The organism is Vibrio sp. 1402 (assembly GCF_033340275.1).
In genome coordinates this window covers 1-48,897 of the sequence record NZ_JAWOWE010000020.1, presented here as the reverse complement: position 1 = coordinate 48,897, position 48,897 = coordinate 1, and the positions used below count along the sequence as shown (strand labels likewise).

Below are 48,897 nucleotides of genomic sequence, written 5' to 3'. Positions count from 1 at the left end.
TGTTTTACCGTGGTCAACGTGGCCGATAGTACCAACGTTAACGTGCGGTTTCGTACGTTCAAATTTTTCTTTAGACACGATCGTGTTCCTTCCTAGTTATGATTCGTCGTGATCATTATTGATCGACGACGCGCCAGAAATTGTTATTTTATGCGCCAACGCCCGTTAGCGCAATATTTGGACGCCCTGATCTCGCAAAAAGTCGTAAACTTTTTGCAGTTCAATCGTCAATTAGTAACCACGCTCTGCAATAATTTTATCTGCGAAGTTTTTCGGCACTTCAGCGTACTCGTGAAACTCCATAGAGTAAGACGCACGGCCTTGAGTTGCAGAACGTAGATCAGTTGCGTAACCGAACATTTCGGATAGTGGTACTTGAGCACGGATGATCTTAAGACCAGCCACACCTTCGTCCATGCCTTCAATGATACCGCGACGACGGTTTAGGTCACCAACAACGTCACCCATCCAGTCTTCCGGAGTGGTTACTTCGACATTCATCATAGGTTCTAGAATCACAGGTTGTGCTTCTAGTGCACCTTTCTTGAATGCCATCGAGCCAGCGATCTTAAACGCCATCTCGCTTGAGTCTACATCGTGGTAAGAACCATCAAATAGTGTAGCTTTAATATCTAGTACAGGGTAACCCGCTAGAACACCACTATTCATTTGCTCTTCGATACCTTTCGATACCGAACTGATGTATTCCTTAGGAATCACACCGCCCACGATTTCGTCTACGAATACGAAACCTTCACCAGGCTCAGAAGGCTCAAGTTTGACCCAAACATGACCGTATTGACCACGACCACCTGATTGACGAACAAACTTACCTTCAACTTCCGCTTTACCACGAATGGTTTCACGGTAAGCAACCTGAGGTTTACCAACGTTACAATCAACGCTGAATTCACGCTTCATACGATCAACGATAATGTCTAGGTGAAGTTCACCCATACCTGAGATCAGAGTCTGACCTGATTCGTCGTCCGTTTCCACGCGGAATGATGGATCTTCCGCAGCTAGTTTACCTAGCGCGATAGCCATTTTCTCTTGGTCTGCCTTAGAACGAGGCTCTACAGCAATCTGAATAACTGGTTCAGGGAACTCCATGCGTTCTAGAATCACTTTGTGGTTCTGATCACACAGTGTGTCACCTGTTGTTACGTCTTTCAGACCGATAGCAGCTGCAATATCACCAGCGCGAACTTCTTTCACTTCTTCACGCTTATTCGCATGCATCTGAACGATACGACCGAAACGCTCTTTCTTCTCTTTTACTGAGTTGTAAACAGCGTCACCCGAGTTTACAACACCGGAGTAAACACGCATGAAAGTTAACGTGCCCACGAATGGGTCAGTCGCAATCTTAAACGCTAGCGCAGAGAAAGGTTCGTTGTCGTCAGCATGACGCTCAACTTCATTTTCTCTTTCGTCGACACCTTTAATTGCAGGTACGTCAACTGGCGATGGCAAGAACTCAACTACTGCATCCAGTACCGCTTGAACACCTTTGTTCTTAAACGCACTACCACAAGTAGCCAGTACGATTTCGTTATTTAGTGTGCGAGTACGTAAAGCTTGTTTGAGCTCAGCTTCAGTCAATTCACCTTCTTCAAGGTACTTGTCCATCAGCTCTTCGCTAGCTTCAGCAGCGGATTCAACCATGTGGTTGCGCCACTCTTCAGCAAGTTCAATCATGTCAGCTGGGATGTCTTCGTAAGTAAACGAAGTGCCTTGATCGGCATCATTCCAGTTGATCATTTTCATCTTGATAAGGTCGATGACACCTCTGAACTCATCTTCCGCACCAACGTTCAGCTGGATTGGAACAGGAGTCGCACCAAGACGATTCTTAATTTGGTTCACAACGCGTAGGAAGTCTGCGCCCGCACGGTCCATCTTGTTTACAAATACCAAACGTGGAACGTGGTATTTGTCTGCTTGACGCCATACAGTTTCAGACTGAGGTTCAACACCAGATGAGCCACAGAACACAACCACAGCACCATCAAGTACACGAAGAGAACGCTCTACTTCGATAGTAAAGTCAACGTGTCCAGGGGTATCAATGATGTTTACGCGATGCTCAGGGAACTGTGCTTCCATACCACGCCAGAATGTAGTAGTCGCAGCGGATGTGATAGTGATACCACGCTCCTGCTCCTGCTCCATCCAGTCCATGGTTGCTGCACCATCGTGAACTTCGCCGATTTTGTGAGAAAGGCCAGTGTAGAACAGAATACGCTCAGTTGTGGTTGTTTTTCCTGCATCTACGTGAGCACAGATACCGATATTACGGTATAGCTCAATAGGAGTTTTACGAGCCACGATTGTATCCTCTTACTAAGGTGTACCTTAGAGTATAGAAAAGTGCTGCGAGAGAACCTCGCAGCACAGAAGGTATTACCAACGGTAATGAGCGAACGCTTTGTTTGCGTCAGCCATGCGGTGAACGTCTTCACGTTTCTTAACCGCAGTACCTTTGTTCTCAGACGCGTCTAGCATTTCAGCAGCTAGGCGTTGAGCCATAGATTTTTCACCACGCTTGCGCGCAGCTTCAACCAACCAACGCATAGCAAGTGCGTTACGGCGAACCGGACGTACTTCTACAGGTACTTGGTAAGTTGAACCACCAACACGGCGAGATTTAACCTCTACCGCTGGGCGAACGTTTTCAAGAGCTTCTTCAAAAATAGCTAAGTGGTCTTTACCAGACTTTTCAGCCATAGCATCTAGTGCAGTGTAAACGATTTTCTCTGCAGTAGATTTTTTACCGTCAACCATTAGGATGTTAACGAATTTTGCCAGCAATTCAGATTTGAATTTTGGATCTGGAAGGATCTTACGCTGACCAATGACGCGACGACGTGGCATGGATTTATCTCCGTTGTCTTCTTCAGGTTTTATCCAAAACTTTTCAGTTTTTTCAAAAAATTAAAAATAATTTAGTGTTTGGCCTTACTTAACGGAATCCATTAAGACTTAGGACGCTTCACACCGTACTTAGAACGACCTTGTTTACGGTCATTTACGCCAGCACAGTCTAGTGCGCCGCGAACAGTGTGGTAACGCACACCTGGAAGGTCTTTAACACGACCACCACGGATTAGAACAACTGAGTGCTCTTGAAGGTTGTGACCTTCACCGCCGATGTACGATGTAACTTCGAAGCCGTTTGTCAGACGTACACGACAAACTTTACGAAGTGCTGAGTTAGGTTTTTTAGGTGTAGTAGTGTAAACACGAGTACATACACCACGTTTTTGTGGGCACGCTTCTAGTGCAGGCACGTTGCTTTTAACAACTTGCTTTGCACGTGGCTTACGTACCAACTGGTTAATAGTTGCCATTAACTAGCTCCTGATTTACTTGAAAGTAAGCTTTGTGAAAAATCTATCCCCAACTGCCAATGCAGTTAGGGACGCAAAATTCTATGCAGCAGTGAGAGGTGTGTCAAGAAATATACGGATCTTTTTTGTTCAATTAGAACAATTCATCCGTAAAGCTTTGTCGACAGCAAATCTTGTTCAATCCCAAGTTAGGGATTTATCCTGTTTTGCTGTTAGTTCAACGAAGCCTGAGTAATTCACAATCGTCAGCGATGGACTGATACGATTTGCAATACCGCGAGCTTGCGCATCGCTCTCTAACACAAATACGCTGCGATTTTTTAGATGGGAAAATGCTTTATGTTGCGAGTTAGCAGCGTACACTGCATCTTCTATAAGTAAGATGTCATCCTGTTCACTGCATAAAGGCATAGCGTCTTCTAGAGCAGAGACTGTTTTTATGATGTGTAACATAACTTCCTCAAAAAGACAGTAGCTTGCCAGCGTGTTGTAACTTAGCTTTGAGCTGTTCTGAGCTTAACGCTTGGGCTTCAATGACTAAATCCGCTTGCGCCAAACCTCGCTGGGTTAACGACTCTGAACACACAAAGACTTGTTCGATGTCGTATAAATCGAAAAGCTTTAACATCGGCGCGTAATCTTTACTCAAAATATTGTTGGGGTCTTGCCCGAGTAGAAGCTGGTATACCCCGTCACCCATGAAAATGACGCTGATATCTTCACAGTAAGCCGACGCGGCTAACAGTGCATCCACACCTTCACGACCAGCTGCACAGCCATGTGGCGCACTACGAAATAGATAAGTTAACTGACTCAAAACTGTACCACTCTGTCTTGGGTTAACATCGCTTCAGCTAGGCTACCTAAGCCTGCTTGTTCAAAACCATCGGCTAGATTGTTCTGAACCAAACCATGTTGATTCGCTTCTTCTTCACTTACAATCCCGCGACGCAAAGCGGCCGCGACACAAGTTTCTAGGCGAACACCATGCTCTTTAGCCAAAGACTGCCACGCCTTATTGAGATCAAATTCATCGTTGGCTGGCACACTCAAAGCAGTACCATTAGTCACACCATCTTGATAAAAGAAGACGCTCACTAGCTGATGGCCTTGCTCTATCACCGCTTTGGCGAACTGATAAGCACTGCGCGCTGACTGGCTGCCATAAACGGGACCATTCACCACTAACGTATAAGTCAGTTTACTCACCTTTCATCATCCTCGGTTTTACGTTGACGAATGTACAAGTAAACGGTGTGTTTTGAAATATTAAGGCGATCCGCGACACGGTTGATGGCATCTTTAATATCGAAGATACCTTTGTCGTACAACTCCATCACGATCTGGCGATTTTTGGTGTTGTTAGACACGGATTTATCCGCATTGATCTCTTCGATGGTGCGTTCAACAGTTTGGTCCACCAGCTCTTCTACGTCACTAGCAAAGTTGACCGAGGAAGCCGCTTCTTTCGCTTCTTGCGTCGGCATGAAAGACTGAAGAACTTGCGAGAAAGGCGCATCCAAGTTGACGTTGATACACAACAAACCAATCACGCGATTTTCGCCATTACGAATGGCGACAGTAATCGACTTCATCAACACGCCACCTTTTGCACGGGTAAAATACGAACGTGAGAAGTTGCGCTCCGAGCCTTCGATGTCTTTTAGCATCTTAAGCGCTAAATCAGTGATTGGTGAGCCGACTTGGCGCCCCGTGTTTTCACCGTTAGCGATTTTAATTGCAGAGGTATTTAAGTCTTCTAGAGAGTGAAGAACGATTTCACAAAATGGACCTATCAGGCTGGCGATACCATCCACGACCGCCTCATAAGATCTTAAAATGATTTTGTCGTGCTCGGTAAACGGCATCACGTTAACGGATTCCATTTCGAGCAACATCTCCGCGTTTATTGTTTCTGTAGTTGTCATAAGCCTTCGAGCGAAAAATCAACAAATTGGTGTAAGTTTATCAGAAAATTTGAAAAGCAACCTAGCAAACTCACCAACTAGTGACCTAGAACAAAAAAGGCCCGTTAAACGGACCTTTTTCAATAACTTATCGCAGCTTATTGTTATTGCTCTGCGTTGTCGTTCTCAACTTTTAGCAGCTCAACTTCAAATACTAGCGTTGAGTTAGCAGGAATGCTTGGTGTGTCTTGGTCACCGTATGCTAGCTCTGGCGGGATAACGAATTTGAATTTAGAACCCACAGGCATTAGCTGAACACCCTCTGTCCAACCTGGGATTACACGGTTAAGTGGGAACGTTGCAGGTTCACCACGATCGTATGAGCTGTCGAACTGAGTACCGTCGATCAGAGTACCTTTGTAGTGTACTTGAACCGTATCAGTGTCTTTTGGCTTCTCACCTTCAGCTGGTGTCATTACTTGGTATAGAAGACCTGTATCTGTCTTCACTACGCCTTCTTGCTTCTCAAACTCAGCACGGAAATCATCGCCAGCTTTTTTCGCTTCAGCTGCTTTCTCAGCCGCTTGTGCTTGCATCTTTTCTGCAACACGCTTGTCTAGAGATTCTAGTGCTGCACGTGTTTCTTCTTCATTCAATTCAGCATTGCCTTTGAAGACGTCTTCGATACCTTTTAGTACCAAATCTTTGTTAAGATTAATGCCGATTTCGCTTGGCTTGTCGATGCTTGTGCTTAGGTAGTTAGCAAATGAAACACCGATTGCGTATGCCGCTTTGTCGTCGTCGGTTTTAAAGTGAACCGCTTTACCGGTTTCTGCTTGAACTTGTTCTGCTTGAGGTGCGGTTTCTGTTTTAGTTTCTTCTTTCTGACAACCTACCGCTAGCATAACTGTTGCAGCAAGTAGCGACACTTTTAAAACTGATTTCATTAAATTCTCCCAATAATGGCTCTGCCATTGGTTGTTGTGCACAAATCTTCTATGAGACTAGTGAAGACAATCGTTATACCAATATACTAGCTATATGTCTTAAGACACAAACCGGATTATTAGATGTGATGCAAAGAATTTTTCATTTATTCCTATATTTAATTGTCATCACCACGTTAAATGGTTGCTTTTTCGCCGAGCGTGAAGTGCAGCGTTGGCCGATAGAACCTCAAGGTGCGACGAGCTTCGCACTTAGCAGAGATGGACGGTTTGCTCTGCTCTATTCTCAACAACGTCATTTGATGTTGTGGGACCTAGAGCAAAATGAACAACTAGCCAACCTGGGTGAACTCGATGCCGATGCCAATGTGGTTTCCCATATCCGCATATCTGACAATGGTCGCTACGCAATTACAGCAAGCCAAATGAACTTCGCAGTTTGGGACCTAGGCTGGACGCAATCCGAAGGCCTTTGGTCTATCTCTGATGCGCTCATTCGCGACGTTGATATCACCAGTAATGGTGAACAAGTTCTGCTTGGGTTATCCAACGGTAAAGCAATTTATGTCAACTTAGTCACCGGGCGTCGCATGGAGTTCCTTGCACATCGTGAAAAAGTCAATTCCGTGGCCATTTCTCCTAATGGGCGCTTCGCCCTAACCGGAGGTAATGACTATAAAGCGTATCTGTGGGACACCGAAACCGGACAAGTACTACGAACCTTCGAACATGAACAACGAATTGTTCGCGTGGCCCTGCAAAGAGATGGAAAATTAGCAATGACATCTGATGGCGGAAACCAAGCGATTGTTTGGGATTTAAAAACTGGACAAGAAGTCACACAGTTGAGCAGTTGGTCACGCCAATTAATTTTCTCTACCGCACGATTTTCTGACGACGGGACTCAACTAGTCACAGGAAGCCCTTCTGGCCGTGTGTCGATATGGGATACTCAAACCGGAAAACGAATGAGTGGATTTGAAGTGGAGCCCAAAAAAGACACTCGCCCTCCCCGTGCGGTCGTGTATGATGCAGCCTTTGATTCAAAACAACGCGTAATTACTGCTACTTCAGCAGGTATTGCCCAAGCTTGGCAGTTAGAGAACGGATCATGACAGAAAAAATCATTCAGCAATTGGAAGCACGCATTAATGACTTAGAATGTCAGCTTGCGTTCCAAGAACAGACTATTGAAGATCTGAACGGAGCTTTATCGCAGCAACAACTGCAAATTACCAAGATGCTCGATCAGATGAAATATGTGGTAGGTAAAGTAAAAAATATGGACTCGTCGAATTTAGCCGATCCGTCAGAAGAAACCCCACCACCGCATTATTAAAATGCAGGCTCAAATAGCATAAAGCCCAGAACATGTTCTGGGCTTTGTTGTATTAATTACTTAAGAAGGTACTCAAGAGGAAGCTATTCGTCGGCGTAGATTTTAACGCTCAGCTCGCCTTGCGTATTAATGCCTGCTCGGTACATGCCAGAACTGTTCATCGCAAAGTGCATCTCACCTTTAGCATCAATGGCAATCAAACCGCCCTCTCCGCCCATCTGTTTGAGATCACCTTGGATAATGTGTTCACAAGCCGTATGAATATCTTCTTGTAAGTAACGCATACGTGCTGCAACGTCTTCCGCAACACGTTTACGAATAAAGAACTCGCCGACACCCGTAGTGGAAACTGCCACGACGCCATTTTCGGCCACCGTACCACAACCAATAAGAGCCGAATCTCCGACTCGGTTGTATTTCTTATTCGTCACGCCACCCGTACTGGTGGCAGCGGCTAAGTTGCCTTGTTGATCTAACGCTACCGCACCAACCGTACCGTGCTTACGGTCATCTGGGTAACGAGATTCCGACAAAGCAAACAGTCCTTTCTCACGCATAGACAGCAACTGCTCATAACGGCGATCAGTAAAGAAGTAATCTTGCTCGGTATACTCATGGCCTTGCTCAAAAGCAAACTTCTCTGCGCCCTCACCCACCAACAACACATGATTGCTGTTTCGCATCACGTCACGAGCGAGCTCAATTGGGTTTCTGATATGACGAACCCCAGCGACCGCGCCTGCTGCAAGGTTTCGCCCATCCATCACAGAAGCGTCCATTTCAACCATTTCGTTGTTGGTCAGCACTGAGCCTTTACCCGCATTAAAGTTAGGAGAGTCTTCCAATACTTTCACTGCCGCTACGACGGCATCTAAGGCTTCACCGCCCGTGTCTAGAATTTGATGTCCCGCTTTTACCGCAGCTTCTAAATCCGCCAAGATGGATTGTTGCAGCTCATCGCTCATCTGTTCACGCAAGATGGTGCCCGCACCACCATGAATGGCAATCGAGAAAGGTTTCGTCATCACTTTGTCCAACTGTTATTCCTTGTATGGTTGGCACTACACCTTAGATAAACAAAAAGCGCAAGTTGAAAACTCAACTTGCGCTTTTCAAAGTTTTGCTAGATAAGATTATCTAGTGAAGGAGCTTATGATTAGTGAGAACCACAGCTACCGCCGCCACAGCAGCCGCCTTCTTCTTCGTGATCGTGGTCATGATCGTGACCACCACAACAGCCACCACCTTGGTGGATGTGACCGTGTTCGATCTCTTCTGCTGTTGCTTCACGTGTAGACATAACTTCTACTTCGAAAGTTAGTGTTTGACCAGCTAACATGTGGTTACCGTCAACAACCACTTCGTTGCCGTCAACTTCTGTTACTTCAACAGGGATTGGACCTTGGTCAGTGTCAGCTAGGAAGCGCATGCCAACTTCGATTTGCTCAACGCCTTGGAATACGTCCGCAGGAACGCGCTGTACTAGCGCATCGTTGTGCTCACCGTAAGCTTCTTCAGGAGCTACCGTTACTGAGAACTTGTCGCCAGCCACTTTACCTTCAAGTTCTTTTTCAAGACCTGTGATTAGGTTGTTGTGACCGTGAAGGTAATCTAGAGGTGCTTCTGCTGTTGATTGATCAACAACGACACCGTCTTCCATCATTACTTTGTATGCAAGGCTTGCAACAACGTTCTTTTCAATTTTCATACTAACTCCAGGGAGATTAATTGACTTAACCTGAATGGGGTTAAGTACTGAGATATCTGGGTGTATTATGGGGATCAATTATCGAAGTTCAATTACTCCGGCTTAAAAATTCCGATCATTTCCTGATCTGAGTGTTTATTTTTCTCTACAGATTGTGGTTTGCGCTGCTCTGTAAACTCACACTCGACACACTCAACTAACTCGATGTTATTTTCAATCCACCAGCGCAGGGTATCTTGCTGGCTGCAATTTGGGCAGCTAGCGCCGGCAATAAAACGTTTCTTGATTTTCACGCTATTTCCTTAGCTTGAGTCTTGGCTCAAGTACTACTTCCAATGATTAGGTGACTGATGGTCGCTCTCCATTTCACGACCAAATATTTCTTCTAGCTCTTTGCGTGCCTCTTTCGCCCTTTGAGCTAATTTCTTATCTTCATTGTGTTGAGGCAATAAGTCCTTAAGCATAGCATTATCCAACTTGCGAAAATGTGCTTCTGCCCGCTTTGCTTGATAAGGATGCATACCCAGTTCTACGAGCGCTTGGCGACCGAGATCTAGCGCCCCTAAAAATGTTTCACGAGAGTAATTCTCTACACCATGACTCATTAACTGGTAAGCCTCGACACGGCTTCTTGCTCGGGCTAACAACTTAAGTTTCGGGAAGTGCACGCGACAAATGTCCACGATGGCCATCACCTCATCAGGTGAATCAGTACAAATAATCAATGCTTCCGCTTTATCAGCGCCAGCAGCCCTCAATAGGTCAATTTGTGTAGCATCGCCATAAAACACTTTGTAACCATACTTACGTAATAGGTGGATTTGGCTGGCATCACTTTCTAATACTGTCACTTTGATTTTATTGGCATACATTAAACGTCCGACGATCTGACCGAAACGTCCAAAGCCTGCAATGATAACGCGTGGTCGGCGATCCACGACTTTCGTGGTCATGCCCTCTTCTTCTTGATTCAGGGTATGAGCAAACCACTTCTTTTGTCCCATCAGCAAAAGAGGAGTCGTCACCATGGATAGACTGACCACCACCAACAGAAACGCCACTTGCTCTTTGGACAAAATGCCCTCTTGGCTCGCCGCGGTAAATATGACAAAGGCAAACTCACCGCCTTGGCTCAAAATTGCAGCCATACGGCTTCTCGCTTTGGCTCCGACACGGGCAGCTCTCGCCAATGCATACAAAACCAAACCCTTAACCACGACCAAAGCCACCACCGCACCGAGAATCTCTAAAGGATGTAATGCCAATAACCCCAAGTTTACCGCCATGCCCACCGCAATAAAGAATAACCCCAACAACAGACCTTTAAATGGCTCGATAGCGATTTCCAACTCATGGCGATACTCACTCTCTGCCAGCAAAACGCCTGCTAAAAAAGTCCCCAATGCCATCGAAAGGCCGAGCTTTTGCATCACGACCGAAATGCCAAGCACGACTAAAAGTGCAGCAACGGTAAAGAGCTCACGAACGCCGCTCATCACGACAAAACGAAATAGCGGACGTAGTAAAAAGTGACCTCCAATCAACAGTGCTACCACACTGCCTAAAATAGTGAAGACATCCAACCAACTTCCACCACTATGCCCGCCTGCTAGCAAGGGCAACATCGCCAGCATCGGGATCACTGCAATATCTTGAAAGAGCAGCACCGCAAAACCAGATTGCCCCGTTTCGGTACCATTAAGCCCTTGCTCTTCAATGACTTTAAGCGCAATCGCCGTCGAGGACAGCGCCAACCCCATCCCGATCACTAAACTCACTTGCATGCTTACGCCAAACATACTGACGACACTACCAATCACGGCGGTCGTGACCACAACCTGCGCACCGCCTAAACCTAAAATCGGCCCTCGCATCTGCCACAATTTTTTAGGGTTTAATTCCAGCCCTATCAAAAACAGTAACAACACAACCCCAAGCTCGGCAAAATGCAAAATGGCATCAACGTCGCTAATTAAGCCAAGCCCCCATGGGCCAATCAACACACCAGCGAGTAAATAACCTAAAACCGAGCCAAGCCCAAGGCGCTGAGCAATCGGCACCGCAATAACCGCAGCCGAAAGAAAGACCACACTGCTTTGAAGAAACTCACTGGTGATCGCCATACTGACCTCCTCGATCTGCCGCTTGCCCGTTTTCAAGTGGGTTACTCAGCCATCCACGGTATAACTCGGCATGTTCGTAGCGTTCAATATCCGAAACATTTCTTGACCAATACAACACCAGAGGTTCAATCCAGTGCATTTGGCATAGGGCTGCCGTCAGTTCAAACGGTTGCAAGATTTGCTCAAGTGGGTATTTGTTGTACCCCTTCGCGCTGAAGGCTTCTTCTTTACCACCTGTTGTAATGACACTGCGCCAGTATTTTCCTTCTAGCGCCGCACCTCCGCCAAACGCAAAGCCTTTACCTAACACTCGGTCTAGCCACTCTTTTAATAGGGCTGGACATGAATACATATAAAGTGGATGGTGAAATACGATCACATCGTGAGCGAGCAACAACTCATGTTCGTAATTCACATCAATAAAGAAATCAGGGTAAACACCGTAAAGATCGTGCACAGTGACGTGATCAAGCGACTGAGCTTTTTTTATCATCACTTGATTGGCAATCGAGTTATGTGGCTCTGGATGAGCATAAATGACCAGAACTTTTGGGAGAATAGACGGTGCAACAGCCAAATGGTCGTCCTTGTGGTTATTTTTATCCGTTATCAAATTGTTATACTTTTTTGTACAGCATAATGCAATTAAAGCGAATCAATCGACTTTTCCGGCCAATACCCCTACTATTCACCGCTAGATATATACCCAAGTGGCTTTAAAAACGATTGAAACCACTTCGCTATGTAACCAAGCAACGCGCACTGCGCAAAGTGAATGAAAACTTTATGATTACCTTCTCTGATATTCAGTTACTGCGTGGCGGTAAACCTCTTTTAGACCAAGCTTCTGCGACTATTCACCCTGGCGATAAAGTCGGTCTTGTGGGCAAAAACGGCTGCGGTAAATCAACGCTGTTTGCCCTACTGAAAGATGAACTGTCAATTGATGCTGGCTCATTTAGCCAACCTCAACACTGGGAGTTGGCCTGGGTCGCACAGGAAACGCCTGCGCTAGAGCGCACTGCACTGGAATACGTCATTGATGGTGATCGCGAGTACCGAGCACTCGAAAAGCAGTTGGCTAAAGCAGAAACACAAGACAACGGAACCCTAGTTGCCGAGATACACGGTAAAATTGAAACCATTGGTGGTTACAGCATTCGCGCTCGCGCGGCAGAACTGCTCGATGGTTTAGGGTTCAGCCAAGAGCAAATGAGTTGGAGTTTGACCCAATTCTCGGGTGGTTGGCGTATGCGTCTTAACTTGGCTCAAGCGCTATTGTGTCGTTCTGATCTACTGCTACTCGACGAACCAACCAACCACTTGGATTTGGATGCGGTAATGTGGTTAGAGCGTTGGCTACAAAACTACCCTGGCACGCTGATTCTGATCTCGCACGACCGAGACTTCCTTGATCCAATTGTTGGTCGCATCATTCACATCGAGAATCAGCAGCTGAACGAATACACGGGTAACTACTCGTCATTCGAAAACCAACGTGCGCAAAAAATGGTGTTACAACAAGCGATGTTTGAAAAGCAACAGAAGCAGATGTCGCACATGCAAAGCTACATCGACCGCTTCCGTTACAAAGCATCAAAAGCACGCCAAGCCCAAAGCCGTATCAAAGCTTTGGAGCGCATGGAAAAAGTACTGCCAGCTCAATTCGATAACCCATTTAGCTTTCAATTCCGTGAGCCAGCTGCGCTGCCAAACCCAATCATGATGATGGATGAAGTATCTGCAGGTTACGGTGACAACCTCATCTTAGAGAAGATCCGCTTGAACTTGGTTCCTGGCAGTCGTATTGGTCTACTCGGCCGTAATGGTGCGGGTAAATCGACATTAATCAAGCTGCTCTCTGGTGAACTTAACGCGCAAGGTGGTGACCTAACTTACTCACAAGGCGTGAAAATTGGTTACTTCGCTCAGCACCAGTTAGAAACGCTTCACCCTGAAGAAACACCGCTGCAACACATGATGCAAATCGCACCCGATCAAACCGAACAGCAGCTACGTGATTACCTAGGTAGCTTTGGCTTCCAAGGTGACAAAGCACTAGAAAAAGTTGCGCCGTTTTCTGGTGGCGAAAAAGCCCGTTTGGTATTGGCTTTAATTGTGTGGCAAAAGCCAAACCTGTTGCTACTTGATGAACCAACCAACCACTTGGATTTGGACATGCGTCAGGCATTGACGATGGCACTGCAAACGTTCGAAGGTGCAATGGTGATTGTTTCGCACGACCGCTATTTACTGCGCGCTACGACCGATGACTTGTATTTAGTGCATGATCGACAAGTTGCTCCGTTCGACGGTGATTTAAATGACTATTATAAATGGTTAACCGAACAACAAAGAGCGGAACGCAAAGAAGCGCAGGCTGCGCAGCCAAGCAAAGATACGGCCAACAGCGCAGCTGCGAAGAAAGAGCAAAAACGTCGCGATGCAGAGTTTCGAAAACAGACAGCGCCAATTCGCAAAACGCTGACACAACTAGAAAATAAAATGGATAAGTTAGGTGCTGCACTGGCCGAAGCTGAAGAACAATTGGCGGACAACTCACTGTATGCGGCCGAAAATAAAGCTAAACTTAACCAAGTGTTGGCACTTCAAGCTTCTAGTAAGGCTGAGCTCGAAGAAATTGAAATGGAATGGATGTCTGCTCAAGAAACGTTGGAGCAGATGGAGCTAGAGTTTAATCAATGAGTAATCAACACGCTGAATACACACTCACCCTAGAACACCTTTGGCAGTTTAGTCTGCAATTTTATGGTGTGCGAGAAGTGAAAGAGGCGTGTTTATCATTACAGAACAACTACCACGGTAACGTGAACCTACTCCTGCTGCTCAGATGGCTCGATGAGCAGCAACTCATTTTCCAAGAAAAAGACTGGCCCTTGGTGCAAGACTGTCTAGGTAGGAGCGAAACTTTACTTCACTCCTTTCGCGACCTTCGTCGCCACCTTAAGTCTCAAGTCAATGACGCTTTGTATCGTGAGACCTTGCAGTTTGAGCTGCAACTAGAAAAGCAGCAACAAGCGGATTTGGTGGACTGCATTAACTCACTTGCACTACTCAAAAATGATGGTGACCCACTGACGTTGAGATACTGTCGTCAACTCGGTGGGGAGCATTTGCAGCAAGCCTTTGCTATTCCGGTGCCAAACATTCAACCACCAAAACGCCCATAAATCTGTAGAATACCTATAATCTTTATAAAGGATTATATTAATAAGTTCTTCAACGGACACCGAAGGACCGCATAAGAGCAGTTAGGTATGACACAATTTTTCGCAGCCGCCGGGATCAAAAACCCGCATCTCCAAACGCTTTTGCCGCGTTTTATTCGCAAAAAAGCGTTATTTACGCCGATTTGGCAAACCCTCGATACATCCGATGGCGACTTTCTCGATCTCGCGTGGAGCGAGGACCCAACCCAAGAGCCTGCACAAAAAAAGCCGATTTTTGTTTTATTTCATGGATTAGAGGGGTGCTTCTATAGCCCTTATGCCAATGGGTTAATGAATGCATTTGCTCAATCTGGATGGCTGTCGGTGATGATGCATTTTCGTGGCTGCAGCGGTAAACCAAACAAAAAAGCACGAGCTTACCACTCGGGTGAAGTGACGGATGCTCGTTACTTCCTAGAGCACCTTGAACAACGTTTTCCTGATAATCCCAAAGTTGCAGTTGGTATTTCTCTTGGCGGTAACATGTTGGCGAATTATTTAGCCCAATATAAAGATCACCCTATTTTGAATGCAGCGACTATTATCTCAGCGCCTTTAGACCTAGCGGCGTGTGCAAACCGTATAGAACAAGGCTTTTCAAAAGTGTATCGCCGTTATCTGCTTTCTTCACTGAAACGTAACGCGTTACAAAAGCATCATCTACTACATGGCGAGCTTGCGCTGTCCTACAACTCAATAAAACGTGTCACACGATTGTATGAATTCGATGATTTGATTACCGCACCATTGCATGGCTTCAAAGACGCACAAGATTATTACGACCAATGCTCTGGCTTAAGTAAACTACAGCAAATCACGCTACCCACACTGATCATCCATGCCAAAGACGATCCGTTCATGACCGACGATGTGATCCCGAAGTTTGTTCTGCCAGATAACATTGATTACCGTCTCTTTGAACACGGTGGCCATGTTGGCTTCCTAACAGGAACGGCGTTAAAACCTAAGTTTTGGTTGGAGGAAGCGCTGCCCGCGTATTACGAAAGTATCGCCGCAGATTACCTTTCTGCTGTATCCAAGCAACGAACGCAGTAAACTAGCCGCTCATCATAAAAGTTAGAGGTATTTATGATCATTCCATGGCAAGACATTGCGCCGGAAACATTGGAAAACTTAATTCGTGAATTCGTCTTACGCGAAGGAACGGATTACGGAACCGTCGAGGTTTCTTTGCAAGACAAAATTGATCAAGTTAAAGCTCAATTGGAAAAAGGTGAAGCGGTTATCGTGTTCTCTGAGCTACACGAAACCGTCGATATTCAACATAAAACAAAATTTTAGACCCTTCACATTTTACCGTATCCCACTCGATGACAAGGTATTGTTACGTGCTATAGTGGGATATCGACCGTGCAGTAGTAACTCTACTGCACATTACAGGTAAGTAATTTTCGACAAGGTTTGTCATGTCAGCTAAACACCCAATTATTGCGGTTACTGGTTCGTCCGGTGCCGGCACGACCACTACATCTGAAGCCTTCCGTAAAATGTTCAATATGATGAACGTTAAACCCGCATGGGTTGAAGGCGATAGCTTCCATCGCTTTACTCGCCCAGAAATGGACATCGAAATTCGCAAAGCCCGCGAGCAAGGTCGACACATTAGCTACTTTGGCCCACAAGCTAATGACTTCCCGGGATTAGAAGAGTTTTTCCGTAAGTTCGGGCATGACGGCACTGGCAGCGTGCGCCGTTATCTGCACACGTTTGACGAAGCGGTTCCCTACAATCAAATGCCAGGCACGTTTACACCGTGGCAAGACTTACCCGAAAACAGCGACGTGCTGTTTTATGAAGGGTTACATGGTGGCGTGGTCGATGGCGATGTTAATGTTGCTCAACATGTGGATTTCTTAATCGGCATGGTGCCGATTGTGAACTTAGAGTGGATACAAAAATTCGTACGTGACACTCGCGATCGCGGCCATTCGCGTGAAGCGGTAATGGACTCAATCGTGCGATCCATGGACGATTACCTCAACTATATCACTCCGCAGTTTTCTCGTACTCACATCAACTTCCAGCGCGTACCGACCGTTGATACTTCCAACCCACTTAATGCAAAAGGCATCCCTAGTTTGGATGAGAGTTTTGTGGTGATTCGCCTACGCGGTATCAAGAATGTCGACTTCCCATATCTGCTGGCCATGATTGATGGCTCATTCATGTCACGCCACAACACGATTGTCGTACCCGGCGGTAAGATGAGCTTTGCAATGGAGCTCATAGTTCGGCCTATCCTACAACAGCTCATCGAAACAGGGAAAATTGGCTAAAAACCTGCCTGCGAAGATGTTTACTTTTCATACCGTGATCATGTGCACAGTTTTGCTTACAAAATCTCAATCATGGCACGATTAAAATCAAGAAATCGTTTTCGAAAAAGGATACTATTTCTTACCGAAACACAAGAGAGCTTGCAGCATATAAAAAGTGCTCTTATTCTAGTAGGCCTAATTCAGGCTTAGCTAAAATATGGATAGCGCAAGCGTACCCTGCAGAGGAAGTGAGATATTATGGTTCTAGGTAAACCTCAAACCGACCCAACATTAGAGTGGTTTCTTTCACACTGTCATATTCATAAGTACCCTTCAAAGAGCACGCTAATTCACGCGGGCGAAAAGGCAGAAACTTTGTACTACATCGTTAAAGGTTCTGTTGCGGTTCTTATCAAAGACGAAGAAGGTAAGGAGATGATCCTTTCTTACCTAAACCAAGGAGACTTTATTGGTGAACTTGGTCTATTCGAGGAAGACCAAGAGCGCACAGCTTGGGTTCGTGCTAAATCTCCTTGTGAAGTTGCTGAAATTTCTTTCAAGAAGTTCCGTCAGCTTATCCAAGTAAACCCAGACATCCTAATGCGTCTTTCTGCGCAGATGGCTCGTCGTCTTCAAGTAACTAGCCAAAAAGTGGGTGACCTGGCGTTCCTAGACGTAACTGGTCGTATCGCTCAGACGCTTCTGAACCTTGCAAAACAACCAGACGCAATGACTCACCCAGACGGCATGCAAATCAAGATCACTCGTCAAGAAATCGGTCAAATTGTTGGCTGTTCTCGTGAGACAGTAGGTCGTATCTTGAAGATGCTAGAAGAGCAGAACCTAATCTCTGCTCACGGTAAAACCATCGTGGTTTACGGTACTCGTTAATCTCGAACTAGAGTGACACGAACAAAATTATAAAAGCCACCAATGGCAACATTGGTGGCTTTTTATTTACTCATGACCAAATGAGATAGGGTGCAGCGAACACTAATGAGTAAGCTTAACAGGTTAACCCTAAAACTTAGCCATTCGTACTTTCAAAGATTTTGTCAGCTGAAGCGGCCACGAAACCTGGGTACAAATCACCATTTTCCATCGGATAGCGCTTAGCAAATTCATAAAACCCGCCAGGGATAATTTCAGTGCCTTCGCTAAAACGAACCGCTACTTTATCTGCCATGGTCGATGACTGCTCTAGCAACACCTCAGGAGTGCCCTTCACTTCACCACCATTTTCATTAATGGTAAACCCAGCGGTACGCAGATGATCGTTTACCTGCTTCACTTCTTCATATTCATTGAGCTGGTTAACGCTCACCGTGAAGTGGTTTGCTCCGTAACCATGCGCCGCAAGCCAAGATGCGTACTCACTTTCTTTAGCCAACGTTTGGTAATCAGCAAAGCTTAAATCCCACAAGCGCCCACCATGTAAGAATGCGCTATCTTTCAGCTTGTCAGCATCGATTTGTGCCACCAAATTTTTCACAATCTCTTGTAGCTCAGGCGAGCACTCTTCAACTTTTAGCTCACTAATAAATACTTTAGGTTGCTTCGGATCTGGGTGCTCATAGTGCTTAGCAACCAGCTTTTTGCTTTCGAAAATGTAATCACCACACGCCTTGTAACCAATAGCTACAAATGGCTTAGCTAGAGTTTCAATACCAAGAGGCGCGATATTGAAGGTACGTAAAGCTATATGATCATTAATCAGAGGCTCATCTTCTTGAAGCAGCTGATGCACTTTAGCAGCCGAAGGGCAAAGACGTTGAATGTAATCTTGCCATAGCGATTCAAATAACACATCGGGCGTCATAACGACTCCTTGTTACGAGATGTAGAGTTTAAAGGTAAGCGGAAGTTGGCTGCTCGTTCACAACAAAAGTTGTCCAGAATAATGAACGAGCAACCATCAACCTGTGACGGTAAATGCCAGTCAGTCAACACGCTTTTCCGAGTCTTTGCTCACTTTTCGTGTTCTGCCAACGATCACTACAACCCATACCTAAATGATGCGCCGGCAAGGTGAGCCGCAATGCATAGTTGCGACTCTATTATTAAAACTTATAGCGCTACACCTGGACTCAATGTTGCAGGCAAGACAGTCTCTTGACCTTCCATTGATGCCATTGGGTACGCACAGTAATCTGCTGCGTAGTAAGCGCTTGGGCGCAAGTTACCCGACGCCCCCGGACCACCAAATGGCGCATCACCGCTTGCACCAGTGAGCTGGCGGTTACGGTTCACGATACCTGCACGAATGTGGTCAACGAAGTATTCCCATTCTTGGTCGTCGGTTGAGACCAAACCAGCAGATAAGCCAAAGCGCGTATCGTTTGCTAGCGCCACGGCTTTGTCTAACCCTTCGTAACGCACCACTTGCAGAAGTGGGCCGAAGTATTCTTCATCTGGTAACTCAGCAATGTTCGTTACATCAATGATGCCAGGAGAAACAAATGCCGCCTCTCCTGCTTTCGCTTCAATTAAGCTTTCACCGCCAAGAGACTGTAGGTTAGCTTGTGCATCAAGAATAAACTTGGCTGCCGCGACCGAAATTTGCGGTCCCATAAATGGCGCAGGTTCTGCAAATGGTTGGTCTACGCGAATATTGCGTGTCGCTTCAACGAGCTTGGTGATAAGCGCATCGCCTTTTTCACCCAATGGCACATACAAACGACGAGCACACGTACAACGCTGCCCAGCACTGATAAACGCTGACTGGATGATGGTATAAACCGTGGCATCCAAATCACCATATTTATCAGAGATCACCATCGGGTTATTACCACCCATTTCTAGTGCGAGCATCTTGCCCGGTTGACCCGCAAATTGACGGTGTAATACATGCCCCGTATTCGCGCTACCCGTAAACAGTACGCCATCAATGCCTTTTGCGTCAGCGAGGGCAATACCAGTTTCTTTCGCGCCTTGAACAAGGTTAATCACGCCTTTCGGCAGACCGGCTTCTTCCCATAGCTTCATCGCCAATTCACCCGTCCATGGCGTTTGCTCAGACGGTTTGAAGACTACCGTGTTACCAGCCAGTAGCGCAGGCACAATGTGACCATTTGGTAGGTGGCCTGGGAAGTTGTAAGGACCAAACACCGCCATCACGCCCAATGGGCGGTGGCGCAATACGATTTGGTTGCCTGCTGCTTCACGGCTCGCCTCACCAGTGCGGTCATGATAAGCGCGAATCGAAATGGCAATTTTACCTGCCATGGCTGCTGCTTCAGTGCGCGTTTCCCAAATCGGCTTACCGGTTTCTTTGGCAATCACTTCGGCGATTTTTTCGCTGTTCTCTTTTACTTTCTCCGCAAAAGCCAACACGATTGCCTCACGCTCTGAAAATGGACGCTTTTTCCAGTTAATAAACGCTTCACGCGCTGCAGATACCGCCTGGTTCACCTGCTCTGCCGTTGCACCTTTGCCTTGCCAGATCACTTCTTGGTTGTACGGCGACAGAGACGTAAATGCTTCACCCTGACCTTGTACCCATTCACCTGCAATCCAATGTGTCATTGTTTCTATCCTTAAATTCTGTCGTCTGTTACTGCGGAAGAAGGCGAACGAAATCCCCTTCTTCAACCGAAAGTGCATCCGCAACGTCTGGTGCAATCATCACGCTTTGTGTTTCTGCGTCATACGCCGCTTTAGTGACTGTCGCACGGAAGTTCTCGAAAGATGAATTACACATCAAGAAGTCTTGTGTGCTGGAATGTTCAGAGATTTTGACTTGCGCACGGAATGAATGACGTACCGACTCAATATTACGCAGATCACACTCAACCGTTGGGCCACCATCGAAGATGTCGACGTAGCCTCGGTTGGTAAAACCTTCACGCTCAAGCAGCTTCAGCGCTGGACGCGTGTTGTCATGTACTTGACCAATCACGGCTTGCGCTTCTGGGCTGAGCAGGTTGATGTAAATAGGCAGTTTCGGCATCAAGTCGGCGATAAAGCCTTTCTTGCCGATACCTGTCAGGTAATCTGCAAGCGTGAAATCGATAGAGAAGAAATGCTCTTGAAGCCATTGCCAGAATGGTGAATTACCCTCGTCGTCTGAAACGCCACGCATCTCCGCAAAGATCGTTTCAGAGAAGCGCTCTGGGTGCTCTGCCATCATTAGGAAACGACACTTCGACATTAGACGACCATTCAGACCTTGGCGGAATTTCTCACGCAAGAACAAGGTACAAATTTCGCTGTTACCCGTGTAGTTATTACCAAAAGTAAGCAGTTTAACGACGTTGTTAACGCCAAGCTTTGGCGACGAGTGCACGACTTTACTAATGTGATATGAGTAAAATGGGACATCCCAGCCGATAGATGCTTCGATTCCGGTGGTACCCGCAACCTCACCCGTTTCAGAGTCAAAGCCAACCATCAGGTAGCCTTCATCGCCTGGTTCTGCCACATCTGGCTTACCAAAGCTGTACTCTGAATGTTTGATTCGATTAGTTAACAGTTCTTCGTTAACCGGTAGAGATGTAAATCCGTGACCAGACTCCACCGCACAAGTGTGCAGTGCGTCGTAATCCGACATCGCGATAGGGCGAACTACTAGCATCAATACTCCCTCCAGATGCAAGAAGATCCTAACTATATTGTAGGAACAATTCCCCCATCAGAGATCCTTGACGGGGGTGTCTGCGTTGACGTTTAAACTGATATCGCGCTTAAACTAAAGTCGCGATCGCTTTATCCAGTTTCGCCAAGCCTTCTTCAATTTCTTGTTGTGTGATAACGAGTGATGGTGTGAAACGTACGACATTGGCACCCGCAACCAATACCATGAGACCTTGTTTACCTGCAGCAACCAGCACGTCACGCGCACGGCCTTGCCATTCTTCATTTAGTGCAGCGCCAAGTAATAGGCCTTGACCGCGCACTTCTGAGAAGATGTTGTACTTCGCGTTGATCTTCTCTAGACCTTCACGGAACATTGCTTCGCGTTCTAGCACACCAGCCAACACCTCTGGCTTGGTAACTTCATTTACAACCGCTTCTGCAACCGCACACGCTAGTGGGTTACCGCCATATGTAGAACCGTGAGTGCCCACTTTCATGTGCTCTGCCAATTTTGCTGTCGTTAGCATTGCACCGATCGGGAAACCGCCACCAAGTGATTTCGCAGTACTTAGAATATCTGGCGTGATACCTAAACCTTGGTAAGCGTAGAAGTTACCTGTACGGCCATTACCAGTTTGCACTTCATCGAAGATCAGTAAGGCGTTGTGTTTGTCACACAGCTCGCGAACCGCTTGAGCGAACTCAGGCGTTGGTGGCACGATGCCGCCTTCACCTTGTAGTGGCTCCATCATGACCGCACAAGTACGATCAGACATGTGTGCTTGTAAAGCTTCGATATCGTTGTAAGGAAGGTGTGTCACGTCGCCTGGCTTAGGACCGAAGCCGTCAGAGTATGCCGCTTGGCCACCAACCGTTACGGTAAAGAATGTACGACCGTGGAAACCTTGTTTGAATGCAATGATTTCAGATTTCTCAGTGCCATGAACGTCTGCTGCATAACGACGTGCCAGCTTCAAAGCGGCTTCGTTTGCTTCTGCGCCAGAGTTAGCAAAGAACACTCGCTCAGCAAAACTCACTTCTGTTAGCTTTTTCGCCAGACGAAGGGCTGGTTCGTTCGTCATAACGTTACTTAAGTGCCAAAGCTTGTTAGCTTGCTCTGTTAGTGCGTTTACCATTACTGGATGACAATGGCCAAGACAGCTCACTGCAATACCACCAGCAAAGTCGATGTATTCATTACCTTCCTGATCCCAAACACGTGAACCTTCACCTTTAACAGGGATCATTTCCATCGGGTTATAGCAAGGTACCATTACCTCATCGAATAAACCGCGCTCTACTTTAATTTCCGTTGTCATTGCACATTCCTTCTTGATACCGCATGCGTAGCAGATAAGCGAATTTAACCGGCTCTCTTTGCCAGCAAATAATGTTTTGCATTTAAGCTATTGCGGCATTGTATTTACATTTAATTAACCATTTCAATAGTGATTTATTCTTTTCGTTCTCGAAAGTAACTTCCATTAATCACTGCTTATGACTATTTATGCATCAAGAAAGTAAAATAGAGAAGTGATTTTTTATAAATGTTATGTAATACAGGGGATAGAAGGTTTAAAAAGACATGAATAGACAAAGAGACTCGAGAGAACCGCATAGTTTTGCAATCCGCTCACCTCAGCAAAAAGATGAATGATTTGTTAAGAAAAGTGATCGCGATCAGATCGCTTTGCGTGCTAAAAAGTTCGCAAGCAACTCGTGACCTTGCTCAGTTTTGATTGATTCTGGGTGGAACTGCACCGCATCAATTGGCAAGGTTTTATGTTGGTAACCCATTATTTCATCCATGCTTCCGTCAGGCAGTTCTGTCCATGCAGTCAGTTCAAACACGTCGGGTAAAGTACCGTTTTTCACCACAAGAGAGTGATAACGAGTTACCGTGAGTGGGTTATTCAGATTTTTAAACACACTACGACCGTTATGACGAATCGGTGAGGTCTTACCGTGCATCACTTGTTGTGCACGTACCACTTCGCCCCCAAACACTTGCGCTATCGCTTGATGGCCAAGGCAAACACCCAATATTGGAAGCTTACCAGCGAAGTGTTCTATCGCTTTCAGTGAAATACCTGCTTCGTTCGGCGTACATGGCCCTGGCGAGATCACCAAATGAGTTGGGTTGATCGCCTCAATGCCTTGGATATCGATTTCATCGTTACGCACCACCTTTACGTCTGCACCAAGCTCGCAGAAGTATTGGTAAAGGTTGTAGGTAAAAGAGTCGTAGTTATCGATGATCAACAACATAAAGGGTCGGTTGCTCCAATCCGTTTTGGCAATGCTTACGTAGTGAATCGCCACGTTCGTGACAATCAAGGGCGGTATTTTGCTATACCAAGCAAGAAAGGCAAGTTTTTGCTGAATAAAAAGGCCAGCATAGGCTGGCCTTTGGTCTTTACAGCTATTTAGGAACTGTTTGTCAGAAAGTAAATTCGCTTAGCGGCGACGACGGAATAAGCCGAGACCTAGCAGCGCAAATAGCGCGCCAAAACCAAACGAACCACCATCTGAATCCTTCGACCCTTCTGTTCCAGTTTCAGTTTGCGTCATTGAAACATCACGAACAGAGCTAAACTTCACGATATTACCTGTCGAGTCAGTCACTTTCTCTTCTAACTGATAATTACCTTGCTCTGGCGTTTGTTCAAACTCAATATTCACGCTACGCGCATCAATATCAGCTTGAACTAAAGTTTGGCTAGCCGAGTAAGCTTTCGTATCGCTGCTTGCCGCAGCCGCTTGTGTGGATGGCGTTAAGTTCACCGTAACAATATCGCCCACAACCGCCGTTGGTGGTAAACGGACATCGACGGCTAAGTTGTCACCTGCTTTAGGTAAATCGATGTCATCATCTGGTAAATCAATCGCGATGATCACTGGATCGTGGTCAGAGGCAGAGAACGCATCTTTGTACTTCGGCATATCACCTGTGTACTTGCTGCTGTATTCGAACAAGTTACTCTCTAGTGAGTTGATGTGCCAATCTTCAATTGCTACCACTTTTTGCGCTAGGCTGCTGCTTGCCAATGCGTGGTCCAAATTACCCAGCTCGCCCGAATAGGTGTAAGAAAACGTATCAGTGCCGTGCAGCAACGTGTTTAAATTGTGCAGACCGTAACCTTTTTCAATTTTGGTCTTCTCTACTTGAAGTTCACCATCACCAATGGTTGTGTAAGCAGCAGTATAAATGTCACGGCCGTATTTCTCTTTCGAGTAATCAGTCAGTGTCAGAAGTGGGTCTTCCATGCCATAAGCATTGAGGTCGCCCATGAGCAATACATCGCCTTTCACCTCTTTCAACGCTTCACCCACTGCGTGCGCAGCAGAAACGCGGAAGTTGTTACAGTTGCCTTGCAGATCCGCTGGCTCAGAATCTTCTACACCAGCAATCCACTCTTCAATACACTCAGAGCCTTTCGACTTAAAGTGGTTTACGACAATAGACAAATCTTCACCCGTCTCTTTCACCGTAAAGGTCTGAAGTAGACTGTGGCGTTGGTACTTATCGTAAGCAGGGTTACTTTCTGTGCCCTCTTTACGAGTAATTGTGTTTTCTGCAATGTGCTGCTCTGGCGTGATGATCACTTTTGCAGCGTCTTTTGGCGTTACAGCGTTAGCACGATATAAAATCGCCACCATGATCGCATCACTGCCAAAGTATTCGTCTTGGTATTTGTCTTGCTCTTCGATTTCGACATACGTGTAATGATCTTCAGCGTCATCAATCTCAGCATTTAGGGCATCAACTAAGTTTTGGATAGCACTGCCATCACCAAAGCCGTTGTTTTCCACTTCCATCAAACCAATAACGTCTGCGTCCATCTTGTTCATCGCCGCAACGATTTTCGCTTGTTGGATCAGGAACTCATCTAGGTTAGTCGCACCACGGTTTTGTCCGGTTGGGTTTTCATGGCCACTGTCAGCCACGGAGTTGAAGTAGTTCAGTACGTTGAAGCTTGCAATACGCAAATCTGAGTCCGCAATCGCTGGGGCATCTTTACGAGCCACATCGAAGCCTTCACCTGAAGTCACAAAGTTGGTGTTATCGACTTCATTGGTCGCAATCAGGCGGTATTCGTTGTAGCTGTAAGCCACCACGCCTTGCAGACCTTCTACTCGCGAACCAAGGCGAATGTGCTGCTCTGAGGAGCCATCTTGATCTGCATCTTTAGCAAAATCTGGGTAGTATGGGATTTGGCCGTTTGGTGCTTTGCCATCTGATTCTAGGTATACGCGGTTCGCTGCGTTGTCTTTTGCTAGCTCAACGGCTGCATCGCTCTCTGCCGCGTGTAATTGAGTCGGCTTTAACAATGGCGCTTCATGAGAGAGCATCATATTGTTACGACGTGAATCGTAGTCGTAAGAGAAGTTTCGAGTTACAAACAAGTCACTTGCCGAGGTCAACTCAACTTGCATGCCTTCATGACGCTCTAGTGCATCACGTAGTGTCTCACCTTCTTTGATAACAAGATCGGTAACTCGAGGGGTTTCAGAGGTGCCTGTTTTCACATAGCTGTTAGCATCAGAAGCAAGCTGAGTATTGCTGTAATACTCTTGAACTTTACCTTTCACACAAACAACATCACCAGCTTTCAGCGCCGTGTCCGCCGCGTCGGTATGAATGAACAAGCCTTCTGAGGTCTTGTCGTTGTTGTCGCTTTCTAATGCTTGTAGGTAGAAACCTTTGGTTAGGCCAGTGGTAACAGCAGTCACGACACCAGTTACGAAATGATCTTCGTCAGTAATGTATGGGTAACCATCAATGAATGGAGACGTATCGCCTTCACCTTGAATATCTTGGATGGTAGTGAAGTTAGGTTGCTGACCGTCGACTTCACAAGCGAATGGTGCTGGTGGCTCAGTCGCATTTAGCTCACCAAGGCCGTCAATGTTGTCTTTCTCAAATGCCGTCCACTGAGATGCATCATAAGTAGCAGAAGGGGTTAGTGCATCACTGTTACGAACTAATGTGGTGTCTTTACCAAAATCTACGTCACCCATCACACCGATGATGTCGTGCACTTCACCATCTTTAAGCAGTGCGATCGGGTCGTCACCGTTAAAGTTCGCAACGCTTTTATCTGTGATACCTGCTACCGCTTTGATGGCGTCGCTCGCGTCACCATGCGCCAGTACATACACTTGGTTAGCTTGTAGCGTCACTTGGCTAAGGTCGAATGTGCTGCCCCAAGTACCACCACCGTTTGATGATTTCGCCAACTCGTAGCCAGTGAGTGTCACCGCAGTATCACCCGTATTAGCGATCTCTACCGCTTTATTATAAGCGCCGCCTTCTACGTATTGGGAAATAATAATCTCTGCGTTCGCGTTTGCACTAAGTGCACTGGCGATGGTTAATGCGAGTATTGAGGGTTTGATTAACGTGTCCATTGTCGTACCTGATATTTATGTAAATGCAAACTTAGCTCTGATTAGAGCCTGCCATTTGCGTCTACTATCAGGTTTATTTATGAAATAAATAAGAATGAGTAATTAAAGCCGTGAAATGAATCACATGTGAATATAAGAAAATATGCCAGAGCATCCCATTCAAACATTTTTTGTAATAAATACAGAGCGCTATTGATAAACAAGTCAGAATTTAGATTGATTACTCAGTTTACTTTTTCACTTCATGTTAAGGAGTAGAAAATACATCACTTGTTGAGTTGCTTATTAACCCAACCGTTCCGTTACAAATAAAAAATATAATTAGTCACTAATTTAGAATGCTTTAATTTTCACTTGCATCACTGTTCAAGCCCAAGAATCTATTACTCGCTTCGTTCTCTCTTATACAGGCCCCTCATACTTCAAAGTTTTCATGATTTATTCAATAACTTTTCATTACTCACTAGCCAAAAACATACACAAAAGATATAACACCTGCGCGAGACAATAAGATCTCATTAGCTGTAAACCCAGGAACGACAAATGAAAAAAATTCAACGCAGTGTGCTAGCTCTCTCCCTACTTGGCTTGATAGCGGGGTGTCAGTTGACCGCCAGTGAGCCACTTCAACCTACGGCGAATCAAGACATCATCGAATCAGCCAAAAATGAACTGGATGGTATTGAAGAGCTAGAAGTCAGTGACGAGGGTGTTATTACCTTTACTCAGCGTCTAAGAACGCCAGGAACCTACTGGATTCCAGCGAGAATTAAAGAACTCAGCTACGATATATCATGCGTACAGCTTAGTTACTTCATTGATAGAGGCATGGTTGTGAAGTCTGCCTTTCTAGGAGCTCGAGGACGTGTTGAATATTACGACATGGAACGCTGTATGAAAGACACACCATTTCAGTAATACAGGCATAAAAAAAGCTCCACCAAAGTGGAGCTTTTCGTATTCGTTCTTAGCAACTATGGGCGAGCTACAAAACCTACTGCTTCGTATGCTTTCTTAAGCGTTTCAGCCGCTCGTGCCGAGGCTTTCTCAGCGCCTTGCTGCATTACCTCGTCCATGTAAGCACGATCAGCGCGAATACGGTGATATTCTGCTTGAATTGGCTCAAGCATTGCTACAACTGCCTCACCAACATCTTTCTTAAATGGGCCATACATTTCTACGCCTTGGTACTTCGCTTCAATCTCTTCGAAGCTCATGCCTGTCGCCGCAGAGTACAGACCCATTAGGTTAGCAATGCCCGCCTTGTTCTCGATATCATGACGGATACTTGGTGGCGTTTCGGTATCGGTTTGCGCTTTGTTGATCTTCTTAAGGATCGACTTAGGCTCTTCCAGCAGCGTGATAACGTTCTTACGGTTGTCATCAGATTTAGACATCTTCTTCGTTGCGTCTTGAAGGCTCATTACACGCGCATTTACTGTCGGAATGTAAGGCTCTGGAACTTGGAAGATTGGCTGCTCTGGCGAGTAAATATTGTTGAAACGCGTTGCGATATCGCGCGCTAATTCTAGATGTTGCTTCTGGTCACTGCCTACAGGTACTTGGTGTGCACCGTAAAGCAAAATGTCAGCCGCCATCAACACCGGGTAGTCAAATAGACCGACGTTTACGTCATTCGCGTAACGTGCCGATTTGTCTTTAAACTGAGTCATACGGCTCAGCTCACCCATTTGAGTGTAGCAGTTAAGAAGCCAACCTAATTGAGCATGCTCTGGTACATGTGACTGAACAAATAGCGTGCTCTTCTTCGGGTCAACACCAACTGCCAGACAAATTGCCAGTGCGTCTAGAGTTGCTTCATGCAGCGCTTTAGGGTCCTGACGAACCGTAATCGCGTGAAGGTCTACCACACAATATTGGCAATCATAATCGTCTTGCATCTGCTGCCATTGACGTAGAGCACCCAAGTAGTTACCGATACTTAGTTCACCTGAAGGTTGAACACCACTCAATACAATGGGTTTGCTCATTAGAATGATTCCTTTGACTTCTTAATCTAATTAAATGAAAAAAACCGTGCAGTAATAGGTGCACGGTTTACTCAGTGTACTCATTAACGAGTATTTTGGAAGCTCTTTTGTAGCCGTTATGCAGAAACCGCTACAACGTCCAATAATTCTGCCAAACTGTCAGCGACGAAATCTGGATTTGATGCTGAAATAGGTTCACCGTGGTTGTAACCATATGTCAGACCAAATGAGGCACAGCCTGCATTCTTTGCTGCGAGAATGTCGTTTTTCGAGTCGCCAACCATCAGCATTTCACTTGGTTGGATTTGGTGCTTTTCCATCAACCAGTTCAATGCTACTGGGTTTGGTTTTTTCTCTGGGAATGCATCACCGCCAAGGACATCAACGAAGTATTTTGCGATGTCGTGCTTTTCCAAAACGTCAGGCACAAACTTTGAAGGTTTGTTAGTCACCAACGCCATAACAAAGCCCGCTTTGTGCAGCTCTGCTAGTGTCTCTTTTACCGTTGGGTAAAGATGACTTAGCTTGTGACCGCTTTGCTCGTAGTAGTCATCAAACAATACACGCGCTTTAGCACGAAGCTCTTCACTCAGCTCTGGGTTGATGGTCAGGCTTTGGCTTAATGAGCGACCAATAAGCACGTCTGCGCCGTTACCCACATAATCACGAACTTGTTCTTCTGAAACCGATGGAAAGCCAAGCGCCTGTACTGCTTGGTCTGCCGCGACAGCTAGATCTGGCACGCTATCAAGCAAAGTACCATCTAGATCGAAGGCGATGAATTTAATGTCTTGTTGAGTCATAACTTCCCTGAGGATTTTTATTTATAAATCGGTGAAAACGACAAAGGATGGCACCCCATCCTTTGTTTTTATCATTATGTCTGATTCTACAGTAACTGTTTGTTTCGTCGTTACTTTGCAGCAATACGCTGACGAACTGCCTCAAACAAACAGATGCCGGATGCCACAGATACGTTCAAGCTTGAAACGCTACCAGCCATTGGGATCTTAATCAAATCGTCGCAGGTTTCACGAGTCAGACGACGCATACCGTCACCTTCAGCCCCCATTACGATAGCAAGAGGTCCAGTCAGTTTGGCTTGGTAGATGTCGTGCGTTGCTTCACCCGCAGTACCAACAAACCAGATGCCTTTCTCTTGCAATGTACGCATAGTACGAGCCAAGTTAGTCACTCGGATCAATGGTACGACTTCAGCTGCACCACAAGCGACTTTACTTACCGTCGCATTCATTGGCGCAGAACGATCTTTCGGTACGATGATCGCCGCAGCACCTGCCGCATCTGCGTTACGTAAACACGCACCAAGATTGTGTGGATCGGTCACGCCGTCTAACACTAAGAGCAGTGGTGATTCGTGCTTTGCAAGGATGTCATCAATATCGTTCTCATTCAGCTGCTTCGCTGGTTTCACACGAGCGATGATGCCTTGGTGATTTGCACCGCGTGCTTTGTCATCCAAGGTTTTACGTGTCATCTGCTGAATAGAAACACCACAAACCTGAAGATCATTTAGGATTGGCATTAGGCGATCATCTTGACGACCTTTTAAAACGTACGCCTCGATAAAACGCTCTGGTTCGCGCTCCAATACCGCCTTCACTGCGTGAATGCCGTAGATAAATTCGTTACTCATTGTTTAACCTGTTGTTCTGGTCGTATTGCCTGCGCCAACCGAGTTTGAACTAAGTTGGCGCTTCAACCTACTGCGCTTCTTTTTTAGTGCGCTTGGTTTTCTTCGGCTTACTGTGCGGCTTCTTTTTACGTGCTTTTTTCACTTTAGGCTTCTCGTTGCCTTCGGCGTCACCACGTTTTGGGCCATTACGCTTACTCGTTGCGCCCGTTTCTTCTGGGCGTTTAGTTGGCTCTATCGCAGGAATTGCACGAGCCGCGCCACCTTCTTTCGATGAAGAGCGAGTCGCAGCGCGTTTTTTATCTTTCGCTTTGCGTTTTGCTTCCGCTGCGCGTTTCTTCGCAGTCTTACCTTCGCCGCGTAGCTTACGACTTGTTTCGACCAATTCAAAGTCAATTTGCTTGTCATCGAGGTTAACAGCCAGTACTTTTACTTTTACTGCATCACCTAAGCGGTAGATGTTACCGAAACTTTCACCAATAAGTCGTTGACCAATCGGGTCAAATTGATAGTAGTCGTTCGCAAGGGTAGAAATATGCACCAAACCATCGATGTGCAAATCCGTTAAACGTACAAAGAAGCCAAAGCTAGTGACATTAGCGATAACACCGTCTAGTTCGTCACCGACGTGGTCTTGCATATATTCACACTTCAGCCAATCCGCAACATCACGTGTTGCATCATCAGCACGGCGCTCTGTCATCGAACATTGTTCGCCGTAAAAATCCATGTCGTCAAACGAGTAATGATAGCCACCTGTTGGTGTCCAGCGATCTTGATTACGACCTTCTTCTTTAGCAATCAGATACTTGATTGCACGGTGAAGTAACAAGTCAGGGTAACGACGAATTGGCGACGTAAAGTGCGCATAGCGTTTCAATGCCAACCCAAAGTGCCCCGCGTTATCTGCGTTGTATACCGCTTGCTTCATTGAGCGTAGCAGCATGGTCTGAATCAACTCTTGATCTTGACGCCCGGAGATTTGACGTGCGAGATCAGCATAGTCCGTTGGTGAAGGCTCTAAACCACCTTTTAGCTCAAGACCAAGTTCACTTAAGAAGTCACGGAAACCTTGCAGGCGTAATTCACCTGGAGATTCGTGGATACGATAAAGCGCGGGCTCTTTCGCTTTTTCTACCAGCGATGCCGAAGCAATGTTGGCTAAAATCATACATTCTTCGATGATCTTATGCGCGTCATTACGAATTACTGGCTCAATGCTTTCGATTTTACGTTCCGCATTGAAAATAAATTTGGTTTCAACGGTTTCAAATTCGATTGCACCGCGTTGATCTCGTGCTTCTTTCAGCACTTTGTACATCTTGTGCAACTCTTCTAGATGAGAAACAAGCGGCTGGTAGCGCTCACGTAGTTCTTCATCCCCTTCTAGAATCGCGCTCACTTTGCTATATGTGAGACGAGCGTGCGAGTCCATCACCGCCTCGTAATGCTTGTAACCAGACAGCTTACCTGTATCGGAAATGGTCATTTCGCACACCATACACAAGCGATCTACTTGCGGGTTAAGCGAACATAGACCGTTCGACAGTACTTCTGGCAACATTGGCACAACTTGCGAAGGGAAATATACTGAGTTACCACGATTGATCGCTTCTTTGTCCAACGCAGAGTCAGGACGAACGTAGTAACTGACGTCAGCAATCGCTACCCATAAACGCCAACCACCTTCTTTGTTCTTTTCACAGTAAACGGCATCATCAAAGTCTCGTGCGTCTTCGCCGTCAATGGTCACTAGTGGCAAATCACGTAGATCCACACGACCAACTTTCGCTTCTTCTGGTACTTCTTCGCCTAAGTTTTCGATTTGTTTATCGACGGCTTCTGGCCATTCGTGAGGGATTTGGTGTGTACGAATCGCAATTTGTGTTTCCATACCTGGTGCCATGTTTTCACCAAGGACTTCAACCACTTTACCCATCATGCCGCGTGAGCGTGAGCCACGATCAGTAATTTCAATTACGACTACGTTACCCATGCGTGCACCCGCTTTGTGCTCATTTGGGATCAGGATATCTTGGCTGATACGCGAGTCATCTGGGACAACATAGGAGTATCCATATTCAAGGAAGAAACGACCAACGATTTGATCATTGCGCTCCTCTAGCACACGCACCAAACGTCCTTCACGGCGGCCGCGCTTGCTGTTGTCTGTCGGTTGCACTAAGACAAAATCACCGTGGATGATGTTCTTCATCTGATGGTGCGGTAACAGAATATCATCATCCTTGCCGACGCTGCCTTCTGGACGTACCCAACCATGGCCATCACGATGACCAATCACGTAACCTTTCACCATTTCAAGTTTTTCAGGCAATGCATAGCACTGACGGCGGGTAAACACCAGTTGGCCATCTCGCTCCATCGCACGTAGCCGACGACGCAACCCTTCGTATTGCTCTTCGCCCTCAAGCTTTAGTGCCTCAAACAAGTCGTTACGATTCATTGGAACGCCCGCTTGCTCTAGAAACTCGATGATAAACTCTCGGCTTGGAATTGGATTTTCGTAATTTTTGGATTCACGATCTGCAAAAGGATCGTTTGGAATATTGTCTGACATAGGCACGCCTATCTAGCAAGGAAGGTATATGGCTAGTATATCTGAGTCTCTCGATAAGCTACAGAATTGCTTTGAAAAAAGAATGATCGAGATCGACTCTAGGCATGCAAATGAGTTAAGGACGAGCCAGCAAGATCAAAAGTTCAGAATTGTCACTGAGCAAGGATTCAATCGTGCAGTCATCCAACTCCGCCAGAAAGGCACTTTTTGCTTTCGCCAATTTATCTTTGAGGCGGCAAGCAGGGGTAATATGGCAAAAATCCACACCACAGTTGACTAAATCTAACGGCTCTAAATCGCGCACAACACCACCGACTGTGATTTCAGACGCTGGCTTCATCAGCCGGATACCACCGTTTTTTCCGCGCACGGTATGGACATAACCCAACTGCCCTAACCGATTGATAACTTTAACCATATGGTTGCGCGACACACCAAATAAATCCGTCACTTCGGTAATGCTGGTTAACTCATCTTCCGGCAACGAAGCCAAGAAAATTAAGGTTCTCAACGCATAATCAGTGAAACTAGTTAACTGCATATTCTCTCCCAAAGTGCGACTCAATAACCCGCTGGTGATGCTAAAACCCCAAACTTGAGCTATCGATAAAAGTGTAAATCTTTTCTTGATCGAAAGATACATTTGAGATACAACTTTAAACATGCATTATAAATACAACTTAAAGTAGGAAGCCCTTATGCTCAGCAATCAAACTATCGAGATCGTCAAAGCGACCGCACCACTCATCGCCGAAACAGGACCAAAACTGACCGCGCACTTTTACGAGCGTATGTTTACTCATAACCCTGAGTTGAAAGATATTTTTAACATGAGTAACCAGCGTAACGGCGATCAGCGTGAAGCATTATTCAACGCTATCTGTGCCTATGCTGCCAATATTGAAAATTTGCCAGCTCTGCTTGGCGCAGTAGAGAAAATTGCGCATAAGCACACGAGCTTTTTGATCACAGAAGATCAGTACCAAATCGTTGGTAAGCATTTACTTGCGACAATCGATGAGCTTTTTAATCCAGGTCAAGAAGTGTTGGATGCTTGGGCTGAGGCTTACGGCGTACTTGCGAATGTATTTATTCAGCGCGAAGAACAAATTTACCAACAAAATGAAGCTTTGGAAGGCGGCTGGCGCGGTCTACGCGAATTTGAATTAGTCGATAAAAAGATTGAGAGCGAACACATTTGCAGCTTTGTGTTCAAGCCAACCGATGGCCAAAAAGTGGCGCCGTATAAACCGGGACAATACCTTGGCATCTACATCAACAGTGACCAGTTAGAAAACCAAGAAATTCGCCAATATAGCCTGTCTTCTGCGGTCCAAGAGAACACCTACCGTATCTCAGTAAAACGTGAAGAAGGCGGAAAAGTGTCGAACTACCTGCACGATAGCCTGAACATTGGCGAAAAAGTGCAGCTTGCGGCCCCTGCCGGTGATTTCTTTATGGATGCCGAACCACAAACACCCGTTGTTCTAATTTCTGCTGGTGTGGGACTTACTCCAACGCTGTCAATGCTAGAAAGTCTCTCAGCACATCAAGCACCTGTAACTTGGGTTCATGCAACAGAAAATGGCCAACAGCATGCTTTCAAGCAACACGTAAACCAACTCGTTGCAGAAAAAGAAAATATGAACGCGCTCGTTTGGTATAACCAACCAACGGCAGAAGACAAGCTAGGCGAAGACTTCCACTTCACGGGCTTTGTCAATCTGTATGAAATTGAAGCTGCATTAAAGCAAGATAACGTGCAGGTATACTTCTGTGGTCCTGTAGGATTTATGCAGCACGTAGCGAAACAGCTATTAGAACTTGGCGTACCAGAAGAGCAATTCCATTACGAATGCTTCGGTCCACACAAAGTGGTTTAAGCGCTACCAACTATCGGGAAAACAACAAAGCCCACGTGACGTGGGCTTTGTTGTATGAAGTTGTTTGCAATATTGAAGCGTTACCAAAAGGTGTCTCGCCGTTTAGCTCGAGCAATAACGTTTTGTGGCATGCGCTGTTCAAGGCCGTTTCTCAATACAGTTATGCGCTTATGCTGCCGCTTATCTGCTGTGACAGAGTTATATAACCAACGATACGCATCTTCGTAATCGAGTGGACTGCCATAATCACGTAAAAGCAACTCGGCCAGATGAATACGCGCGTTTAGGTTTCCCATTGACGCAGCTTCTCGCAAATATGGAATTGCACGTTCTTTATCTTGCTGTACTAAAGTGCCACGCGAATAGTATCGGCCAATCTGCTCTAGTGCAGCAGGTAACCCCTGATGCGCTGCATTTTCGATGTAGTAAAGACCCAGTTCGACATCTTGCTCGACACACACACCCCAAGCCAACATATCTCCGTATAGAAACTCATAAGCGGGTAAGTTAATTCGAGTCGCACGAGCTACGATATCCTCCACCAGCTGGCAGTTATCAGCGCGCACACGTTGTAAGTGCTTATTTTGCTCAATAAGCTTTATCAGCTCTGCTTCGGTATAGATCGGAACTGGTGCCCCCACATCGGCAACATTGGCTTTCACTGTGGTAGCAACCAAGGTCAACAACAGTGAAGCAGCCACTGTTCGTAACTTCATAAACGTACCCTTAAGGTATCTAAGAAACCAAAGATCGGTGAAGGATCTCCTCTGCTTGATAACCTTATCGGCAAAAAACAGCTAAGCTTTAGACAATTTTTGCCTCTGATTTAGGCTCAGCGGCAAAAGCTTGCCATATGAGAGTCACGCTGTTTTTGTTCAGATACAAAAAAGCCGACCAGAAGGTCGGCTTTTGCAATCTTTAACGGCTATCAATTAAGCTTCGAATGGGTGAACTTTGATGATAGTTTCGTTACGGTCAGGACCTGTAGAGATGATGTCTACTGGAACGCCAGTTAGCTCTTCAATACGCTTGATGTAGTCAAGAGCTGCTTGTGGTAGAGCATCTAGTGACTTAGCACCAAATGTGTTCTCAGACCAACCAGGCATTGTTTCGTAGATTGGCGTTGCTTTTTCGAATGCTTCAGCAGCCATCGGAGAAACTTCTAGCACGGAGCCATCTTCCATCTTGTAACCAGTACAGATTTTTAGCTCTTCTAGACCATCTAGTACGTCTAGTTTAGTTAGACAGAAACCAGATACAGAGTTGATTTGGATTGCACGACGCATAGCAACAGCATCGAACCAACCTGTACGACGTAGACGACCAGTTGTCGCACCGAACTCGTGGCCAACTTCACCTAAGTGCTTACCAATTGGATCTTGCTTATCTAAACCGTCGTATAGTTCAGTCGGGAATGGACCAGCACCAACGCGAGTACAGTACGCTTTTGCGATACCCAAGATGTAACCGATGTGACGAGGACCAAAACCAGAACCTGCAGCAACACCACCAGCAGTCGTGTTAGAAGACGTTACGTACGGGTAAGTACCGTGGTCGATATCAAGTAGTGTACCTTGTGCACCTTCGAACATGATCTTGTCGCCGCGCTTACGTGCTGCGTCTAGTTCGTCAGTTACGTCGATAACCATTGAAGTTAGTAGCTCAGCGTAGCCTTTCGCTTGCTCAAGTACTTCTTCGTAGCTTACTGGCTCCGCTTTGTAGAAGTTAACTAGTTGGAAGTTATGGAACTCCATGACTTCTTTTAGCTTCTCTGCGAAAGTCGCCATATCGAATAGGTCACCAACGCGTAGACCGCGACGAGCAACTTTATCTTCGTATGCTGGACCGATACCACGACCAGTAGTACCGATAGCTTTTTTACCGCGAGCGATTTCGCGAGCTTGGTCCATTGCAACGTGGTAAGGAAGAATTAGCGGACATGCTTCAGAAATGAAAAGACGCTCGCGTACTGGAATACCGCGCTCTTCAAGAGGCTTCATTTCTTTAAGTAGAGCTTCAGGTGATAGTACAACACCGTTACCGATAACACATTTTACGTTATCGCGAAGGATACCTGATGGAATTAAGTGAAGAACGGTTTTTTCACCGTCAATTACGAGAGTGTGACCTGCGTTGTGACCGCCTTGGTAGCGTACCACGTATTTTGCATCTTCAGTTAAAAGGTCTACGATTTTACCTTTACCTTCGTCACCCCATTGGGTGCCTAGAACGACTACGTTATTTCCCATCTTTCCAAGTCTGATTGCTAGTTAAAAATGGATTCTAGCACCGAATCTCACTTCTTGCAGTCATTTTTTGTTCACAGAGTCGCTACCAGAATGTCATCTTGCCGCTTTGTTCATTTTGAAATCAGCATATCACTGATAGTATTTAGCTTTCTCTATTCGACTGGAAAGCGCTATGTCTGAATCCATATGGTTGGCGATTGGGCTCGTCTTGATCGTGGAAGGCATTGGGCCGCTGATTGCTCCTAACGGTTGGCGGAATATGGTGGCTCAATTAAGTGAACAACCCAACAATCAGCTACGACGCATCGGTGGCTGCCTAGTAGTTGCTGGAGCCGTAATCGCAATCATGATGAGCTAGCACTTAGCATCAGATACAAAAAAGGCTCCCTAAGGAGCCTTTTATTTCAATGAGACGCGGAGATTATTTCTCCATGCTGCCCTTCGACTGGTTCATGTATTGGAAGAACTCACTCTTCGGATCAAGCACCAGAATATCGCTCTTAGAGCTGAAGGACTTCTCATACGCACGTAGCGAGCGTAGGAAGCTAAAGAACTCAGGGTCTTTGTTGTACGCTTCAGCATAAATCTTCGCAGCTTCAGCATCCGCCTCACCTCGTGTCACACGCGCAGTTTTATCAGCTTCAGCTAGAATAGTTGCTACTTCTAGTTCTGCTTGAGCACGAATAACTTCCGCTTTTTCACGACCTTGAGAACGGTGCTTACGAGCAACAGACTCACGCTCCGCACGCATACGACGGTAGATAGACTCACTGATTTCATCAGGCAGGTTGATTTTCTTCATTCGGAAATCAACGACACGAACACCCAAGTCTTTCATTGCGCTTTCACGCGTGTCCTTCAATACTTCAGACATGATTAGGTCGCGTTCACCATCAATCTCAAGCGCTTCACGAGCCGCTTCAGTTGCGACAACATCAGCACTTGCGTCTTCTGGTAGCACATCATCGTTACGTGGACCAGATACGATCTGTTTGATTTCACGAGCACCGATTTCAGAACGAAGCACGTCCGTCACTTTACGCTCAAGTAGTGCCTCTGCCGTTAGCGAGTTACCACCGCCAGTCGCGAGGTAGTAGCGACCAAAATCTTCAATACGCCACTTCACGTAGGTATCAATGATAACGTCTTTTTTCTCGGACGTTACGAAACGGTCGGCACGACCATCCATTGTTTGGATACGTGCATCAAGTTGTTTCACACGGTCAAACAAAGGCATCTTGAAATGCAGACCAGGCTCGTAAATTCGAGTGATGTCGTTGTTGTCTTTCAAGACACGACCAAATCGAACCACGATACCGCGCTCACCTTCAGGAATCACAAACAAAGACATCAACATTAATGCCAGTGCGATTACCAGTACAGGGATCATTAACTTACGCATTCTTAGTATCTCCCTTGACGTGAACCTGTTGAACGAGACTGCGTGTTCGAAGTGTCTTCTTGTGTACGATCAGACTCAAGTTGAATTTGATCATAGGTTGAAGATGACTTCGATTTACGTTTGGTATCTGCTTTGCCCTCTTGTCCCGCCAACTTATCGATTGGAAGGTAAAGAAGATTGCCGCTTGATTCCGAGTCAATCAACACTTTCGAAGTGCTTGAGTACACCTCTTCCATTGCGTCAATGTACAGACGATCACGCGTTACACCAGGCGCTGCTTGGTATTCTGGTAGTAGTTTTTCGAACTGTGCTACCTGACCAAGAGCCTCGTTAGTGACACGCTCATTGTAACCTTGTGCTTCTTTCTTCAAACGCTCCGCACGACCCGTTGCCTTAGGCAAGATTTCGTTCTTGTATGCTTCAGCTTCACGAATGAAACGCTCTTCATCCTCACGTGCTGCGATTGCATCATCAAACGCATCTTTCACTTGCTCTGGTGGACGAGCAGACTGGAAGTTCACATCAACAAGTACCAGACCCATATCATAGCTATCAATGATTTGGTTCAGTGTTTCTTGCGTAGTTTGACGAATTTGCTGACGACCACTGGTTAGAATGCTATCCATCAATGAGTCACCAATTACTGCACGTAGTGCAGAATCCGTTGCTTGACGCAAGCTGTCGTCTGCATTGGTTACACGGTACAAGTATTTGTATGGGTCAGTCACTCGGTACTGAACATCCATCGCAACTGTTACAACGTTTTCATCTTTAGTCAGCATTAGACCAGATGCACGTAGTGAACGAATCGCTTGTACGTTTACCGCTTCGTACTCATCAATAAAGCGAGGACGCCAGTTAAGACCTGGGTCTACGATACGATCGTATTTACCTAAACGCAGTACAACACCACGCTCTGCTTCACCGATGGTGTAAAAACCAGCGAAGAACCAAACTGCAACAGCAATCAGAGCAATCACGCCAAAGCCAATTGCACTACCACCACCGCCGCCGATTGGAGAACCACCGCCGCCTTTTTTACCAAACTTGCCGCCCAGCTTTTGACTCAGTTTGTTGAACACTTCATCTAAATCTGGCGGACCTTGATCTCGGCCACCAGGACGCTGGCCACCACGATTATTATTACCCCAAGGGTCATTATCGCGGCCATTGTTGCCGTTGTTATTTCCAGGCTCATTCCACGCCATTAGAAAGCTCCATCATTTGATATGACGTTATACTGTAGCAGTCCTTTAAGTGACTATAAAGCCAGTCAAAACTGCCCCTTCTCTTTTTTCAAGTCTAGACCAATCTACTTGCTGCATTCGAATATCGATCAACAAGTTACCATCCTGGTCATATTCCTCACGTTGAATACACTTCATTTGGAAGAAGGTACTACGGAATCGTCCTTGATACTGTGGAGGAATTCGCAACTGATGCTCGACCATTTGTGACGCCAGACGTTCCGTCAGCGCCTCAAACAAGACATCAATGCCCAACCCATCCATTGCTGAAACCCAAACTGCGCGAGGTACGCCTTCCTCGTCTCGTTCTATACGTGGTTTCTGCGAATCTAGATTGTCGATTTTGTTCATGACAACCAGAGTCGGCACTTCATGCGCGTCGATCTCTTCTAGTACTTCATGAACAGCTTGAATATTCTCACGAAAACGCTCATCACTGGCATCAACAACATGTAACAAAATGTCAGCTTCTTGCGTTTCCTGCAAGGTTGCCTTGAAGGCCGCAACCAAGTCGTGTGGCAAATGTCGAATAAAACCAACCGTGTCTGCCAAGATGGCAGGACCAACATCTGCTAACTCTATCTTACGTAAAGTCGGGTCCAAAGTAGCAAATAATTGATCAGCCGCGTACACGCCAGCTTCTGTAATACGGTTGAAGAGTGTCGACTTACCCGCGTTGGTGTAACCCACAAGTGAAACCGTTGGGATTTCAGCTCGATTTCGGGCGCGGCGCCCTTGTTCACGCTGCTTCGCTACTTTGTCTAAGCGTCGCAGGATGGCTTTGATTCTGTCACGCAATAAGCGACGGTCGGTTTCCAGCTGGGTTTCACCCGGGCCACGTAAACCGATACCACCTTTCTGCCTTTCAAGGTGCGTCCAACCACGAATCAAACGAGTAGAGATATGACGAAGTTGAGCCAGCTCTACCTGTAGCTTACCTTCGTGTGTTCGAGCTCGTTGAGCAAAGATATCGAGAATAAGACCAGTGCGGTCGAGAACTCGACATTGGCACAGTGCTTCGAGGTTACGTTCTTGGGCAGGAGAGAGGGCGTGATTAAAAATCACAATTTCGGCACCCGTTGATTGTACCGCTGTAGCAATCTCTTGGGCCTTACCCTCTCCGACATAGTATTTCGGGTGTGGGGATTGACGACTACCAGTTACCACTTGTAGCGCCTCTACCCCAGCAGAAGAAACCAGCATTTCGAACTCAGCCAGATCTTCCCATTCACCTTCTTGCGTGAAGTTGATATGAACAAGTACGGCTCGCTCACCGGATTCATAACGGTCAAACAAGCAATCAACTCCTTATTTTAAAAATACTCGATGAAGAATTAATCTTCAGATTTCTCTTGTGGACGCTCACCTTGTGGACGTTCACCGCTGTGATGGCTCACTGGACGAGCCGGCACAACTGTTGAGATCGCGTGCTTGTACACCATTTGGTTAACAGTATTCTTCAGCAGGATCACAAATTGATCGAATGATTCGATCTGACCTTGTAGTTTAATACCATTCACAAGGTAGATAGATACCGGGATACGCTCACGACGTAGCGCGTTTAGAAATGGGTCTTGTAGAGATTGCCCCTTAGCCATTTTTATTTTCCTTATTTAATTTGTAGTTGTAATTATTTAGCTAGTGGTGCAATGCAAAAGATACGGCTTTTGCATCTGAGCTAAACGAATCAAAAATGCACTCTAAGTAATTAGCAGCATAGTATAAAAACCGCCAACAACAGATCCTTTGAGAGTGCGTTCACGCAAAAACGATCACATTATACACAGCTATGTCAATCAGATGCTATTGCTTCCGACATCGTTTCTAATGCCTGTTCAATGTTCTCGCTATCCAACCAAGTTAAATCATCCCAGCTGCGTAACCAGGTGATTTGACGCTTGGCCAATTGACGAGTCGCGCATACGCCACGAAATACCGCTTCGTCACGTGTACACTCCCCATCTAAATACTCCCACATCTGTCGGTAACCGACGCATCGTATGGAAGGAAGATCGGGGTGAAGATCTTTTCGCGAATGTAACGCTTTCATTTCTTCTTCAAAGCCCGCTTCCATCATTTTCTCGAAACGGAGTTCAATCCGACGGTGAAGTTCTGCCCTATCCTTGGGAGCTATTGCAAACTGCTTGACTCGGTATGGTAGGCTTTCACCTTTCGTTTGAGTCAATTCAGTCAAAGTTTTACCTGAAATGCGAAAAACTTCCAATGCCCGAGATAAACGTTGGGGATCATTGGGATGGATTCTCGCGGCTGACACAGGATCAACCTCTTTGAGTTCATCGTGCAACACTGACCAACCTTTAGTCAATGCCTCTTGTTCAATTTGCTGACGAATTTCAGGATTTGCAGCAGGAAGTGGTGATAAACCTTCAAGTAACGCCTTGTAATACAGCATTGTTCCACCCACAAGAAGTGGAATTTTTCCTTCTGCAACAATATCATCCATCGCTTTCAATGCATCTCGACGAAAGTCGGCGACAGAGTAAGATTCACTTGGATCCAAAATATCTATCAAGCGATGAGGCGCCAAACTTAACTCTTTTTCATCCGGTTTCGCCGTACCGATATCCATCCCTTTGTAGATCAAAGCAGAATCAACACTGATGATCTCAACCGGAAATTTTTGACGAAGACGAATCGCCAGCTCAGTTTTGCCTGATGCAGTTGGCCCCATTAAAAATAGCGCCAAAGGTAGTTTATCTGTCATGGTTTTAATTTGGCTATCGTGGCAGAGAAATCAACAGCGGATACGAATTTTGTATCTTCTAATGGCAATTGACCATGTCTTAGCTGTTCAAGTTCCGCAATAATTTGAATGGCTTCAGAAAAAGTATAGTGACTCTTCACTGTCGTGACCTGTAATGCGAGCCAATCTATCAACTCAGACAGCATCTGAGCCGCTGCTATACCTTCGTTCACACAAGATTGCGCGTAAGATAACAGATCTGGTACTAAATTTTGTAAGTTTTGTTGACGCAGCGGAGCTGGGACGCCCATCACCATTAAGGCGTGCTCGTTTCTCGCTTTCAATTGAATACCAAGCAATGCCAAATCTTGTTGATAATCTTGGGCCAGTCTCACTAATTCGGCCTCTAACTTAATAGATAGAGGAACAAGCAGAGGTTGTGCCTTGAGTGCACCATCGCTTGGAGAAAGCTGGCCTTTTACACGATAAAATTCTGCTCTAGGTAACGAGACTAACGCCGCCCCACTGTCACTGCTCATCAAAACAAATTGTTCATCGACCACCATCAGCGCTTTGCCTAATGCAGTAATCGATGGCATTGATGTGTGCGAAGTTATCGTTTGGGGCGCTATTGGAGTGACTGCCTGAGCCTCAAACTCTGGCGTTTTCAACAGCTCGTGATAAGCGCGTACTTCTTGTTTAGTTGGCGCTGGTTCTACGTGGCGCTCTTTACTGTGACTTGGCTTTGGTGCAGGTTTGGATTCCACCCAATCATTACGTTTGAATGACTCCACTACGCGCGCCTCTCGCACGGAGGTTTCACTAGGACCGCTATTACGAGGCTTCACTTCATAATCACTGCGTCCAGGATAAGCCGGTGTACTATCTATCGCTTGATAAACCCGCTCTGGTACTGGTGAAGATGCTGGCTCTTGTACTTTTTCAGGCTCTGGCGAATGTTCAATCTCTTCGGACTCAGTCGGTTCCACGCGATGAAATGCCGATTCATTCACCTGTGGTTTATCAATCACGGCGCTTTGTGAAAGTGCATCCGTCAAAGCTTGATAGATGAAATCATGCACCAAACGAGCTTGGTGGAAACGCACTTCATGCTTAGCAGGGTGAACATTCACATCTACTTGGTGCGGATCTAGCTCAATAAAGAGCACATACGCAGCGAACTGATCTGGCTTTAAGCTCATTTCATAGCTTTGACGAATCGCGTGATTGATTAATTTGTCACGCATCATTCGGCCATTCACATAGCAATATTGTAAATCGCTTTGCTGCCTTGCTCCCTCTGGCGTGGTAATCCACCCATGTAGCTTTAACCCTTGATGCTCAAGCTCGATTCTGAGCATATGCCGCACAAACGCATTACCGCAGACAGCAGCAATACGCTTTTCGGTTTGAAGCTGATTTTTCGCCGCGCGATATTGACGGATGATCTTGCCGTTATGACGCACATTGATGGTGACATCAAAGCGACTTAACGCAATACGTTTCAATAACTCATCAATATGAGCAAATTCGGTTTTCTCCGTACGAAGAAACTTGCGACGCGCTGGAGTATTAAAAAATAAGTCCAACACCTCAACAGTCGTGCCAATCGGGTGCGCTGCTGGCTTAAGCTTCACCTGCATATCACGCCCTTCGGAGTAGGCACTCCAGGCTTCTTCTTGTGCCGCAGGACGCGACGTGAGCGTCAAACGCGAGACTGAGCTAATACTGGCTAACGCTTCACCGCGAAAACCTAGACTCATAATAGCTTCGAGATCATCTAAGGTATGTATCTTAGATGTCGCATGACGACTGAGCGCTAAGCCAAGTTCATCTTTCGCGATACCTTTTCCGTTATCACGAACACGAATCAGCTTTGCGCCTCCTTTCTCGATATCGATATCGATTCGAGTTGCGCCAGAATCAAGACTATTTTCAACCAGCTCTTTAATCACAGAAGCAGGTCTTTCGACCACTTCCCCTGCGGCGATTTGGTTTGCAAGTCTGGCTGGCAAAATTTTAATCGTCATAATGAGTTAGAAGCTCACCTACTTGTTTGGAATGATCAGGACTTGCCCAACCGCTAGCTGATCAGAGCGTAAGTTATTCGCTTTACGAATGCTCGATACGCTAACGCCGTATTTGGACGCTATTTTGCCAAGGAACTCACCCCGAGAAACCTTGTGCTTACGAATCGGTTTATCTTTTACCGCGACCGTTATCTTCAACTTTTGCCCTACCCACAAGGTATCTGACTTCAAGTTATTCTCTCGGCGGATATCTGAAACCTTCACTTTATAGTGATTCGCAATCTTACCTAAGAACTCACCAGACTTAACCTTGTGCGTAATGGTTTCTGTCTCAACAGTAATCGGTTTACTTGGCACTTTAATCGTACCAGCAGAAGGAATGTTGAGCTTCTGACCAATTGCCAAGCCTGTCGACTTCAAGTTGTTTGCCGACATCAGCGCTTTAGAGCTAAGCCCATATTTGTTCGCGATCACCGATAATGACTCGCCACGCTTTACAATATGTACCATTGGCTTCGCTGAAGGCGAGAACACCGTACCCTCTGGTGGGTTATCTTTTAAGTACTTGACGACCGCCTTAGTGATAGCCTGAGCTAACTTATCTTGGTGCGCTCGTTGAAACAGTAAACGCTCTTCTGTTGGGTTAGAAATAAAGCCCGTTTCCACTAGCACAGACGGAATCTGTGGAGAGCGCAAAACCGCAAGGCTGGTGTTGATCGGTTTGGTGTTATGCAGGTGCGCAACACGTCCCATCTCACCTAGGATTTCTGTTGCCAGCTTATAGCCTTCTTTTTGTGAATGACTAAACTGCAAGTCCAACAAAGTTTGGTTCACGTTACGATCTTTTGTCTTCGTGAAGAACGCATTACCCGAGCCGCCCAATAACTCAGACTGTTTCTCATGGTTCTCGACCCAACGAGCAATTTCGGTATTTGCACGACGAGTATTTAGTACGAAGACCGATCCACCGCGAGGCTTCGGTGAAGTAAACGCATCTGCGTGAATGGAAATCAGCAAGTGCGCATCATTTTCACGAGCAATCGCGACACGACGGTTTAAGTTTACAAAGTAATCTCCCGTACGAGTCATGCGCGTTTTAATACCAGGAGTCGCATCGAGCTGAGCAGCAATTTTTCTTGAGATACTCAATACCGCATCTTTCTCGTACTTACGACGTGAAGGGCCAATAGAGCCAGGGTCTTCCCCACCGTGACCAGGGTCGATAACAATTAACACTTCTTGAGCTCGTTGAACTGAACTCATGTCTTTGCTGGCCGCCGCTGGCTTACTCGGTTTTGAGGTCGATGCCTTCTTACCGTGCGGTAAATCAATCACCAAGCGGTGACCATACTGCCCACCTGGTGTTGGGCTTAATTTAAATAACTCCGCTTGAACGCTCTTTTTTAGTTCAAACACCAAACGATAAGTGCCCTTCTCTGGAGGCGAGCTTTTTCGTACCAGTTTTAAAACAGGGCTATCCGTAACAGTAACAGGTAGTTTGGCCTGCATCGTCGTGCTTTTTAAATCCACGACAAGGCGATCCGGCCCTGATAAAGAGAAATAGGAATAGTCAGCTTCCGAGCCTAAATCGATGACAACACGCGTTTCATCAGGTGAAGGCCAAACTCGAAAACTCTTAACGACGTTAGCAAATGCTAAATTGGGGATGAGAAGGAGAAAAGTGGCGACAAACGTCGCCACCACTCTAAAATTTGAAAAACTCAACATAGCTCCAATCGACTGAGTAACTGCACACCATAATCATTATTAGCTGTTAGTTCGGCTACACGTTGCTCACCTTGGTAGCGAATGTTTACATCAAGATCCGGTTGTGGCAGTAAGCCATGCCCTTTTTCAGGCCATTCAACCAAGCAAATCGCATCGTCTGTGAAATAGTCTCGAATCCCCATAAACTCAAGCTCTTCAGGATCCGCAAGACGATAAAGGTCGAAGTGATATACTTGCCACTGATCCAACTGGTACGGTTCGACTAGAGTATAAGTTGGACTTTTCACGTTACCTTGATGACCAAGAGCACGGACAAAACCACGACTAAAGGTTGTTTTACCTGCACCCAAATCACCATGCAGATAAATTGTGGTTTGCTGGGAACAAAGCTGAGCCAAAGCGGTGCCTAGTGCAACCGTTTCATGCTCATCTTTTAAATTGAATTGTTTCGTGCTCATTGATGCTTCTCTAACTAATGATCGTTGACTATATAAAAATCAAAAGAACAGGAATAGTAAACCGTGTTGGTTTTGAGAGACAAGCTTTCAAATGTCATATGTGCGAAAAAAGTATCCAATAAACGGTATCTTAATCATCTTAGTATCGACCTAGATTTAGAATATATGCAAATGACTTCAATAAGCAGTATTCACAACATCAAAAACGTACCTAACTGGGTAGCACCAAAGCCAGAGATCCGTTAAGATCCGCCCCCCTTTATTCCGGTGGTTAACATGAACTACGAACAACTCGCACAACAAATCAAAGTTTGGGGAAAAGAACTCGGCTTCCAAAAAGTTGGGATCTGCGACGTTGATCTGAGTGAACATGAAGCAGCACTACAAAAATGGCTTGATGCAGGCTATCACGGCTCAATGGATTGGATGGCTCGTCACGGTATGATGCGTGCTAGACCCCATGAGCTACTCCCGGGAACCGTTCGTGTTATCAGCGTCCGGATGGACTATCTGCCACCAGAGGCTCAATTCGCTTCGAACCTCGCGAATAAAAGTCATGCCTATATTAGCCGCTACGCACTAGGGCGCGATTATCACAAGCTCGTCAGAAAGCAGCTAAATAAGCTCGGCAAACTTATTGAACAAGAGGTTGGTCAATATGGTTACCGACCTTTCGTTGATTCCGCACCAATATTAGAGCGACCTCTCGCCCAAAAAGCGGGCTTAGGTTGGACCGGGAAACATTCCCTGATTTTAGATCAAGACTGTGGATCGTGGTTCTTTTTAGGTGAACTACTTATCGACTTACCACTACCCGTAGATGAGCCAAGCGTTGATCAGTGCGGTAAATGCAAAGCATGCATTACATCATGCCCAACACAAGCCATCGTTGAAGACAAAGTTGTCGATGCCAGGCGTTGTATCTCTTATCTCACCATCGAGTTCGATGGCGTGATTCCTGAAGAGTTTCGAAAGCCAATGGGTAACCGCATTTATGGTTGTGACGACTGTCAATTGGTTTGCCCATGGAACCGCTACGCCGACATAACGGAGCAAGATGATTTCCACCGTCGTGACAGTTTCAAAAACCCTGACCTCGTCGACATGTTTAACTGGGATGAAGCGACTTTTCTAAAAAATATGGAAGGCTCCGCTATCCGTCGTATTGGTCATATACAGTGGCTACGTAACATCGCTGTCGCACTTGGTAATGCAGAATATAGTCAGCGAATCATAGATGCGCTGGAAAGTCGGCAAGGTGAAAATAAATTACTTGATGAGCACATTAAATGGGCTTTGACAGAGCAACTGAATCAACTCCCCACTGAGAGTAATTCATCTATAGAGACGAAAAAGCAACGCTTAATAAGGATAGTCGAGAAGGGACTGCCGAGAGACGCATAGAGCGTAGTCTATATGCAAGAGATTGAAATTACTTTTGCATGTTCAATTCATGACCTTGTTCTCAATTTTGTAATGTGGAAAAAAATTTGAGATTCAAGAAAAACAAGCTAGCAGAAAAAAGTTAAACACAGCTCGGAGAAATGACTAGGATCAAAAAAATACCAGTTAATGATCGTATTTTAACGTACTCGATCCGACAAAAAACTTATTTTTTCTTTATATAACAAGTATTTAGTTGATATTTCTTTGTTGTTTCCACTTCACTTTAGAGAAAAGATCTTTCTTCCCCATCATAAAAAGTCAAGCTAAAAACACTTTATCAACCAACTTATCCACAGAACGACGTATGTGGATAACTCTGTTAATTAAAGTAGATAAAACACGCGAAGCCTCATCATACTTGTACGTCAGCCGATTCATATCGTGTTTTAAACACAAACGAAATCGTCCGACATCATATGATGCGGATAAAAGTTTAGCTTTTGGGGATTCATGCTTCGCAGCATTATGAAAAGAGCGATGTGATTGGTTGCGAGAAGCAGGAGTTGAATCAAGCGGCGCATCCGTAGACGACTTAACAATTGTATACTAAATAAGTACTCAATCTATCGTCTTGTATTTGGTTGCGGGGGCCGGATTTGAACCGACGACCTTCGGGTTATGAGCCCGACGAGCTACCAAGCTGCTCCACCCCGC

Annotated in this window: 46 protein-coding genes; 12 read left to right on the top strand and 34 right to left on the bottom strand. The window is 45.9% G+C overall.

Annotated features, from left to right (window positions below):
* Nucleotides 1–231 precede the first annotated feature (231 nt).
* The 8 genes from fusA to fkpA form a co-directional block, all read right to left on the bottom strand.
* The gene (fusA, locus tag R7044_RS22470; RefSeq protein ID WP_005382794.1) at nt 232–2,331 is read right to left on the bottom strand and encodes an elongation factor G; all 2,100 of its coding nucleotides are present in this window, start codon (nt 2,329–2,331) and stop codon (nt 232–234) included.
* Between the two features lie 75 nt (nt 2,332–2,406).
* A complete protein-coding gene (gene rpsG, locus R7044_RS22465; RefSeq protein ID WP_005382796.1) occupies nt 2,407–2,877 on the bottom strand; it encodes a 30S ribosomal protein S7 in 471 nt (156 codons plus the stop codon).
* 101 nt (nt 2,878–2,978) lie between these two features.
* Nucleotides 2,979–3,353 carry a 30S ribosomal protein S12 gene (gene rpsL, locus R7044_RS22460; RefSeq protein ID WP_004399892.1) on the bottom strand — a complete coding sequence of 125 codons (375 nt, stop codon included), beginning with the start codon at nt 3,351–3,353 and terminating at the stop codon, nt 2,979–2,981.
* Between the two features lie 177 nt (nt 3,354–3,530).
* Nucleotides 3,531–3,806: a sulfurtransferase complex subunit TusB gene (gene tusB / locus R7044_RS22455; protein ID WP_005382799.1), complete on the bottom strand. Its 276-nt coding sequence runs from the start codon at nt 3,804–3,806 to the stop codon at nt 3,531–3,533.
* 7 nt (nt 3,807–3,813) lie between these two features.
* Complete coding sequence (tusC, locus tag R7044_RS22450) at nt 3,814–4,170, bottom strand: sulfurtransferase complex subunit TusC (RefSeq protein WP_053307378.1); 357 nt, start codon at nt 4,168–4,170, stop codon at nt 3,814–3,816.
* Nucleotides 4,167–4,562, bottom strand: a complete 396-nt coding sequence (gene tusD, locus R7044_RS22445; RefSeq protein WP_017821752.1) for a sulfurtransferase complex subunit TusD — start codon at nt 4,560–4,562, stop codon at nt 4,167–4,169. Before tusD ends, tusC begins: the two co-directional genes overlap by 4 nt.
* Nucleotides 4,559–5,281: a transcriptional regulator gene (locus R7044_RS22440; protein WP_005382804.1), complete on the bottom strand. Its 723-nt coding sequence runs from the start codon at nt 5,279–5,281 to the stop codon at nt 4,559–4,561. The genes tusD and R7044_RS22440 overlap by 4 nt, the downstream gene beginning before the upstream one ends.
* Before the next feature lie 143 nt (nt 5,282–5,424).
* Nucleotides 5,425–6,207 (bottom strand): FKBP-type peptidyl-prolyl cis-trans isomerase, encoded by a 783-nt coding sequence (fkpA, locus tag R7044_RS22435; protein WP_017821751.1) that lies wholly within the window; start codon nt 6,205–6,207, stop codon nt 5,425–5,427.
* Between the two features lie 128 nt (nt 6,208–6,335).
* Here fkpA and R7044_RS22430 point away from each other — a divergent pair, with 128 nt between their 5' ends.
* Nucleotides 6,336–7,322 carry a WD40 repeat domain-containing protein gene (locus R7044_RS22430; protein WP_005381457.1) on the top strand — a complete coding sequence of 329 codons (987 nt, stop codon included), beginning with the start codon at nt 6,336–6,338 and terminating at the stop codon, nt 7,320–7,322.
* On the top strand, nt 7,319–7,546 hold the full coding sequence (locus R7044_RS22425; protein WP_005381455.1) for a SlyX family protein: 228 nt from the start codon (nt 7,319–7,321) through the stop codon (nt 7,544–7,546). The genes R7044_RS22430 and R7044_RS22425 overlap by 4 nt, the downstream gene beginning before the upstream one ends.
* A gap of 83 nt (nt 7,547–7,629) precedes the next feature.
* Here R7044_RS22425 and R7044_RS22420 read toward each other — a convergent pair whose 3' ends face one another.
* From R7044_RS22420 to kefG, 5 genes are all read right to left on the bottom strand, one after another.
* Nucleotides 7,630–8,571: an isoaspartyl peptidase/L-asparaginase family protein gene (locus R7044_RS22420; RefSeq protein WP_031812779.1), complete on the bottom strand. Its 942-nt coding sequence runs from the start codon at nt 8,569–8,571 to the stop codon at nt 7,630–7,632.
* Between the two features lie 131 nt (nt 8,572–8,702).
* Nucleotides 8,703–9,254, bottom strand: coding sequence for a peptidylprolyl isomerase (slyD, locus tag R7044_RS22415; protein ID WP_005381451.1), 552 nt, complete (start codon nt 9,252–9,254; stop codon nt 8,703–8,705).
* A 92-nt stretch (nt 9,255–9,346) separates the two neighbouring features.
* Complete coding sequence (locus R7044_RS22410; protein ID WP_005381449.1) at nt 9,347–9,547, bottom strand: YheV family putative zinc ribbon protein; 201 nt, start codon at nt 9,545–9,547, stop codon at nt 9,347–9,349.
* 33 nt (nt 9,548–9,580) lie between these two features.
* Nucleotides 9,581–11,377 (bottom strand): glutathione-regulated potassium-efflux system protein KefB, encoded by a 1,797-nt coding sequence (kefB, locus tag R7044_RS22405; RefSeq protein WP_017633740.1) that lies wholly within the window; start codon nt 11,375–11,377, stop codon nt 9,581–9,583.
* Nucleotides 11,361–11,954 carry a glutathione-regulated potassium-efflux system ancillary protein KefG gene (gene kefG, locus R7044_RS22400; protein ID WP_064354367.1) on the bottom strand — a complete coding sequence of 198 codons (594 nt, stop codon included), beginning with the start codon at nt 11,952–11,954 and terminating at the stop codon, nt 11,361–11,363. The genes kefB and kefG overlap by 17 nt, the downstream gene beginning before the upstream one ends.
* Nucleotides 11,955–12,163: 209 nt before the next feature.
* Here kefG and R7044_RS22395 point away from each other — a divergent pair, with 209 nt between their 5' ends.
* The 6 genes from R7044_RS22395 (at nt 12,164) to crp (ending at nt 17,777) form a co-directional block, all read left to right on the top strand.
* A complete protein-coding gene (locus tag R7044_RS22395) occupies nt 12,164–14,083 on the top strand; it encodes an ABC transporter ATP-binding protein (protein WP_064354368.1) in 1,920 nt (639 codons plus the stop codon).
* Nucleotides 14,080–14,568, top strand: a complete 489-nt coding sequence (locus tag R7044_RS22390) for a TIGR02444 family protein (RefSeq protein WP_033907158.1) — start codon at nt 14,080–14,082, stop codon at nt 14,566–14,568. The genes R7044_RS22395 and R7044_RS22390 overlap by 4 nt, the downstream gene beginning before the upstream one ends.
* An 87-nt stretch (nt 14,569–14,655) precedes the next feature.
* Nucleotides 14,656–15,663 (top strand): hydrolase, encoded by a 1,008-nt coding sequence (locus tag R7044_RS22385; protein ID WP_033907159.1) that lies wholly within the window; start codon nt 14,656–14,658, stop codon nt 15,661–15,663.
* 33 nt (nt 15,664–15,696) lie between these two features.
* The gene (locus tag R7044_RS22380) at nt 15,697–15,909 is read left to right on the top strand and encodes a YheU family protein (protein ID WP_005382815.1); all 213 of its coding nucleotides are present in this window, start codon (nt 15,697–15,699) and stop codon (nt 15,907–15,909) included.
* A 125-nt stretch (nt 15,910–16,034) separates the two neighbouring features.
* Nucleotides 16,035–16,904 (top strand): phosphoribulokinase, encoded by an 870-nt coding sequence (locus R7044_RS22375; RefSeq protein ID WP_005381434.1) that lies wholly within the window; start codon nt 16,035–16,037, stop codon nt 16,902–16,904.
* Between the two features lie 240 nt (nt 16,905–17,144).
* On the top strand, nt 17,145–17,777 hold the full coding sequence (gene crp / locus R7044_RS22370; protein ID WP_005381432.1) for a cAMP-activated global transcriptional regulator CRP: 633 nt from the start codon (nt 17,145–17,147) through the stop codon (nt 17,775–17,777).
* A 136-nt stretch (nt 17,778–17,913) separates the two neighbouring features.
* On the opposite strand, the gene R7044_RS22365 is transcribed toward crp, so the two are convergent.
* The 6 genes from R7044_RS22365 to R7044_RS22340 all read right to left on the bottom strand — a co-directional run bounded on the left by R7044_RS22365 (nt 17,914) and on the right by R7044_RS22340 (nt 26,873).
* Nucleotides 17,914–18,705 carry a DUF1338 domain-containing protein gene (locus R7044_RS22365; protein WP_064354370.1) on the bottom strand — a complete coding sequence of 264 codons (792 nt, stop codon included), beginning with the start codon at nt 18,703–18,705 and terminating at the stop codon, nt 17,914–17,916.
* A gap of 248 nt (nt 18,706–18,953) precedes the next feature.
* Entirely contained in the window at nt 18,954–20,411 is a 1,458-nt protein-coding gene (astD, locus tag R7044_RS22360; RefSeq protein WP_053307383.1) for a succinylglutamate-semialdehyde dehydrogenase, read from the bottom strand.
* Between the two features lie 28 nt (nt 20,412–20,439).
* On the bottom strand, nt 20,440–21,459 hold the full coding sequence (gene astA, locus R7044_RS22355; protein WP_005381422.1) for an arginine N-succinyltransferase: 1,020 nt from the start codon (nt 21,457–21,459) through the stop codon (nt 20,440–20,442).
* 109 nt (nt 21,460–21,568) lie between these two features.
* Nucleotides 21,569–22,780 (bottom strand): aspartate aminotransferase family protein, encoded by a 1,212-nt coding sequence (locus R7044_RS22350; protein ID WP_005381420.1) that lies wholly within the window; start codon nt 22,778–22,780, stop codon nt 21,569–21,571.
* A 361-nt stretch (nt 22,781–23,141) separates the two neighbouring features.
* Entirely contained in the window at nt 23,142–23,729 is a 588-nt protein-coding gene (locus R7044_RS22345; protein ID WP_053307384.1) for an aminodeoxychorismate/anthranilate synthase component II, read from the bottom strand.
* A gap of 189 nt (nt 23,730–23,918) precedes the next feature.
* Entirely contained in the window at nt 23,919–26,873 is a 2,955-nt protein-coding gene (locus R7044_RS22340) for an ExeM/NucH family extracellular endonuclease (protein WP_225455812.1), read from the bottom strand.
* A gap of 543 nt (nt 26,874–27,416) precedes the next feature.
* Between R7044_RS22340 and R7044_RS22335 the strand changes: the two genes are divergently transcribed.
* Nucleotides 27,417–27,791, top strand: coding sequence for a hypothetical protein (locus tag R7044_RS22335; RefSeq protein WP_005381401.1), 375 nt, complete (start codon nt 27,417–27,419; stop codon nt 27,789–27,791).
* A gap of 56 nt (nt 27,792–27,847) precedes the next feature.
* On the opposite strand, the gene trpS is transcribed toward R7044_RS22335, so the two are convergent.
* From trpS to nsrR, 5 genes are all read right to left on the bottom strand, one after another.
* Complete coding sequence (gene trpS / locus R7044_RS22330) at nt 27,848–28,864, bottom strand: tryptophan--tRNA ligase (RefSeq protein WP_005381398.1); 1,017 nt, start codon at nt 28,862–28,864, stop codon at nt 27,848–27,850.
* Nucleotides 28,865–28,980: 116 nt separating this feature from the next.
* On the bottom strand, nt 28,981–29,667 hold the full coding sequence (locus R7044_RS22325) for a phosphoglycolate phosphatase (protein WP_005382834.1): 687 nt from the start codon (nt 29,665–29,667) through the stop codon (nt 28,981–28,983).
* Between the two features lie 110 nt (nt 29,668–29,777).
* A complete protein-coding gene (rlmB, locus tag R7044_RS22320) occupies nt 29,778–30,521 on the bottom strand; it encodes a 23S rRNA (guanosine(2251)-2'-O)-methyltransferase RlmB (protein ID WP_047103967.1) in 744 nt (247 codons plus the stop codon).
* 67 nt (nt 30,522–30,588) lie between these two features.
* Nucleotides 30,589–33,096 carry a ribonuclease R gene (rnr, locus tag R7044_RS22315; RefSeq protein WP_225455811.1) on the bottom strand — a complete coding sequence of 836 codons (2,508 nt, stop codon included), beginning with the start codon at nt 33,094–33,096 and terminating at the stop codon, nt 30,589–30,591.
* 115 nt (nt 33,097–33,211) lie between these two features.
* Complete coding sequence (gene nsrR / locus R7044_RS22310; protein WP_005381392.1) at nt 33,212–33,637, bottom strand: nitric oxide-sensing transcriptional repressor NsrR; 426 nt, start codon at nt 33,635–33,637, stop codon at nt 33,212–33,214.
* 157 nt (nt 33,638–33,794) lie between these two features.
* Here nsrR and hmpA point away from each other — a divergent pair, with 157 nt between their 5' ends.
* Nucleotides 33,795–34,979, top strand: coding sequence for an NO-inducible flavohemoprotein (gene hmpA, locus R7044_RS22305; protein ID WP_005381390.1), 1,185 nt, complete (start codon nt 33,795–33,797; stop codon nt 34,977–34,979).
* An 80-nt stretch (nt 34,980–35,059) separates the two neighbouring features.
* Here hmpA and motX read toward each other — a convergent pair whose 3' ends face one another.
* A complete protein-coding gene (motX, locus tag R7044_RS22300) occupies nt 35,060–35,695 on the bottom strand; it encodes a flagellar protein MotX (protein ID WP_005381388.1) in 636 nt (211 codons plus the stop codon).
* A gap of 216 nt (nt 35,696–35,911) precedes the next feature.
* Nucleotides 35,912–37,228: an adenylosuccinate synthase gene (locus R7044_RS22295; protein WP_005381385.1), complete on the bottom strand. Its 1,317-nt coding sequence runs from the start codon at nt 37,226–37,228 to the stop codon at nt 35,912–35,914.
* 172 nt (nt 37,229–37,400) lie between these two features.
* Between R7044_RS22295 and R7044_RS22290 the strand changes: the two genes are divergently transcribed.
* Nucleotides 37,401–37,586 (top strand): DUF2065 domain-containing protein, encoded by a 186-nt coding sequence (locus tag R7044_RS22290; RefSeq protein WP_005381383.1) that lies wholly within the window; start codon nt 37,401–37,403, stop codon nt 37,584–37,586.
* Nucleotides 37,587–37,649: 63 nt separating this feature from the next.
* Here the strand turns inward: R7044_RS22290 and hflC are convergent, their stop codons facing one another.
* The 8 genes from hflC to tsaE form a co-directional block, all read right to left on the bottom strand.
* The gene (gene hflC, locus R7044_RS22285) at nt 37,650–38,630 is read right to left on the bottom strand and encodes a protease modulator HflC (protein ID WP_005381382.1); all 981 of its coding nucleotides are present in this window, start codon (nt 38,628–38,630) and stop codon (nt 37,650–37,652) included.
* Between the two features lie 2 nt (nt 38,631–38,632).
* The gene (hflK, locus tag R7044_RS22280; protein ID WP_017633728.1) at nt 38,633–39,838 is read right to left on the bottom strand and encodes an FtsH protease activity modulator HflK; all 1,206 of its coding nucleotides are present in this window, start codon (nt 39,836–39,838) and stop codon (nt 38,633–38,635) included.
* A gap of 45 nt (nt 39,839–39,883) precedes the next feature.
* Complete coding sequence (hflX, locus tag R7044_RS22275; protein WP_005381380.1) at nt 39,884–41,173, bottom strand: ribosome rescue GTPase HflX; 1,290 nt, start codon at nt 41,171–41,173, stop codon at nt 39,884–39,886.
* 38 nt (nt 41,174–41,211) lie between these two features.
* Nucleotides 41,212–41,475, bottom strand: a complete 264-nt coding sequence (gene hfq / locus R7044_RS22270; protein WP_005381379.1) for an RNA chaperone Hfq — start codon at nt 41,473–41,475, stop codon at nt 41,212–41,214.
* Between the two features lie 194 nt (nt 41,476–41,669).
* Nucleotides 41,670–42,602: a tRNA (adenosine(37)-N6)-dimethylallyltransferase MiaA gene (gene miaA, locus R7044_RS22265; protein WP_005395375.1), complete on the bottom strand. Its 933-nt coding sequence runs from the start codon at nt 42,600–42,602 to the stop codon at nt 41,670–41,672.
* Nucleotides 42,599–44,611, bottom strand: a complete 2,013-nt coding sequence (gene mutL, locus R7044_RS22260; protein WP_054575295.1) for a DNA mismatch repair endonuclease MutL — start codon at nt 44,609–44,611, stop codon at nt 42,599–42,601. The genes miaA and mutL overlap by 4 nt, the downstream gene beginning before the upstream one ends.
* Nucleotides 44,612–44,629: 18 nt before the next feature.
* Entirely contained in the window at nt 44,630–46,339 is a 1,710-nt protein-coding gene (locus R7044_RS22255) for an N-acetylmuramoyl-L-alanine amidase (RefSeq protein ID WP_005381374.1), read from the bottom strand.
* Nucleotides 46,333–46,797, bottom strand: coding sequence for a tRNA (adenosine(37)-N6)-threonylcarbamoyltransferase complex ATPase subunit type 1 TsaE (tsaE, locus tag R7044_RS22250; protein ID WP_005381372.1), 465 nt, complete (start codon nt 46,795–46,797; stop codon nt 46,333–46,335). Before tsaE ends, R7044_RS22255 begins: the two co-directional genes overlap by 7 nt.
* Before the next feature lie 276 nt (nt 46,798–47,073).
* On the opposite strand from tsaE, the gene queG reads away from it, so the two are divergent.
* The gene (queG, locus tag R7044_RS22245; RefSeq protein ID WP_005381370.1) at nt 47,074–48,201 is read left to right on the top strand and encodes a tRNA epoxyqueuosine(34) reductase QueG; all 1,128 of its coding nucleotides are present in this window, start codon (nt 47,074–47,076) and stop codon (nt 48,199–48,201) included.
* The last annotated feature ends 696 nt before the right edge of the window (nt 48,202–48,897 follow it).

What these genes read in the sequence shown, in the direction of transcription:
- rpsG (WP_005382796.1), bottom strand. Translation starts at nt 2,877, where the DNA reads ATGCCACGTCGTCGCGTCATTGGTCAGCGTAAGATCCTTCCAGATCCA.
- rpsL (WP_004399892.1), bottom strand. Translation starts at nt 3,353, where the DNA reads ATGGCAACTATTAACCAGTTGGTACGTAAGCCACGTGCAAAGCAAGTT.
- tusB (WP_005382799.1), bottom strand. Translation starts at nt 3,806, where the DNA reads ATGTTACACATCATAAAAACAGTCTCTGCTCTAGAAGACGCTATGCCT.
- R7044_RS22440 (WP_005382804.1), bottom strand. Translation starts at nt 5,281, where the DNA reads ATGACAACTACAGAAACAATAAACGCGGAGATGTTGCTCGAAATGGAA.
- fkpA (WP_017821751.1), bottom strand. Translation starts at nt 6,207, where the DNA reads ATGAAATCAGTTTTAAAAGTGTCGCTACTTGCTGCAACAGTTATGCTA.
- R7044_RS22430 (WP_005381457.1), top strand. Translation starts at nt 6,336, where the DNA reads ATGCAAAGAATTTTTCATTTATTCCTATATTTAATTGTCATCACCACG.
- R7044_RS22425 (WP_005381455.1), top strand. Translation starts at nt 7,319, where the DNA reads ATGACAGAAAAAATCATTCAGCAATTGGAAGCACGCATTAATGACTTA.
- R7044_RS22420 (WP_031812779.1), bottom strand. Translation starts at nt 8,571, where the DNA reads ATGACGAAACCTTTCTCGATTGCCATTCATGGTGGTGCGGGCACCATC.
- slyD (WP_005381451.1), bottom strand. Translation starts at nt 9,254, where the DNA reads ATGAAAATTGAAAAGAACGTTGTTGCAAGCCTTGCATACAAAGTAATG.
- kefB (WP_017633740.1), bottom strand. Translation starts at nt 11,377, where the DNA reads ATGGCGATCACCAGTGAGTTTCTTCAAAGCAGTGTGGTCTTTCTTTCG.
- R7044_RS22395 (WP_064354368.1), top strand. Translation starts at nt 12,164, where the DNA reads ATGATTACCTTCTCTGATATTCAGTTACTGCGTGGCGGTAAACCTCTT.
- R7044_RS22390 (WP_033907158.1), top strand. Translation starts at nt 14,080, where the DNA reads ATGAGTAATCAACACGCTGAATACACACTCACCCTAGAACACCTTTGG.
- R7044_RS22385 (WP_033907159.1), top strand. Translation starts at nt 14,656, where the DNA reads ATGACACAATTTTTCGCAGCCGCCGGGATCAAAAACCCGCATCTCCAA.
- R7044_RS22380 (WP_005382815.1), top strand. Translation starts at nt 15,697, where the DNA reads ATGATCATTCCATGGCAAGACATTGCGCCGGAAACATTGGAAAACTTA.
- R7044_RS22375 (WP_005381434.1), top strand. Translation starts at nt 16,035, where the DNA reads ATGTCAGCTAAACACCCAATTATTGCGGTTACTGGTTCGTCCGGTGCC.
- crp (WP_005381432.1), top strand. Translation starts at nt 17,145, where the DNA reads ATGGTTCTAGGTAAACCTCAAACCGACCCAACATTAGAGTGGTTTCTT.
- R7044_RS22365 (WP_064354370.1), bottom strand. Translation starts at nt 18,705, where the DNA reads ATGACGCCCGATGTGTTATTTGAATCGCTATGGCAAGATTACATTCAA.
- astD (WP_053307383.1), bottom strand. Translation starts at nt 20,411, where the DNA reads ATGACACATTGGATTGCAGGTGAATGGGTACAAGGTCAGGGTGAAGCA.
- astA (WP_005381422.1), bottom strand. Translation starts at nt 21,459, where the DNA reads ATGCTAGTAGTTCGCCCTATCGCGATGTCGGATTACGACGCACTGCAC.
- R7044_RS22350 (WP_005381420.1), bottom strand. Translation starts at nt 22,780, where the DNA reads ATGACAACGGAAATTAAAGTAGAGCGCGGTTTATTCGATGAGGTAATG.
- R7044_RS22345 (WP_053307384.1), bottom strand. Translation starts at nt 23,729, where the DNA reads ATGTTGTTGATCATCGATAACTACGACTCTTTTACCTACAACCTTTAC.
- R7044_RS22340 (WP_225455812.1), bottom strand. Translation starts at nt 26,873, where the DNA reads ATGGACACGTTAATCAAACCCTCAATACTCGCATTAACCATCGCCAGT.
- R7044_RS22335 (WP_005381401.1), top strand. Translation starts at nt 27,417, where the DNA reads ATGAAAAAAATTCAACGCAGTGTGCTAGCTCTCTCCCTACTTGGCTTG.
- trpS (WP_005381398.1), bottom strand. Translation starts at nt 28,864, where the DNA reads ATGAGCAAACCCATTGTATTGAGTGGTGTTCAACCTTCAGGTGAACTA.
- R7044_RS22325 (WP_005382834.1), bottom strand. Translation starts at nt 29,667, where the DNA reads ATGACTCAACAAGACATTAAATTCATCGCCTTCGATCTAGATGGTACT.
- rlmB (WP_047103967.1), bottom strand. Translation starts at nt 30,521, where the DNA reads ATGAGTAACGAATTTATCTACGGCATTCACGCAGTGAAGGCGGTATTG.
- rnr (WP_225455811.1), bottom strand. Translation starts at nt 33,096, where the DNA reads ATGTCAGACAATATTCCAAACGATCCTTTTGCAGATCGTGAATCCAAA.
- nsrR (WP_005381392.1), bottom strand. Translation starts at nt 33,637, where the DNA reads ATGCAGTTAACTAGTTTCACTGATTATGCGTTGAGAACCTTAATTTTC.
- hmpA (WP_005381390.1), top strand. Translation starts at nt 33,795, where the DNA reads ATGCTCAGCAATCAAACTATCGAGATCGTCAAAGCGACCGCACCACTC.
- motX (WP_005381388.1), bottom strand. Translation starts at nt 35,695, where the DNA reads ATGAAGTTACGAACAGTGGCTGCTTCACTGTTGTTGACCTTGGTTGCT.
- R7044_RS22295 (WP_005381385.1), bottom strand. Translation starts at nt 37,228, where the DNA reads ATGGGAAATAACGTAGTCGTTCTAGGCACCCAATGGGGTGACGAAGGT.
- R7044_RS22290 (WP_005381383.1), top strand. Translation starts at nt 37,401, where the DNA reads ATGTCTGAATCCATATGGTTGGCGATTGGGCTCGTCTTGATCGTGGAA.
- hflC (WP_005381382.1), bottom strand. Translation starts at nt 38,630, where the DNA reads ATGCGTAAGTTAATGATCCCTGTACTGGTAATCGCACTGGCATTAATG.
- hflK (WP_017633728.1), bottom strand. Translation starts at nt 39,838, where the DNA reads ATGGCGTGGAATGAGCCTGGAAATAACAACGGCAACAATGGCCGCGAT.
- hfq (WP_005381379.1), bottom strand. Translation starts at nt 41,475, where the DNA reads ATGGCTAAGGGGCAATCTCTACAAGACCCATTTCTAAACGCGCTACGT.
- miaA (WP_005395375.1), bottom strand. Translation starts at nt 42,602, where the DNA reads ATGACAGATAAACTACCTTTGGCGCTATTTTTAATGGGGCCAACTGCA.
- mutL (WP_054575295.1), bottom strand. Translation starts at nt 44,611, where the DNA reads ATGACGATTAAAATTTTGCCAGCCAGACTTGCAAACCAAATCGCCGCA.
- R7044_RS22255 (WP_005381374.1), bottom strand. Translation starts at nt 46,339, where the DNA reads ATGTTGAGTTTTTCAAATTTTAGAGTGGTGGCGACGTTTGTCGCCACT.
- tsaE (WP_005381372.1), bottom strand. Translation starts at nt 46,797, where the DNA reads ATGAGCACGAAACAATTCAATTTAAAAGATGAGCATGAAACGGTTGCA.
- queG (WP_005381370.1), top strand. Translation starts at nt 47,074, where the DNA reads ATGAACTACGAACAACTCGCACAACAAATCAAAGTTTGGGGAAAAGAA.